General features: G+C 47.8%; 57 protein-coding genes and 8 tRNA genes (2 of these 65 running past the window's edge). 45 read left to right on the forward strand and 20 right to left on the reverse strand.

Annotated elements, in window-relative coordinates:
* The 5 genes from IYN85_RS02370 to IYN85_RS02390 form a co-directional block, all read left to right on the forward strand.
* Positions 1-38, forward strand: partial view of a protein-L-isoaspartate(D-aspartate) O-methyltransferase gene (locus tag IYN85_RS02370; protein WP_196157243.1) — the 3' end only. 637 nt of this gene lie to the left of the window's left edge; the window shows 38 of its 675 coding nt (coding positions 638-675); its start codon lies off the left edge, out of view; its stop codon occupies positions 36-38.
* Positions 35-904, forward strand: a complete 870-nt coding sequence (locus IYN85_RS02375) for a DUF368 domain-containing protein (protein ID WP_196157244.1) — start codon at positions 35-37, stop codon at positions 902-904. The genes IYN85_RS02370 and IYN85_RS02375 overlap by 4 nt, the downstream gene beginning before the upstream one ends.
* Positions 905-1,085: 181 nt before the next feature.
* Positions 1,086-1,901, forward strand: a complete 816-nt coding sequence (locus IYN85_RS02380) for a peptidoglycan DD-metalloendopeptidase family protein (RefSeq protein ID WP_196157245.1) — start codon at positions 1,086-1,088, stop codon at positions 1,899-1,901.
* A 53-nt stretch (positions 1,902-1,954) separates the two neighbouring features.
* Positions 1,955-2,977, forward strand: coding sequence for an RNA polymerase sigma factor RpoS (gene rpoS / locus IYN85_RS02385; RefSeq protein ID WP_230390440.1), 1,023 nt, complete (start codon positions 1,955-1,957; stop codon positions 2,975-2,977).
* 112 nt (positions 2,978-3,089) lie between these two features.
* Positions 3,090-3,758 carry a LysE family translocator gene (locus IYN85_RS02390; protein WP_370592146.1) on the forward strand — a complete coding sequence of 223 codons (669 nt, stop codon included), beginning with the start codon at positions 3,090-3,092 and terminating at the stop codon, positions 3,756-3,758.
* A 137-nt stretch (positions 3,759-3,895) separates the two neighbouring features.
* Here the strand turns inward: IYN85_RS02390 and fdxA are convergent, their stop codons facing one another.
* Both fdxA and mutS read right to left on the reverse strand, forming a co-directional pair.
* On the reverse strand, positions 3,896-4,219 hold the full coding sequence (gene fdxA / locus IYN85_RS02395) for a ferredoxin FdxA (RefSeq protein ID WP_196157246.1): 324 nt from the start codon (positions 4,217-4,219) through the stop codon (positions 3,896-3,898).
* Between the two features lie 134 nt (positions 4,220-4,353).
* Positions 4,354-6,963, reverse strand: a complete 2,610-nt coding sequence (mutS, locus tag IYN85_RS02400) for a DNA mismatch repair protein MutS (protein WP_196157247.1) — start codon at positions 6,961-6,963, stop codon at positions 4,354-4,356.
* Positions 6,964-7,046: 83 nt separating this feature from the next.
* Between mutS and IYN85_RS02405 the strand changes: the two genes are divergently transcribed.
* From IYN85_RS02405 to IYN85_RS02445, 9 genes are all read left to right on the forward strand, one after another.
* Entirely contained in the window at positions 7,047-7,508 is a 462-nt protein-coding gene (locus IYN85_RS02405; protein ID WP_196157248.1) for a CinA family protein, read from the forward strand.
* A gap of 82 nt (positions 7,509-7,590) precedes the next feature.
* Positions 7,591-8,688: a recombinase RecA gene (recA, locus tag IYN85_RS02410; RefSeq protein ID WP_196157249.1), complete on the forward strand. Its 1,098-nt coding sequence runs from the start codon at positions 7,591-7,593 to the stop codon at positions 8,686-8,688.
* 50 nt (positions 8,689-8,738) lie between these two features.
* A complete protein-coding gene (locus IYN85_RS02415) occupies positions 8,739-9,191 on the forward strand; it encodes a regulatory protein RecX (protein WP_196157250.1) in 453 nt (150 codons plus the stop codon).
* 114 nt (positions 9,192-9,305) lie between these two features.
* Entirely contained in the window at positions 9,306-11,912 is a 2,607-nt protein-coding gene (gene alaS, locus IYN85_RS02420; RefSeq protein ID WP_196157251.1) for an alanine--tRNA ligase, read from the forward strand.
* Between the two features lie 13 nt (positions 11,913-11,925).
* Positions 11,926-13,143: an aspartate kinase gene (locus IYN85_RS02425; RefSeq protein WP_196157252.1), complete on the forward strand. Its 1,218-nt coding sequence runs from the start codon at positions 11,926-11,928 to the stop codon at positions 13,141-13,143.
* Between the two features lie 224 nt (positions 13,144-13,367).
* Positions 13,368-13,559, forward strand: coding sequence for a carbon storage regulator CsrA (csrA, locus tag IYN85_RS02430; RefSeq protein WP_196157253.1), 192 nt, complete (start codon positions 13,368-13,370; stop codon positions 13,557-13,559).
* A gap of 115 nt (positions 13,560-13,674) precedes the next feature.
* A tRNA-Ser gene (locus tag IYN85_RS02435) sits at positions 13,675-13,764 on the forward strand.
* 28 nt (positions 13,765-13,792) lie between these two features.
* A tRNA-Arg gene (locus IYN85_RS02440) sits at positions 13,793-13,869 on the forward strand.
* Between the two features lie 48 nt (positions 13,870-13,917).
* Positions 13,918-13,994 (forward strand) — tRNA-Arg (locus IYN85_RS02445).
* Between the two features lie 13 nt (positions 13,995-14,007).
* On the opposite strand, the gene IYN85_RS02450 is transcribed toward IYN85_RS02445, so the two are convergent.
* On the reverse strand, positions 14,008-14,952 hold the full coding sequence (locus tag IYN85_RS02450; RefSeq protein ID WP_196157254.1) for a tRNA-dihydrouridine synthase: 945 nt from the start codon (positions 14,950-14,952) through the stop codon (positions 14,008-14,010).
* Positions 14,953-15,243: 291 nt separating this feature from the next.
* Here IYN85_RS02450 and IYN85_RS02455 point away from each other — a divergent pair, with 291 nt between their 5' ends.
* From IYN85_RS02455 to ylqF, 18 genes are all read left to right on the forward strand, one after another.
* On the forward strand, positions 15,244-15,477 hold the full coding sequence (locus IYN85_RS02455; RefSeq protein ID WP_196157255.1) for an OadG family protein: 234 nt from the start codon (positions 15,244-15,246) through the stop codon (positions 15,475-15,477).
* A gap of 51 nt (positions 15,478-15,528) precedes the next feature.
* Entirely contained in the window at positions 15,529-17,325 is a 1,797-nt protein-coding gene (oadA, locus tag IYN85_RS02460; RefSeq protein ID WP_196157256.1) for a sodium-extruding oxaloacetate decarboxylase subunit alpha, read from the forward strand.
* 13 nt (positions 17,326-17,338) lie between these two features.
* Positions 17,339-18,469 carry a sodium ion-translocating decarboxylase subunit beta gene (locus tag IYN85_RS02465; protein WP_196157257.1) on the forward strand — a complete coding sequence of 377 codons (1,131 nt, stop codon included), beginning with the start codon at positions 17,339-17,341 and terminating at the stop codon, positions 18,467-18,469.
* 261 nt (positions 18,470-18,730) lie between these two features.
* Positions 18,731-19,978, forward strand: a complete 1,248-nt coding sequence (locus IYN85_RS02470; protein ID WP_196157258.1) for a hypothetical protein — start codon at positions 18,731-18,733, stop codon at positions 19,976-19,978.
* Positions 19,978-20,679, forward strand: coding sequence for an OmpA family protein (locus IYN85_RS02475; protein WP_196157259.1), 702 nt, complete (start codon positions 19,978-19,980; stop codon positions 20,677-20,679). The genes IYN85_RS02470 and IYN85_RS02475 overlap by 1 nt, the downstream gene beginning before the upstream one ends.
* Position 20,680: 1 nt before the next feature.
* Positions 20,681-21,178 (forward strand): hypothetical protein, encoded by a 498-nt coding sequence (locus tag IYN85_RS02480; RefSeq protein ID WP_196157260.1) that lies wholly within the window; start codon positions 20,681-20,683, stop codon positions 21,176-21,178.
* 79 nt (positions 21,179-21,257) lie between these two features.
* Entirely contained in the window at positions 21,258-22,094 is an 837-nt protein-coding gene (locus IYN85_RS02485) for a TRAP transporter TatT component family protein (protein WP_196157261.1), read from the forward strand.
* Between the two features lie 12 nt (positions 22,095-22,106).
* Complete coding sequence (dctP, locus tag IYN85_RS02490; RefSeq protein ID WP_196157262.1) at positions 22,107-23,096, forward strand: TRAP transporter substrate-binding protein DctP; 990 nt, start codon at positions 22,107-22,109, stop codon at positions 23,094-23,096.
* Positions 23,097-23,585 (forward strand): TRAP transporter small permease, encoded by a 489-nt coding sequence (locus IYN85_RS02495; RefSeq protein WP_196157263.1) that lies wholly within the window; start codon positions 23,097-23,099, stop codon positions 23,583-23,585.
* Positions 23,582-24,859 (forward strand): TRAP transporter large permease, encoded by a 1,278-nt coding sequence (locus tag IYN85_RS02500; protein ID WP_196157264.1) that lies wholly within the window; start codon positions 23,582-23,584, stop codon positions 24,857-24,859. The genes IYN85_RS02495 and IYN85_RS02500 overlap by 4 nt, the downstream gene beginning before the upstream one ends.
* 112 nt (positions 24,860-24,971) lie before the next feature.
* Positions 24,972-25,047: transfer RNA gene (locus IYN85_RS02505), tRNA-Val, on the forward strand.
* A 6-nt stretch (positions 25,048-25,053) separates the two neighbouring features.
* A tRNA-Asp gene (locus IYN85_RS02510) sits at positions 25,054-25,130 on the forward strand.
* Positions 25,131-25,289: 159 nt separating this feature from the next.
* A tRNA-Val gene (locus IYN85_RS02515) sits at positions 25,290-25,365 on the forward strand.
* A gap of 6 nt (positions 25,366-25,371) precedes the next feature.
* Positions 25,372-25,448 (forward strand) — tRNA-Asp (locus IYN85_RS02520).
* Positions 25,449-25,719: 271 nt separating this feature from the next.
* Positions 25,720-25,796 (forward strand) — tRNA-Asp (locus IYN85_RS02525).
* A 538-nt stretch (positions 25,797-26,334) separates the two neighbouring features.
* On the forward strand, positions 26,335-28,062 hold the full coding sequence (locus IYN85_RS02530; protein WP_196157265.1) for a hypothetical protein: 1,728 nt from the start codon (positions 26,335-26,337) through the stop codon (positions 28,060-28,062).
* A 15-nt stretch (positions 28,063-28,077) separates the two neighbouring features.
* Complete coding sequence (locus IYN85_RS02535; protein ID WP_196157266.1) at positions 28,078-28,938, forward strand: 1-aminocyclopropane-1-carboxylate deaminase/D-cysteine desulfhydrase; 861 nt, start codon at positions 28,078-28,080, stop codon at positions 28,936-28,938.
* Between the two features lie 96 nt (positions 28,939-29,034).
* The gene (gene ylqF, locus IYN85_RS02540) at positions 29,035-29,901 is read left to right on the forward strand and encodes a ribosome biogenesis GTPase YlqF (RefSeq protein WP_196157267.1); all 867 of its coding nucleotides are present in this window, start codon (positions 29,035-29,037) and stop codon (positions 29,899-29,901) included.
* 50 nt (positions 29,902-29,951) lie between these two features.
* Here ylqF and IYN85_RS02545 read toward each other — a convergent pair whose 3' ends face one another.
* Positions 29,952-30,875, reverse strand: a complete 924-nt coding sequence (locus IYN85_RS02545) for a histone deacetylase family protein (protein ID WP_196157268.1) — start codon at positions 30,873-30,875, stop codon at positions 29,952-29,954.
* Between the two features lie 76 nt (positions 30,876-30,951).
* Between IYN85_RS02545 and IYN85_RS02550 the strand changes: the two genes are divergently transcribed.
* Positions 30,952-33,585 (forward strand): bifunctional acetate--CoA ligase family protein/GNAT family N-acetyltransferase, encoded by a 2,634-nt coding sequence (locus IYN85_RS02550; RefSeq protein WP_196157269.1) that lies wholly within the window; start codon positions 30,952-30,954, stop codon positions 33,583-33,585.
* A 9-nt stretch (positions 33,586-33,594) separates the two neighbouring features.
* Positions 33,595-34,404, forward strand: coding sequence for an NAD(+) diphosphatase (gene nudC, locus IYN85_RS02555; protein ID WP_196157270.1), 810 nt, complete (start codon positions 33,595-33,597; stop codon positions 34,402-34,404).
* A 9-nt stretch (positions 34,405-34,413) separates the two neighbouring features.
* On the opposite strand, the gene ccoM is transcribed toward nudC, so the two are convergent.
* The 15 genes from ccoM to IYN85_RS02625 all read right to left on the reverse strand — a co-directional run bounded on the left by ccoM (position 34,414) and on the right by IYN85_RS02625 (position 47,763).
* The gene (gene ccoM / locus IYN85_RS26260; protein ID WP_304627141.1) at positions 34,414-34,533 is read right to left on the reverse strand and encodes a cytochrome c oxidase subunit CcoM; all 120 of its coding nucleotides are present in this window, start codon (positions 34,531-34,533) and stop codon (positions 34,414-34,416) included.
* Positions 34,534-34,645: 112 nt separating this feature from the next.
* The gene (gene fnr / locus IYN85_RS02560; protein WP_196157271.1) at positions 34,646-35,383 is read right to left on the reverse strand and encodes a fumarate/nitrate reduction transcriptional regulator Fnr; all 738 of its coding nucleotides are present in this window, start codon (positions 35,381-35,383) and stop codon (positions 34,646-34,648) included.
* Positions 35,384-35,438: 55 nt separating this feature from the next.
* Positions 35,439-36,362 carry a tRNA 2-thiocytidine(32) synthetase TtcA gene (gene ttcA / locus IYN85_RS02565; protein ID WP_196157272.1) on the reverse strand — a complete coding sequence of 308 codons (924 nt, stop codon included), beginning with the start codon at positions 36,360-36,362 and terminating at the stop codon, positions 35,439-35,441.
* Positions 36,363-36,510: 148 nt separating this feature from the next.
* A complete protein-coding gene (locus IYN85_RS02570) occupies positions 36,511-36,975 on the reverse strand; it encodes a hypothetical protein (RefSeq protein WP_196157273.1) in 465 nt (154 codons plus the stop codon).
* A gap of 150 nt (positions 36,976-37,125) precedes the next feature.
* Positions 37,126-37,722 (reverse strand): gamma-glutamylcyclotransferase family protein, encoded by a 597-nt coding sequence (locus IYN85_RS02575; RefSeq protein WP_196157274.1) that lies wholly within the window; start codon positions 37,720-37,722, stop codon positions 37,126-37,128.
* 12 nt (positions 37,723-37,734) lie between these two features.
* Positions 37,735-38,367 carry a sulfite exporter TauE/SafE family protein gene (locus IYN85_RS02580; protein WP_196157275.1) on the reverse strand — a complete coding sequence of 211 codons (633 nt, stop codon included), beginning with the start codon at positions 38,365-38,367 and terminating at the stop codon, positions 37,735-37,737.
* Complete coding sequence (gene ccoS / locus IYN85_RS02585) at positions 38,360-38,542, reverse strand: cbb3-type cytochrome oxidase assembly protein CcoS (protein ID WP_196157276.1); 183 nt, start codon at positions 38,540-38,542, stop codon at positions 38,360-38,362. Before ccoS ends, IYN85_RS02580 begins: the two co-directional genes overlap by 8 nt.
* 2 nt (positions 38,543-38,544) lie before the next feature.
* Entirely contained in the window at positions 38,545-40,932 is a 2,388-nt protein-coding gene (locus tag IYN85_RS02590) for a heavy metal translocating P-type ATPase (RefSeq protein WP_196157277.1), read from the reverse strand.
* Positions 40,929-41,435, reverse strand: a complete 507-nt coding sequence (locus IYN85_RS02595; protein ID WP_196157278.1) for a FixH family protein — start codon at positions 41,433-41,435, stop codon at positions 40,929-40,931. Before IYN85_RS02595 ends, IYN85_RS02590 begins: the two co-directional genes overlap by 4 nt.
* A 14-nt stretch (positions 41,436-41,449) precedes the next feature.
* Positions 41,450-42,853, reverse strand: coding sequence for a cytochrome c oxidase accessory protein CcoG (gene ccoG, locus IYN85_RS02600; protein WP_196157279.1), 1,404 nt, complete (start codon positions 42,851-42,853; stop codon positions 41,450-41,452).
* A 90-nt stretch (positions 42,854-42,943) separates the two neighbouring features.
* The gene (ccoP, locus tag IYN85_RS02605) at positions 42,944-43,831 is read right to left on the reverse strand and encodes a cytochrome-c oxidase, cbb3-type subunit III (protein WP_196157280.1); all 888 of its coding nucleotides are present in this window, start codon (positions 43,829-43,831) and stop codon (positions 42,944-42,946) included.
* Positions 43,828-44,001 (reverse strand): cbb3-type cytochrome c oxidase subunit 3, encoded by a 174-nt coding sequence (locus IYN85_RS02610; RefSeq protein WP_196157281.1) that lies wholly within the window; start codon positions 43,999-44,001, stop codon positions 43,828-43,830. The genes ccoP and IYN85_RS02610 overlap by 4 nt, the downstream gene beginning before the upstream one ends.
* 2 nt (positions 44,002-44,003) lie before the next feature.
* The gene (ccoO, locus tag IYN85_RS02615) at positions 44,004-44,609 is read right to left on the reverse strand and encodes a cytochrome-c oxidase, cbb3-type subunit II (RefSeq protein WP_196157282.1); all 606 of its coding nucleotides are present in this window, start codon (positions 44,607-44,609) and stop codon (positions 44,004-44,006) included.
* Positions 44,610-44,626: 17 nt separating this feature from the next.
* Complete coding sequence (ccoN, locus tag IYN85_RS02620) at positions 44,627-46,063, reverse strand: cytochrome-c oxidase, cbb3-type subunit I (RefSeq protein ID WP_196157283.1); 1,437 nt, start codon at positions 46,061-46,063, stop codon at positions 44,627-44,629.
* 230 nt (positions 46,064-46,293) lie between these two features.
* Positions 46,294-47,763: a PilZ domain-containing protein gene (locus IYN85_RS02625; protein ID WP_196157284.1), complete on the reverse strand. Its 1,470-nt coding sequence runs from the start codon at positions 47,761-47,763 to the stop codon at positions 46,294-46,296.
* Positions 47,764-48,065: 302 nt separating this feature from the next.
* On the opposite strand from IYN85_RS02625, the gene IYN85_RS02630 reads away from it, so the two are divergent.
* Positions 48,066-48,338, forward strand: a complete 273-nt coding sequence (locus IYN85_RS02630) for an acylphosphatase (protein WP_196157285.1) — start codon at positions 48,066-48,068, stop codon at positions 48,336-48,338.
* 13 nt (positions 48,339-48,351) lie between these two features.
* Here IYN85_RS02630 and IYN85_RS02635 read toward each other — a convergent pair whose 3' ends face one another.
* On the reverse strand, positions 48,352-48,927 hold the full coding sequence (locus tag IYN85_RS02635; RefSeq protein WP_196157286.1) for a lytic transglycosylase domain-containing protein: 576 nt from the start codon (positions 48,925-48,927) through the stop codon (positions 48,352-48,354).
* A gap of 139 nt (positions 48,928-49,066) precedes the next feature.
* Here IYN85_RS02635 and aspS point away from each other — a divergent pair, with 139 nt between their 5' ends.
* From aspS to tolB, 10 genes are all read left to right on the forward strand, one after another.
* The gene (gene aspS, locus IYN85_RS02640; RefSeq protein ID WP_196157287.1) at positions 49,067-50,839 is read left to right on the forward strand and encodes an aspartate--tRNA ligase; all 1,773 of its coding nucleotides are present in this window, start codon (positions 49,067-49,069) and stop codon (positions 50,837-50,839) included.
* Positions 50,840-50,945: 106 nt separating this feature from the next.
* Positions 50,946-51,668, forward strand: coding sequence for a YebC/PmpR family DNA-binding transcriptional regulator (locus IYN85_RS02645; RefSeq protein WP_196157288.1), 723 nt, complete (start codon positions 50,946-50,948; stop codon positions 51,666-51,668).
* 14 nt (positions 51,669-51,682) lie between these two features.
* Positions 51,683-52,204 carry a crossover junction endodeoxyribonuclease RuvC gene (ruvC, locus tag IYN85_RS02650; RefSeq protein ID WP_196157289.1) on the forward strand — a complete coding sequence of 174 codons (522 nt, stop codon included), beginning with the start codon at positions 51,683-51,685 and terminating at the stop codon, positions 52,202-52,204.
* Entirely contained in the window at positions 52,204-52,848 is a 645-nt protein-coding gene (locus IYN85_RS02655; protein WP_196157290.1) for a trimeric intracellular cation channel family protein, read from the forward strand. The genes ruvC and IYN85_RS02655 overlap by 1 nt, the downstream gene beginning before the upstream one ends.
* Positions 52,845-53,450, forward strand: coding sequence for a Holliday junction branch migration protein RuvA (gene ruvA / locus IYN85_RS02660; protein ID WP_196157291.1), 606 nt, complete (start codon positions 52,845-52,847; stop codon positions 53,448-53,450). The genes IYN85_RS02655 and ruvA overlap by 4 nt, the downstream gene beginning before the upstream one ends.
* Positions 53,451-53,459: 9 nt before the next feature.
* Complete coding sequence (gene ruvB, locus IYN85_RS02665; RefSeq protein WP_196157292.1) at positions 53,460-54,473, forward strand: Holliday junction branch migration DNA helicase RuvB; 1,014 nt, start codon at positions 53,460-53,462, stop codon at positions 54,471-54,473.
* A gap of 151 nt (positions 54,474-54,624) precedes the next feature.
* Positions 54,625-55,326 carry a protein TolQ gene (gene tolQ, locus IYN85_RS02670; protein WP_196157293.1) on the forward strand — a complete coding sequence of 234 codons (702 nt, stop codon included), beginning with the start codon at positions 54,625-54,627 and terminating at the stop codon, positions 55,324-55,326.
* Between the two features lie 2 nt (positions 55,327-55,328).
* Positions 55,329-55,754, forward strand: a complete 426-nt coding sequence (tolR, locus tag IYN85_RS02675) for a protein TolR (protein WP_230390442.1) — start codon at positions 55,329-55,331, stop codon at positions 55,752-55,754.
* A complete protein-coding gene (locus tag IYN85_RS02680) occupies positions 55,747-56,598 on the forward strand; it encodes a cell envelope integrity protein TolA (RefSeq protein ID WP_196157294.1) in 852 nt (283 codons plus the stop codon). Before tolR ends, IYN85_RS02680 begins: the two co-directional genes overlap by 8 nt.
* A protein-coding gene (tolB, locus tag IYN85_RS02685) for a Tol-Pal system beta propeller repeat protein TolB (protein ID WP_196157295.1) crosses the window boundary here: on the forward strand, positions 56,595-57,671 show its 5' portion. 228 nt of this gene lie beyond the right edge of the window; only the first 1,077 of its 1,305 coding nucleotides appear in the window; the start codon lies at positions 56,595-56,597; the stop codon falls past the right edge of the window. Before IYN85_RS02680 ends, tolB begins: the two co-directional genes overlap by 4 nt.

Consider the following 57,671-nt stretch of genomic DNA (forward strand, 5'->3'; position numbering starts at 1 on the left):
TGTTCGTGCCGATGCTGAGTGGAGTAAAACAGCAATGAAAAAGGACTATCTGATATGGATTTTAAAAGGCGCGGCAATGGGCGCTGCAGACGCCGTTCCCGGAGTTTCAGGTGGGACGATTGCGTTGATCACTGGCATTTATGAACGGTTTATCGCTGCTTTGGCCAGTTTTAAACCATCGTTGTGGCAATTCATAAAACGTAAAGACATAAAAGGTTTGTGGCAACACATCGACGGTCCATTTTTGCTTTGCTTGGGTATCGGGATTTTGGTCAGCCTGTTTACGGTACTCAACGTGGTTCATTGGCTGTTAACTATTGCTGCGCCGGTGGTCTGGTCGTTTTTCATGGGCATTATCTTGGTGTCTCTGTGGCAATTGAGCAGTGCGAGAGTCTGGCGCATGGTCGATATCCTGCTGTTGCTGGGTGGCCTTTCTATCGCCGTATTTTTTGCAACCGCCACGGCTACCTCGATTACGGTTAACCCACTGACCTTGGTTTTAGGCGGTATCTTAGCCATATCGGCGATGTTACTACCGGGAATATCCGGTTCCTTTATGTTGCTGTTGCTAGGCCTTTATCCCGTGGTTGTTGAGGCCGTGCATGAAAGGGAATTTATCATTGTTGCGTGGGTGGCATTGGGCTGTGCGATTGGCATCGTCAGTTTCAGCCGCATATTGCACTGGACCTTGTTGCGCTGGCATGACCGGGTGATGAGTTTCATGCTCGGGTTTGTTGCAGGCGCTCTAGTGAAAGTCTGGCCGTGGCAGTTTAACTTCAATTGGTATTTGCCTTCTAACTTCGAGCAAGTTTCGGGTAATGAGCCTTATATCCTGTATTCTTTAGTCTCAACCGTGCTGGGAGGTGTTCTTGTTGCATTGTTGTACAAACGGACAGAAAAATGACTCTGTCAAGCTGGTAATGTGATCTGATCTACATTTTTGCTTATTTTTTTTCAATTTGTTAGACGTTTTTGCAATTTAAAACTATGTTAGACAGCGAAGTTGGAATAACAAGAATGTGAATAACAGTGTTCACTTCAAAATAGTACTGTGAACTGGTTCCGAAATAGAGGTGTTATATACAGTGTCTAGCGCGTCAAAATTCAGTTTACTCATTCTGGCTGTCGTGTTTTTAAACGGCTGTTTGAATAATGCGCGCTTTACGTCTTTAGAGCCGGGAAGCGTGATTACGCAACCGACAACGGCCCCGACAAAGCAGCTCGCGCCGACGTCGGTGGCGAACCCGGAATTTTATCTGGTGAAACCCGGGGACACCCTATATTCAATCGCTTTCAGATTCGGTTTGGACTATCGGAAGCTTGCTGAGGCGAATGCAATAAATCAGTCATATCGAATATATGAAGGACAGTCACTTGCGTTAAAAGAGGTTGATTTAGGGACCACTCAGGCATCCAAAACGCCCGTTCGTGGCCCGGAAACGACGAGTCCGAAAGTGAATGCGCCAGTTACAAAAGTTAACGGTCAAAAAGTTGACGCTCAAGCAACTGTCAGTCGCCCAGCTGAAAGCCCTAATAATTCGTGGAAATGGCCTCACAATGGGAAAATAGTGCGAACATATTCGTCATCATCGTCCGACCGGAAAGGCATTGATCTAAGCGGCCGAATTGGTGATTCTGTACTTGCGGCGACAAATGGGGTTGTCGTCTATGCAGGCAATGGTTTGCCGGGTTATGGCAACCTGATCATTATCGAACACGCCAACTCTCTGCTCAGCGCGTACGCCTTTAACGAGAAAATGTTGGTAAAAGAAAAAGATCAGGTGCAGGCAGGTCAACGCATTGCAACGATGGGTAAACAGGGGGACCAGCCCGGTTTGCACTTCGAGATTCGACACAATGGTAAACCGGTAGATCCGTTAGGTTATTTGCCTAAACGCTAAAATCGTAAACCATCCTGTCGATAACATAAGCTCAGCAGCACAGGTGAACGATTATGACGGAACTCAGGGAACACACGACTGCCATTGCAGATGATCAGATCAAATCTTTCAAAGACCTACTTGATACCTCAGAGTATGATGAAAATGCATTAGCCGATGTTGAAGCAGAAAGCTTTGACTCGACCGACAACGACGATGATGATTTTCAAGATGCCCTGAATGCTAATGGGACCTTGCAACGCTCACTAGACGCCACGCAACTGTATTTGAATGAAATAGGTTTCTCACCACTGTTAAGCCCAGATGAGGAAGTCTACTTTGCTCGTTTGGCTCGAAAAGGTGAACCTGCTGGTCGCAAACGAATGATTGAGAGTAACTTACGTTTGGTAGTAAAAATTGCGCGTCGATATCTCAATCGCGGCCTGACCTTGCTTGATCTTATCGAAGAAGGGAACCTTGGGTTAATTAGGGCTGTTGAGAAGTTTGACCCTGAACGAGGGTTCCGTTTTTCGACCTATGCAACGTGGTGGATTCGTCAAACTATCGAACGGGCAATTATGAACCAGACCCGAACCATTCGATTGCCTATTCATGTTGTAAAAGAACTGAATGTGTATTTGCGCGCTGCTCGTGAGTTGGCTCAAAAACTAGATCACGAACCAACGCCAGAAGATATTGCTGAATTGCTGGAAAAACCAGTGGACGATGTTAAAAAGATGCTTGCACTGAATGAGCGGGTTACGTCCATTGATACGCCCGTTGGACATACCACAGATAAGAGCTTGTTGGACACTATTGCGGACGACCGCGCCAATGATCCGAGCGACTCCCTGCAAGACGATGATCTGAAAGCAAGTATTGATCGTTGGCTTGACGAACTGTCTGAAAAACAACGAGAGGTTGTTGCGCGACGCTTTGGTCTGCGTGGCTACGAAACATCCACACTTGAGGATGTAGGGCGGGAAATTGGGCTGACTCGGGAACGAGTAAGACAGATTCAGGTTGAATCCTTGCGTCGGTTGCGAGACATTATGGAGAAGCAAGGGCTAACTTCCACCGCTTTGTTTGGAGCCTGAGAATTTAAACGTGCATATCTTATGTCCTGAGTCGAGACCTGAAAAGCCAGCTGAGTAATCGGTTGGCTTTTTTGTTCGTTATGCCCTTGAGACATGCTTAGCGGGGCACCGTTTGGCACATGCTTTTATGTTTGTTTTTTTTATCGGGATTTGTGGTTTCGTGACTATTGAGTCGGCTATTACTTTTTTTTTGGCGGTGTTGGTGTTTGGCGTGACTCCTGGGCCGGGGGTTTTTGCAATTCTTGCGCGTGCGTTGGTCCATGGTGCCCGTTCATGCTTTTTTCTGTCCTTGGGTATGACCATAAGTGACATTCTTTATTTGATTGCTGCCTGTCTTGGTTTGGCTGCTATAGCAACACATTGGAGTCATGTATTTGTCGTTATCCGCGTCGCTGGTGCTCTCTACCTGTTGTATCTGGGCTGGCGTATGTGGACGATGCCACTTCCTGAAATAAACAGTTCCGGACTTACCGGGAAAAAAGATTCTTCAGCACTGTTGTTTTTGCAGGGTTTTTTGATTTCGGCATCCAATCCCAAAGTAATTTTGTTTTATATCGCGTTTTTACCGACCTTTATGGATCTTTCAGTACTTGATTCGACAGATATTGCGATAGCTACAGGTTTGACGTTGTTTAGCTTGATGCTGGGCTTAAGTTTTATCGCTTGGTTCGCAGCATCTGCACGTCGTTACTTTGAAAGTGAAGCTGGCCATAAATCGCTGCACAGAAGTGCGGGCTCCATCATGATGGGAGCTGGCGCGTTTCTGTTGTTTAGAAGCTAGCTGAAATTTCCGTTCTCAACCGCCAAGGGAGGTGGACCGAGATTTTTACAGGTCCGTATCATCAACGGCTTGTGCTTCTTTGTCATGAAGCCAAAAAAAGCCCGCAGTGCGGGCTTTGTGTAAGAAACTACTTTTGATCAACGCTCCAATTGCGCTCGTTTACCTGGAACGCCATTCTGTTCATCTGCGTCCGGCAAGGCAGCTTTCTGCTCGGTAATGTTTGGCCACACTTCAGCGAGTTCAGCATTGAGTTCAATAAATTCAATTTGGTCCGCAGGAACCTCGTCTTCTGACAGAATCGCTTCTGCAGGGCATTCAGGTTCACATAATGCACAATCAATGCATTCATCCGGGTGAATGACCAGAAAATTCGGGCCTTCGTAGAAACAATCGACCGGGCATACTTCAACGCAGTCGGTGTATTTGCATTTAATGCAGTTTTCTAAGACAACAAATGCCATGTCAGACTCTCTTCCTGAAGGTTAGTGGCGCTATTTTAGTGATGGTTGGTCACCGTCTCAAGGCGATATTCAGGCTAATATGATGCATGCATATCTCAAAAAGGAATAAGACGGTGTTTGTTAATGGAAATAATCTATATTCTTTTCTTGCATTGATAAAGCCAGTCTAACGCCTGCTTTGGGGTCATGTTGTCCAGCTGCAGCGAATCCAGCGCATCGACAATGGGGTGTTGCGCACGCGCAAACAGATCTGCCTGTGCTGTGGGCACCGTTGTTGACACCATTGGTTGGTCATCATCTGGTGTATCCTGAGTCTCTGAAGTCCCGGCTATGTTGGCAATACTTTGGGATTCCAACTCCTGAAGTCGGTGTTTTGCTTTACTAATGACTTTTTCTGGCACTCCGGCTAAGCGGGCGACCTGAATCCCGTAGCTTTGAGACGCTGGACCCTGTTGAACTCGGTGTAGAAATACAAGCCTATCTTCATGTTCCGTCGCGTCGAGATGGACATTTTCGACACTGCTGTAATTCTCAGCCATGGCGGTCATTTCAAAGTAGTGTGTCGCGAACAGAGTTAAAGCACCGACATGTTCAACCAGCTGCTCGGCGGTAGACCATGCCAGAGAGAGCCCATCAAAGGTGCTGGTACCGCGCCCAACCTCATCCATGATGACCAAACTGTTTGGTGTGGCGTTATGCAGAATATTCGCTGTTTCTGTCATCTCCACCATAAACGTTGAGCGTCCGCCGGCGACGTCATCCGAGGAACCCATGCGAGTAAATATTCGATCAATTCGGCCAATGGTGGCACTGTCCGCCGGAACATAACTACCAATACAGGCAAGCAGGGTGATGATGGCGACCTGACGCATATAGGTTGATTTACCGCCCATATTAGGGCCGGTAATAATCTGCAGGCTGTGCCTGGTTGACAATTGTGTGCTGTTTGGCACAAAAGGCGTCGAAGTGACTGCCTCTACAACAGGGTGTCGACCGGCGTCTATGTCAATAATCGCTTCTTCCACTAGGGCTGGTTTCACCCACGCAAATTGATCTGCACAATGGGCTAGCCCATTAAGTACGTCCAGTTCAATTAACGCTTTACAGAAGGTTTGCAGTGGAATGAGATCATCAGCCAATCGGGCAATCAAATCCTCGTAGAGATGCTTTTCTCTCGATAAAGCCCGGCTTTTGGCGCTCAGAGCCTTATCTTCAAAGGTCTTAAGTTCCGGTGTAATAAAACGTTCAGCGTTTTTCAAAGTTTGTCTGCGCGTGTATTCGACAGGAGCTTCAGCCGATTGAGCCTTGCTGATTTCAATGTAATAGCCATGTACTCGGTTATAGCCAACTTTAAGTGAAGATAAGCCGGTGCGTTCGCGTTCATCTGATTCTAACTTGGTCAGGAATTCAGAAGCGTTTGTGTCTAAGCCACGCAGTTCATCCAACTCAGCGTCGTATCCATCGGCGATTACACCGCCTTCGCGGATGACGACAGGGGGGTTCTCCTTGATTGCGCGACTCAGTTCGGCTTCCCAGGCAGGGTCCGCATTAAGATCACGGGCAAGCGTCTGTAGCAATGGTGAATCGCACTGAGCAAGCAGAGACTGTAGTTCTGGGATGGCTTGCATTGCTTCACGCAGGCGTATTAAATCCCTTGGGCGGGCGGACCCTAAGGCGACCCTGGCCAGTACACGCTCAATATCGCCGATTGGTTTTAGTACTTGCTCGAAAGATTCAAAGCGAAAGTCTGCTAACAGCGTTTCAATAGCGGCCTGCCGTAAGCGTAACTGCGTTTGATTGCGCAGGGGGCGGTTTAGCCAGCGCCGCAAAAGTCGGCTGCCCATCGACGTGCTGCATAGATCGATCAGTGCAAAAAGCGTATTCTGTTCGTCACCACGGACATTAATGTCAATTTCCAGATTGCGACGACTGGCGCCGTCCAGAATTACACTATCGTCGTGATGTTCTGGTGAAATAGCTTTTATATGGGGCAATGATCCGCGTTGAGTTTCCTGCGCATAGTTCAACAGACAACCAGCAGCTCGTAAACCGGTATGCATTGTATCAACGCCGAAACCGGATAGATCTTTTGTGCCAAATTGGGCAGTCAGGTTGTCGAGCGCACTGTCGTAATCAAAAAGCCAGCCCGGCTGAGGGCGTTTAACCGGGTTGCAGCTCAATTCCGGCAAGGCTGAGTCTTCCACCACTAACAGTTCACTGGGTTTCAAACGCTCCAGTTCGTTCAATAAATCTTGCAGTTCTGGTAGCTCCTGTACGTTGAAACGACCGCTGGCCATGTCCATTACCGCCAATCCCCAACAGTCTGCATGCAGGACCGCAGCCAGCAGGTTTTCCTGGCGTTCTTTTAAATAGGCTTCATCACTCAGAGTTCCAGGGGTAAGAACGCGAACAACTTTTCGCTCCACCGGTCCTTTGCTGGCTGCCGGGTCTCCAATTTGCTCACAAATGGCAACTGTCCGGCCGCTTTGCACCAGTCGTGCTATGTAATTTTCGGCTGCGTGATAGGGGATGCCCGCCATTGGAATCGGGGAGCCTGCACTTTGTCCTCGCTTGGTTAGCGTAATATCCAACAGTCGCGCGGCTTCTTTCGCATCATCAAAAAACAGCTCATAAAAATCACCCATGCGATAAAACACCAGGTCATTGGGATGCTGCTTTTTTATCTTCAAATATTGCTGCATCATTGGTGTGTGTTCGGCTTTTGGTTGTACCTGCTTGGTCATGACTTTCCCGACTGATTGGTTTGGAAATTTGAAAGCGCACAATCATATTCTAAACGCCCGCTAACCTAAACCTGGAGTTTTCGATGATCGTTACGACCCTGGCAAATAAGCTCAATTTAAGGCAGCAAACCTTGGCGACGGTGGAATCCTGTACAGGCGGCGGAATTGCTGCCCGCTGTACGGATGTGCCCGGCAGTTCGGCATGGTTTGTCGGGGGCGTGATCACTTATTCAAATGATATGAAAGCGCGCTTGGGCGTGGAGCAACAGGCTATTTTGAACCATGGTGCCGTCAGTGAGGTCGTTGTCAGGCAAATGGCGGAACAAGGGCGGATGTTCTGTTCAGCGGACTGGTCTATCGCAGTGAGTGGGATCGCCGGACCGGATGGGGGGACGCCGGACAAACCAGTCGGAACCGTCTGGTTTGCTTGGGCGGGAGCTCAGCAGACCGATACGGAATGCAAAGTTTTTATCGGAAACAGACAGCAGATTCGGCAACAGGCGGTCGATTTTGCTCTGCAAACCTTAACAGATTTACTTAATTAACAAATTTTTTCTTGTCAGGGCAAAAATAAACATGTTTAAATACTGTTTATTCATACAGCACTTATAGAATCGGAAAAATACTATGGACGCCAATAAAGAAAAAGCACTATCTGCTGCGCTTAGCCAAATCGAACGTCAATTTGGTAAGGGTTCTGTTATGCGCATGGGAGACCAGGAGCGCATTGATATTCCCGCCATTTCGACCGGTTCACTGGGATTGGACATCGCCCTGGGTATCGGCGGTCTACCAAAAGGCCGGGTTGTTGAGATATATGGTCCGGAATCTTCTGGTAAAACAACGTTGACGCTGCAGGTAATTGCTGAAGCGCAAAAAGCCGGTGGAACCTGTGCTTTCGTAGACGCTGAGCACGCTCTTGATCCGAATTACGCCGAAAAATTGGGCGTTAATGTCGACGATCTGCTGGTTTCTCAGCCGGATACCGGCGAGCAAGCGCTAGAAATTGCCGATATGCTGGTCCGGTCCAATGCCGTCGATGTCATCATTATCGACTCCGTCGCAGCACTGGTGCCAAAAGCTGAAATCGAGGGTGAGATGGGCGATCACCATGTTGGTTTGCAAGCGCGCTTGATGTCTCAGGCATTGCGGAAAATCACCGGTAATATCAAAACAGCGAACTGCCTGGTGATCTTCATTAACCAGATTCGTATGAAGATTGGTGTCATGTTTGGTAATCCTGAAACCACCACCGGTGGTAACGCATTGAAGTTCTACTCGTCAGTGCGACTGGATATTCGCCGTACTGGCACGATTAAAGACGGTGATGAAGTAATTGGCTCTGAAACCCGAGTCAAGGTGGTTAAAAATAAGGTTTCTCCCCCATTCCGTCAGGCCGATTTTCAGATCATGTATGGCAAAGGGATTTATCACATGGGTGAGGTTATCGACCTGGGCGTGAAAATTGGCTTGGTCGAGAAATCCGGTGCTTGGTACTCCTATAAGGGTGATAAAATCGGACAAGGAAAGGCCAATGCGGCTAAATTCTTGGGTGATAACCCTGAAATTGCGCAAGAAATTGAGGCTGCTATCCGCGCTGAATATTTGACCAAGGATAAGGGAAAGGAAAAGGGCCAAGTTGAAGCCGAACAGCCTAAGGTTGAAGACAAAAAAGCGGCAACTGTCGCTAAGTCTGCAAAAGCCGATAAAGCAGAAAAAGCCTGATTTGACGGTAATACCCTTGGCCGTGCCATACGGTCAGGGGTTGGTGACTTATGAATTCGATTTGGAACACCTCATTAAACATCTTGGCACGTCGCGAACACTCCCGGCATGAGCTGGCTGCGAAATTGCGAAAACGCTTTCCGGATGCCGAAGATCAGATCGAGCCGGTGTTGGAACGATTGCAGGATGCAGGCCTGCAAGATGATCTACGTTTTGCAGAAATGTGGTTGCGTTCGCAAGTATCCCGAGGCCGTGGTCCTGTACGCATACGCGGTGAAGCACGGCAAAAAGGGGTTGAATTATTGGTTGCTGAGTTATTGTCGGAGCAGGAAATTGATTGGTTTGAGTTAGCTCTCGATCTTGCCCGCAAGAAGTTCCCAGCAGGTGTGACCTTCGAATCTAAAGCTAAGGCCTACCGTTTTTTAAGTTATCGGGGCTTCGAATCCGATTCTGTGCAATACGCCATCAGTGAATTGAGCCAACACGCGGCTTCAGACCTCTAAATAACTGCCCCGCAAACCTTTTTGCCCTCACTCTGCTGTTTCCTCCTCACGCCGTTCTGTGTACTATTGACAGCCTTTTTGAAGCTGAAACCCCTATAGAGACTGTACCTTCACATGAAAACCTCTGAAATTCGTCGTCGCTTTCTCGATTTTTACGCAAAGAATGACCATAGGATTGTACCGGCAGGTTCGCTGGTACCAGGTAATGACCCTACGTTATTGTTTACAAACGCAGGTATGAATCAGTTCAAGGATGTCTTTCTGGGCACCGACAAACGAGATTACAACCGAGCGACCACGGCTCAGCGATGTGTGCGGGCTGGCGGAAAGCATAATGACTTGGAAAACGTAGGTTATACCGCGCGTCACCATACCTTTTTTGAAATGCTTGGCAATTTCAGCTTCGGTGATTACTTTAAAAAAGAGGCCATACAGTTTGCATGGGCTTTTTTGACTGAAGAACTGGGGCTCCCGAAAGAGAAGCTTTGGGTGACCGTCTATAAAGATGATGATGAAGCTGCAGATATTTGGATAAACGAAATTGGCGTTGATCCAAAACGATTGTCTCGGTTGGGGGATAAAGACAACTTCTGGATGATGGGTGATACCGGCCCTTGTGGTCCCTGTTCTGAGATATTTTATGACCATGGTGAAGATGTGCCTGGTGGCCCACCAGGAAGCCCGGATGACGATCTGGATCGATACATTGAGATCTGGAACCTGGTCTTCATGCAGTTCGATACGTTAGAAGACGGTACCCGCGTACCATTGCCCAAACCATCCGTTGATACAGGCATGGGCTTAGAGCGGCTAGCTGCGGTATTGCAGAACGTTCATTCCAATTATGAGATCGACCTGTTTCAGTCGTTAATTAAAGCAGTGATGGGTGTAACGGGGTGTACCGATATTGAGAACCGCTCATTACGAGTGATAGCAGACCATATTCGCTCAACAGCATTCTTGATTGCAGACGGGGTTATTCCGTCAAACGAAGGCCGGGGATATGTGTTGCGTCGTATCATTCGGCGGGCGATTCGTCATGGCTACAAGTTGGGTTGTTCTGACCTGTTTATGTATAAGCTGGTTGATGCATTGGTTGTTGAGATGGGTGACGCCTATCCAGAGCTGGCACAGCAGGCCGATCATGTTAAGAAAGTCTTGAAAATTGAAGAAGAGCAGTTTGCCCGTACGCTGGATAATGGCATGTCCATTTTAGAAGCGGGTATTGCCGACTTAAACAGCCAGGTAATTCCTGGTGAACTGGTCTTTAAATTATATGATACCTATGGTTTTCCAGCCGACTTGACAGCAGATGTTGCTCGTGAAAAGGGTTTAACAATTGATCAGGTCGGTTTCGATACGGCAATGGCAGAGCAGAGAGCCATGTCAAAATCTGCCAACAAATTTAAATTGGATCGTAATATTGATCTTGGACTTCCGGGGCAAACCGTTTTTCTCGGCTACGATACCCTCGTGTCGACCGGGCGCGTGATCAAAATCTTAAAAGATAATTTGGATGTGCCGACATTAATGGCAGGTGACAATGGTGTTGTGATTCTTGATCAGACATCCTTTTACGCTGAGTCCGGCGGTCAAGCTGGCGATCAGGGTATGTTGACTGCTAACGGATTGCAGATTCAAGTTGACGATTGTCAGAAGTTACAGGGGCATCATTTGCACCAGGTAACGGTACTAGAAGGTTCATTAAATTGCGGTGACGAGATTACGGCAACTGTTAAGCGAGATGAACGCGAAAACACTGCTCGGCATCACAGTGCTACCCATTTAATGCACGCGGCGTTACGGTCGGTGCTCGGTGGGCATGTACAACAGCGCGGCTCGCTGGTGACGTTTGATAAGTTACGCTTCGATTTTTCGCATCTTGAGGCTGTAACCCCAGAAGAAATTCGAGAGATCGAAAACATCGTTAACGCTCAAGTCATGGCAAATACCGAAGTGTCAACCGACATCATGGATGTCGATTCGGCTCGGGAATCCGGGGCGATGGCGCTTTTTGGCGAAAAGTATGACGACAAGGTACGTGTACTGACCATGGGGCAGGATGGTTTTTCAAAAGAGCTCTGTGGCGGAACCCACGTTCGTCGAACAGGTGATATCGGCCTGTTTCGAATTGTCTCTGAAAGTGGTATCGCTGCTGGTATTCGGCGGATTGAAGCGGTTTCCGGGCCATATGCTCTGGCGACAGTGCGGCAGCAAGAAAATCTGCTGAATGAACTGCAGTTAAGCTTTAAATGCTCGGCCGATCAATTAGCGGCTAAGGTGCATCAGTCGTTAGCGCATACCAAAGATCTGGAGCGTGAAATTGATCAGTTGAAGACCAAGTTGGCATCCGCTGCAGCCGGAGACTTAGCGTCACAGGCTGTTGATATCTCCGGGGTCAATGTGCTCGCCGTACGTTTGGACGGCGTTGATAGCCAGTCCTTGCGGACTACCATGGATCAGATGAAGGACAAGCTTGGGACTGCCGTCATCTTGATAGCCGCGGTGAATGATGGAAAAGTTCAGTTGGCGGCCGGCGTTACAAAAGACCTTATCGCCAAGATTAAGGCGGGTGATCTTATTAAGGAAGTTGGCGCTTTAATGGGCGCGAAAGGTGGCGGTAAACCAGATATGGCCATGGCTGGTGGCGGGGATGCCAGCAAAATAGAAGTTGCCTTGTCTAATGTTACCACTTGGGTTAAGCAGAAACTGGACGCTTGACTGAGGATTTCTAATGGCTTTGTATGTTCAAAAATTTGGTGGAACCAGTGTTGGTTCCGTTGAGCGCATTGGTCTGGTCGCGGATAAAATAAAGTCATTTCGGGATCAGGGTCATGATGTTGTCGTCGTCGTTTCTGCCATGAGTGGAGAAACGAACCGATTGCTGTCGCTGGCTGCGGACATTACCAAAACGCCGAGCCCACGTGAGTTGGACGTTCTTGTCTCAACTGGCGAGCAAGTCACCATTGCATTGTTGGCAATGGCGCTGCACGAACGCGGCTGTGAGGCGAAGTCGTTTACCGGAGATCAAATTCGAATACTGACAGACAGTGCTCACACGAAAGCGCGAATCAAAGAGATTGACGTTGATGCTGTACAACAGGAATTGAAAGCTGGGCGAGTTGTTGTTGTAGCCGGTTTTCAGGGCGTTGATGAAAAGGGTAACACAACAACGTTGGGGCGCGGTGGTTCAGATACCTCCGCGGTTGCAATGGCGGCAGCGCTGTCGGCTGATGAATGTCAGATTTATACGGACGTTGATGGGGTCTACACAACGGATCCGCGTGTTGTTGAGAAAGCACGGCGGCTTGAGCGAATTACATTTGAAGAAATGCTTGAGATGGCCAGCTTAGGTTCAAAAGTCTTGCAGATTCGATCTGTGGAATTTGCGGGAAAATACAAAGTCCCATTGCGCGTGTTATCGAGCTTTGTTGAAGGTGATGGCACGCTTATTACATTTGAAGGTGATAGTAAAATGGAACAACCCATTATATCGGGCATAGCGTTTAATCGGGATGAGGCCAAATTAACATTGGTCGGGGTGCCTGATATTCCAGGTGCCGCCAGTCGGATTCTGGGTCCGGTGAGTGCAGCGAATATTGAAGTAGATATGATTGTTCAAAATGTCGCTGAAGATAATACAACGGACTTTACCTTTACAGTTCATCGTAACGATTATCATCGTGTTATGCAGGTTCTGCAATCGGTTGCAGAAGACTTGGGTGCAGAGGCGGTTCGCGGTGATAATGCTATAGCTAAAGTTTCTATTGTGGGTGTCGGTATGCGTTCGCATGCTGGAGTGGCATCGAAGATGTTCGATGCGCTTGCCGCAGAAAACATCAATATCTTGATGATATCGACTTCTGAGATTAAGGTTTCAGTGGTCATAGAGGAAAAATATCTTGAACTGGCCGTACGCGCTCTGCATACGGCATTTGAGCTGGATGTTTAAAGTCGATCTTGGCATCTGAACGAAAATTCTGGTGATGAGATTATCAATCGCCTGGCGATCATATTTGCCGTACTGAACGAAACTTTCGAAAAAGAAATGTATTCGGAAGCTTTATTTTTTTAAATTGTGGTCAATACTAGGCATTATTGTTGTACATTTGTCCGTGAATTAGGAAAGGACAACTGGAAAGCAGGAATGTTCCAGTAAACTTAGGAGATTAGTGAATGCTGATTCTAACGCGCCGAGTAGGTGAAACATTAATGATTGGTGATGAAGTCACTGTAACCGTACTCGGAGTTAAGGGTAATCAGGTACGCATTGGTGTAAATGCGCCAAAGGATGTTGCTGTACATCGTGAAGAGATCTATCAGCGTATTCAGAAAGAAATGGGGCACCCGGAGCAGGATGACGACTGAGTTGTCTCGACCAGGGCGTTATATTCCACATCGATAAAATTCGCTAATGTGTTAATTTTATTGAGTTTTTTCTTTATTTTTTGAAAAACCGTGGTAATATGCGCGCCGTTGTTTGGGAGAGATGGCCGAGTGGCTGAAGGCGCGCCCCTGCTAAGGGCGTATGGGCGAAAGCTCATCGAGGGTTCGAATCCCTCTCTCTCCGCCATTTGTTGATGTTATGTCAACAACAATACGCGCCCGTAGCTCAGCTGGATAGAGTACCTGGCTACGAACCAGGCGGTCGCACGTTCGAATCGTGCCGGGCGCGCCAAACTTCAGAGTTTTGTGTAAAACTCTCAAATAAACTAACACGCCTTGCGCGCCCGTAGCTCAGCTGGATAGAGTACCTGGCTACGAACCAGGCGGTCGCACGTTCGAATCGTGCCGGGCGCGCCATTTCCTTTCTTTGCTAAACTTCTTCGATTTCCCGCTTTAAAAGAGTAGTGATATCTTCAACTTCGGTCGACTTTCGAATGACTGAAAATAAGTCTTCTGCTTGCACATAAGATTCCCGTAAATAGCTGAGCCATTGTTTGAGTCTGCCAGAGCAGTAGCGCGGGGACATGGAGCCAACTATAGAATCCCAGAACTCTAAAATTAGCGGCGCGATATCTGTCCATAGCGCAGCCGTACGTTCAGTGTTTTTAATCTCTTGTGCTAAAAAGGGATTGCGGATGGCACCCCGACCCAGCATGAGGGATTGGCAATTTGCTTCAGTGGTTGCACGTTTTGCATCATCGGGTGTCCAGATTTCTCCGTTAATTGTCAAAGGAATCTGCAAGGTCTGTTCGAAATCCTCTGCCTTATGCCAGTAAGCAGGGGGCTTATAGCCCTGGCTTCGGGTACGGGCATGAACAATGATTTCATTGGCTCCTGCCTCGGAGATAGCTTGCGCACATTCCCACATGGTTGACTCATCGTCAAAACCTAGTCGCATCTTTGCAGATAGGGGTTGATTAGCGGGCATCTGCTCTCTGACATTTTTCACCACTCGATAAATGGTTTCTGGTTCTTTTAGCAGGATAGCACCGCCTTTACTGGCGTTGACCGTTTTACTAGGGCAGCCAAAATTCAAATCAATACCGTGAGAACCCATTTCGCAAGCGCGGTTCGCATTTGAGGCAAGCGCTTCAGGGTGGTTTCCCAGTAACTGCACTCTGACGGGCGTACGGCAACGTGTATACCCCTGATTTTCGAGTTCCGGTGCTTGCCGGAGGAAGACGTGCTCAGGTAGCAGTTGATCGACAACCCTAATAAATTCGGTGAATACCATGTCATAACCGCCGGTTTGCGCAATCAATTGGCGCAGATGTACATCGGCCAAGCCTTCCATTGGAGCAAGATAAATTTTCATTATTGGGTCAGTGGTTAAAAAAAAACGAGCGGATACTAAACGAGCGGCGGGTTCCCTGCGAGTGAAAAATTGTATCGATGGGTATACGCAGTGTCATTAATTCTGTTCGAAAATTGCGCTGAGTCAGGTTCATTGCAACGTATCATTGCAAGAATGGTGGTGGCCTTGTTATTGCGCGTTTTCCCCAATTTAAGGTAACCTACGTCGTTAATCAGGGCGCAAATCGGCCTTATAACATATAAAAAAGTAGAATCCATAATTCTGTTTTCTAGGTCATACAAGGATCAATCCATGTCTGAGCTCATTTTAGAAGGCGTCGACCTCATGTTCATGGGGATGGGGACAGTCTTCGTATTTCTCGCCCTATTAGTGATTGGTACATCAATCATGTCTCAAATCATTATGCGCTTACCGGCGCCGAACGAAATAGAAAGCCATTCTTCGAAAACACGCAGAACCTCCGGTGAAGACTTAACGGAAGTGGCCGCTGTCGCCGCCGCTGTAAAACTGTTTCACGAAAAATAACCCCCAAATTCTGTGTGGGCACCAATTTTTGATTCTGAAAGGTATGAATCCATGACAACAAATAGAAATCCGATCAAGATCACGGATGTCGTTTTACGAGACGCGCATCAATCTCTGTTTGCCACTCGGCTGCGTATTGATGACATGTTGCCTATCTGTGAAAAACTCGACCAGGTAGGTTATTGGTCGCTGGAATCCTGGGGTGGAGCTACTTTCGATGCGTGTATTCGCTTCTTGGGAGAAGACCCTTGGGACCGCATACGTGAGCTGAAAAAAGCTATGCCGAATACCCGGCAGCAAATGTTGTTGCGCGGTCAAAACCTCCTAGGCTATCGACATTATGCCGATGATGTGGTTGATAAGTTTGTTGAACGCGCGGTCGCGAATGGTGTCGATGTGTTCCGAGTCTTTGACGCTATGAATGATCCACGCAATTTGCAACGGGCTATGCAGGCTGTACGCAAACAGGGCGCACACGCCCAGGGCACCATTTCATTTACAACAAGCCCTGTTCACAATACAGAAAACTGGTTGTCGTTAGCAAAACAGATCGAAGACATGGGTGCGGATTCAATTGCCATTAAAGACATGTCAGGTATCCTGGCCCCATACGATGCTTTTGAATTAATTAGTAAAATGAAGGCGAGCCTTGATATTCCGCTTTCATTGCATGCACATGCTACCTCTGGCCTGTCGTCAATGACTCAATTGAAAGCCATTGAGGCAGGTATTGATCATATTGATACCGCCATATCTTCTATGTCCATGACGTACGGTCATTCACCAACCGAGGCACTGGTCGCAGCTCTGAAAGGTACTGATCGCGATCCTGGTCTGGACCTGGAACTGCTGGAAGAAATTGCGACTTACTTCCGGTCGATTCGCAAGAAATACAGCCAGTTCGAAGGCCAGCTTCGCGGTACCGATACTCGAATTCTGATTGCCCAGGTGCCTGGCGGCATGTTGACGAACATGGAAGGCCAGTTGAAAGAACAGGGCGCTGCCGACAAATTTGACGAAGTGTTGGCTGAGATTCCGAAAGTTCGTAAAGACTTGGGTCACATTCCGCTGGTGACACCGACTTCGCAGATCGTCGGAACTCAGGCTGTACTGAATGTGTTGACAGGCGAGCGCTATAAGTCAATTTCCAAAGAAACTCAGGCAATTTTAAAAGGTGAATACGGGGCTGCACCAGCTCCTTTCGATACGGAGTTGCAAAAGAAAGTTTTGGATGGTGCAGACCCCATTACCTGCCGGCCTGCAGATCTACTCGATAATGAGCTGGACAAGTTAATATCTGAGTTGGACGGTATTGCTAAAGAAAAAGGAATTACTCTGGCGGATGACAAAGTTGATGACGTTCTGACGTACGCACTGTTTCCACAAATTGGCCTTAAATTCCTGGAAAACCGGGGCAATGCTGACGCGTTTGAGCCAGTACCGACAGCTCAAGCTGCTGGTGCGAGCCAAGGTAAATCGTCCGGTGTTTATACCGTCGACGTAAATGGCAAATCCTATGTTGCTGCCGTAGATGCGAAAGGCGCTGTGTCGGTCTCGATTAATGGCAAAACATACAATCCCAAGATTTCAGAAGGTGGGGATGTCAGTACCCAGAGTAGTGCCAGTGCAGACAGCACAGGTTTTGAAATTCCAGCACCTTTAGCCGGTAATATCTTCAAAGTTTTAGTGCATCCTGGCGATGTTATTGAAGAAGGGCAAGTCGTCATGATTCTTGAGGCGATGAAAATGGAGACTGAAGTCAGTGCTTCCCGCGCCGGTACTGTGAGCAGTATCAGCGTGAAAGAAGGTGACTCAGTTTCTGTCGGCGATACGCTGTTGACACTTTAAGGGAGTAATTCTGATGGAAAAGTTTCAACAGCTGTTGCTGGAGTCGGGTCTATACAACCTGACGGGTGGGCAATTTGCGATGATGGTTGTCGGCCTGGTGTTAATTTATCTGGCCATTTCACGTCGGTTTGAACCCTTGCTTCTATTACCGATCGGTTTTGGCACGCTACTGGTCAATATTCCAGGCGCAGAGATGGCCGGCGATGAAGGGTTGTTGCACTACATTTCTGTTGTCGGTATCTCTTCCGGCGTATTTCCTTTGCTCATTTTTATGGGTGTAGGCGCGATGACCGACTTCGGTCCGCTATTGGCCAATCCAAAGACGCTCTTGCTGGGCGCAGCAGCGCAATTTGGTATTTTCGGAACCGTTATTGGTGCGGTGTGGATGAGTTCCATGGGTTGGGTTGACTTTACTTTGCAGGATGCCGCCGCCATCGGGATTATCGGAGGTGCGGATGGTCCGACCTCTATTTTCGTCGCCAGTCGATTAGCTCCGGAATTATTGGGGGCTATTGCCGTCGCCGCCTACAGCTATATGGCATTGGTCCCGCTAATTCAGCCGCCAATTATGAAGTTGTTAACAACTGCAGAAGAGCGCAAGATTCAGATGAATCAATTGCGAGTTGTATCCAAACGCGAAAAAATAATCTTCCCTATAGTTGTGTTGTTTATGGTCGCCATGTTCTTGCCTTCTGCCGCACCGCTGCTGGGGATGTTTTGTTTTGGTAACCTGATGAAAGAAAGTGCTGTCGTTGATCGGCTCAGTGATACCGCACAGAATGCATTGATGAACATTGTCACTATCATGCTGGGCTTAGCCGTTGGTTCCAAAATGAGTGCGGAAGCATTTCTTAATGTCGAAACGCTAGGAATATTGGCATTGGGCTTGGTTGCGTTTTGTGTCGGTACTGCTACAGGGGTTTTAATGGCGAAATTGATGAACTTGTTTATCAAGGTCAAGATTAATCCGTTGATTGGTTCAGCTGGGGTGTCTGCAGTGCCCATGGCTGCGCGGGTCTCGAACAAGGTTGGTTTGGAAGCGAACAATCAGAATTTCCTGTTGATGCATGCCATGGGACCTAATGTCGCTGGCGTTATCGGTTCAGCAGTGGCTGCTGGTGTATTGCTGTCTTATTTTGGATAGTTAATACAGCGAATTATGATGCAGTAACGCCGGTCGCAAGTCCGGCGTTTTTTTTGTCTGGTTGATTTGCCTGTATACAGATTGCTCGGGGTTGCAGTAGTGCTCATCGTATAAATAAGTGCTTCCTAGGCTGCCAACCATGACAAAGTACTTGTTTAGCTGGGGGTGCCAGTGAAATGGAGTCGGCGAGTTAAACAGTGGTGCTCTGAACGACGTCCGATGGCATACTGGGTAAAGAAAACAGTTAGGTAAGGTAGATACATGGAGCTTCTTCAGTCATTTTCCACATTGACCTGGATTATTATGGGCACAATCGGGTTGTTGACTCTGTATTTTCACGGCCCGGTGTATTCAGCTCATACCGCAAATTATTCTCCCAGTATCTTAACCAGCATTGGAATCTTCGGGACCTTTCTTGGTGTTGCATTAGGTCTGAGCGAGTTTGATACGACATCTGTCGAGAATAGCGTGCCACAGTTGTTAGAAGGCTTAAAAACGGCTTTCTGGACGTCCATCGCCGGACTGCTGGGTGCGTTGTCAATCAAATTTCGCTATGCCGTTGCCACGATGCGTATACGAGCGCATCGTGAATCGAAAATGACCGCGACGATGGATGACTTGGCTTGGCACCTCGAGCGAATTGCTGATTCCGTCATCGTGGACGACAAAGAAAATGAGCGATGGATGCAATGGGCGAAACGAGAATCCGAAAAACGGTCAGAGGAACACCTGATCCTTATTTCAACACTCAAAGGTTATCAGGCCGAAATGACTGAGGCGAATCGAGTCGCCTTGGAAGAAGCCATTACGCATGTTATGCGTGAATTCAATACCCGAATTGAAGAGCAATATGGCGATAACTTCAAAAAACTGAATTCAGCTGTGGGGCAAATGATCGAATGGCAGGCTGCTTATAAAGGTCAATTGGAAGATCTGCTGAGCGCAAATGAGCGCAGTGCAAATTCGTCGAAGGTCGCTGCTGAGTCGTTTGAAAAACTCATCTCGCAAACTCAGTCCTTCACTTCTGTTGCTGAAGATATGGAAACACTGCTAAACGCATTGCAAAATCAGAGCGAAAATTTACGTGAGTATCTAACAACCTTTACCACTTTGATAGTTGACGCTCAAAAGGGGCTGCCTCAACTGGAAGAGCGAATAATGCTGTTGACCACCGGACTGCAATCCCTTGTCGAGGGTCAATCCGAACAAATGAAAAACCTATTGGAACAGACGGCGGCGGGAATTCGGGATACCAGTGAAAACGTTAGCCGCTTGCTGATTGAAGGAACTGAAAAGTCACAGCAGGCAATGGGCGCTCAATTGGAAAGTCTGTTGCAACAAAATAACAAGCAATTAACAATTCTTGAAGCTGGTATGGAAGAAGAATTACGCAAAGCCTTGATGACATTCGGCTATCAACTGACAGCCTTGTCAGAAAAATTTGTTAATGACTATATGCCGTTGACGGATCGTCTGCAGGATCTGATTAAGGCTGCAGAGGCGAAATAATGAGGAACGATGAGGAACATATCGAACAGGAAGAACACTGGGTTTCGGTCAGTGATCTTATGGCTGGCCTGATGATGGTGTTTCTGCTCGTGGCAATTGTTTTCATGGTGAATGCTGAGATTGAGCGAAATAAGATCCGGGATGTTGCGGTGCTTTATGACAAATTGCGAACTCAACTGTATCAGGACCTAGTAGAGGAGTTTGGTCCTGATCTGGACAAGTGGGGGGCGGAAATCAACCCGGATCTGAGTATTCGGTTCGGTCGACCTGAGTTGATTTTTGACAAGGGTGAAAAAGACCTGAAAGGGGAATTTCAGACAATTCTCGAAGATTTCTTTCCGCGCTATCTGAACATCATTGCTTCCAAAAAATACCGTGATGATATCGCCGAAGTTCGTATTGAAGGGCACACGTCCAGCGGCTGGCTGAGTCAATCTGAAGATAACGCCTATATCCTGAACATGGGGCTAAGTCAGGCCCGTACCCGCTCAACACTCGAATTTTTGCTGCTGCTGCCAGATGTACAGAATGAGAAAGAATGGTTGAAGGAACACATGACAGCAAACGGCCTATCTTCGTCTAAGCCTATTTTTCTGGACAATGGCGAGGAAGACAGGGAGAGGTCGCGCCGTGTGGAGTTTCGATTGCGCACGGACGCTGAGTCCCGTATTGCTGCTATTTTGGAAAGTCAGCGACATTAATATGAAGTTACCTGATTTTTTGCAATTTTCCCCCTTCAATGACCTGAAAGAACGGATGCAAGTGACGAAACTGGGGCATTTCGAGCTCTTTGACCCTAGATTTCATCTCACTGGCATTGAAAGATCCGACCTCGACCGACTTGGGATCATGGTGCACCTGTCGGACATACATCATTTACTGGATTTCACGTTGGTTTTCAAAAATAGTCGAATCTGGCTGGAAGACGGTCTTGTTTACCATCTCGCGCAATGTGATGAGCTTAAAAAAAGCCTGCAGAGCTGTAAGATCGGAACGTCTGAACGCGCGTTGACAACTGGCACCTCTGTCTGTCCTTCATGTTTGCAAAAATTGCAATATAAAGGCTATGACGCCTACAAAGCGCGCAAGGAAAACTACAGCCGGCAGGTACTGGACAGCTTTTCTCTGACTGGGTATTGGGAGCAATACCATCAGTACCCCGTTTCTGAGAAGCGGGAAATGCGTAAATCCTTAGTTTAAAGAGTATGCTTACCCCCTTTATTCATGGGAGCTGGTTATAATGCCCTGTCTTAAATGGTCTGGTTCAGGAGTTTTCAAAATGCGGAAAATTGTTATTCTGGCGATGTTGTTTGCTGTGAGCGGGTGTGCCACCACCAGATTGCCTGGCAACCTGTCGGGGGCGATTTTAAACAGCGATGATTTACAGACCGTTAGTGATGGTTTGCCCAGTTATCTGCTGATGGTTGACGCATTGACAGAGACGTATCCTAAAAGCGCGGATATGCATTTAACGGCGGCGAGTCTTAACGGTTCGTATGCTGGTGTTTTTGTGCCTGATTCTCAGCCTGAACGAAAAAAGCGAATGGCTACGAAAGCGTTGAACCATTCGTTTACCGCCTTTTGTTTACATGACAAGAAAGTCTGTGGATTAGCAGAAATGGACTCAGACGCATTTAATGCGACGATTGAACAGCGGAATTCTAAAAAGGACCTACCGTATCTGTACTCGCTTGGAACAGGCTGGGCAAGCTTCATTCAAGCGAATTCCGATGATTGGTTGGCCATAGCCCAATTGGGAAAAGCGGAAGCAGTTCTCAAACAGGTAGTCAGTATAGAGCCAGATTATGAAAAGGGGACCGCGCAACTGTACCTGGGCGTAATGAATAGCATTTTACCACCGAGTTTGGGTGGCAAACCCGAGGTTGCAAGAGCCTATTACGAGGCGGCGCTTCGTGCTGGTAACGAGCAAAACTTAATTATTTATGTTTACTACGCTTCAAATTTTGCGCGGTTGATGTTTGATCAGGAACTACACGACAGCCTGCTTCAGCAAGCATTAAGCTTAGACCCTTATGTTGAAGGGTATACATTGCAAAACTTTTATGCCCAAAAACTGGCTGCAGAATTGCTGGCGACATCTAACGATTATTTTTAATTTGAGGTTTATATGCGGTTATTAAAGTTTCTTTTCGCGGCCACTTTGTTGAGTCTACCTTTGGCTCAGGCGAAGGTGCTTAAAATTTCAACAGAGTATCCGGATGGTAACGCTGTACTGAATGAGTTGAGAGACGCAGGAAAGCGTATTGAAGCTATGACCGAAGGGCGGATAAGCTTCAAATTTTATCCCGGTGGCGTAATGGGTGACGGCGTGGCCGTGCAGCGGAAGATCCGTATTGGCCAGCTGCATGGTGCTTTCATACACAGCGGTGCATTAGCCAGCTCTTATCCCAATTCGCAGGTACTTAATGCACCCTTATTATTCCGCAATTTTGATGAGGTTGATTACATTCGAGCAACGTTTGATGCGGAGCTGAATCAGGGGTTTATTGACAGCGATTGGCACACGTTTGGATTGATTGAAGGCGGATTTGCGTATGCACTCACTAACGTACCCGCCAAAGATCTGGATACACTTCGTGAACAAAAGTTATGGTTGCCGGCTAACGATCCTTTCTCCGAAAAAATCGCCAAAGCGTTTGGCATTAACCCGATAGCGTTGAATATTGGGGATGTTCTGACTGCCCTGCAAACTGGTGCAATCAATGCCATTGTTGCACCGCCAGTTGGTGCAATAACGTTGCAGTGGTACTCAAAAACACAGTACCTGACGGATGCGCCTTTTATGTATACCTACGGTGTCGTTGCAATAGCTGAAAAAGCATTAAAAGGTATTGCAGATAATGATCTGGCAATTTTGACGAAAGAATTAACCATAAGCAGCGACAAGTTAGATCAAATTGCCAGAGCAGACAATTTAAAAGCCTTTGAAGCTTTGTCATCTCTCGGCATTGAAATACAGACATTAAGTGAAGAATCCCGAATGGCACTGGAATCTGAAGCGGATAAGGCGACCGAAAAACTTATTGAATCAGGGGAGTTTGAGCAGGACTTGTATAATCGGGTTACCGCGAAGCTCGCTGAATATCGGAATCAATAGATGCCCCTATTTTTAATTCGAATCGCCAAAGGCTGGGCAACCGTTGAGGTTTTCTTACTGGCCGTTGTGTTGTTAACCATGGTAGTGCTATCGGTTGTACAGATTTTGTTGCGAAATGTCTTTGGTACCAGTTTATTTTGGATAGACCCTTTAAATCGGTTGTTGGTGCTTTGGTTGGCATTGTTGGGTGCTATGGTGGCTACTCGTGAAAAGCAACATATTGCAGTCGATGTGCTAAAACACTATTTAACCGGAGTACCCTTGGTGGTGATCACCAAGTGCGCTGAAGTTTTTGCCGGGTTGATCTGTGCCCTGATGGCCTATCATTCGGGTCGATTTGTTTACGACGAGTTTATCTTTGATAATAGAACGTTCTCCGATTTGCCTGCATGGCCTTTTGAACTGATCATGCCATTGGGCTTTGGTGTGATGGCATTACGTTTCTTTTACTCGGTCGTCTTCACAAAAGTTTCGGAGTCGACACATTGAAAATTTCTTTAACGTTATTGGTTTTGGTCGCTGCCGTTCTGGGCGCCCCATTATTTACGATTATTCTGGGTGGTGCTGGAGTTGGTTTCTGGATGTCAGAAATCGATTTAATGGTACTGCCTATTGAGCTGTATCGCTTGACAGAAAATACTTTGTTGATTGCCTTGCCGCTGTTTACGTTTGCCGGTTACTTGCTCAGCGAAAGTAAGACAGCTGACAGACTGGTTAACCTTTCTCAGGCAGCGCTGGGATGGTTGCCTGGCGGTATGGTGTTAATTTCACTCTTGGGCTGCGCGTTTTTTACTATGCTGACGGGGGGCTCCGGGGTAACTATCGTCGCTCTCGGTGCACTTTTACTGCCTGCTCTCAAACAATCAGGCTATTCAGATAAGTTTGCCCTGGGCCTAGTTACTACTTCAGGAAGCTTAGGTCTGTTATTGCCGCCTGCATTACCGTTGATTTTGTACGGTATTGTCGCTCAGCAAATGGATATCGCGGATGTTGATATTCAGGATCTTTTTATAGCAGGCTTCATTCCAGCTCTGCTGATGATAGTATCCCTCTGGGTATACGGACTTTGGAGTCAGCGCAACGAGAATATACCTTTAACACCGTTCCGTTTGAAATTGGTTCTGGCTGAACTGAGATTGTCAGCTTGGGAACTGGCCATCCCGTTGATTGTCTTGGGCGGGCTATTGTCGGGTTGGTTGGTTATTTCAGATATTGCGGCCATTACGGCTCTCTACGTCTTGATCATCGAGGTGTTCGTTTACCGGGATATCAGCATAAAGCAATTGCCTAAGATAGCTGCCGAATCTATGAAAATGGTTGGCGGCATCTTGTTGATACTTGGTGTGGCTCTAGCCTTTACGAATTTACTGGTAGACCTTGAAGTACCCGCGAAGGTTTTTGAATTTATTCAGGCGAATATCGATAGCCGGTGGGCATTCTTGCTTTGTTTGAATTTTGGATTGCTGATATTGGGGGCGATTCTGGATATATTTGCAGCATTGATCATTATAGTGCCGTTAATTTTACCGGTCGCAATGGAGTATGGCATCGATCCTGTGCATCTAGGCATCATTTTTGTCGCCAACATGCAGATAGGGTACTTTACGCCACCGGTGGGTATGAATCTGTTCATTGCCAGTTATCGGTTTAAGCGTTCAATCTCTGAACTCTACACGGCAACAATACCAATGATGTTTGTGTTGTTGTCTGTCGTATTGTTGATTACATATTGGCCAGATATGGTGCTAATGTTTGTCCGCTGAAAAAAAAATATCTTATCGCAGCTAAATGTTTGACTTCATTGGGAAAATCGATAAAATGCGCGTCACTTTTTGAGAAGCTTAACGTAGTTAATCGGCACAAAAAGAGCATTATGGGTGTGTAGCTCAGCTGGGAGAGCATCGCCCTTACAAGGCGAGGGTCAGCGGTTCGATCCCGTTCACACCCACCATAATGCGGAGCGGTAGTTCAGTTGGTTAGAATACCGGCCTGTCACGCCGGGGGTCGCGAGTTCGAGTCTCGTCCGTTCCGCCACTTTCTCAAAGTATAAATGAGGCGTTAAGTGTGACAGCTTAACAGTGCGACCCAAGCAATAGCTTAAGTCGCGAGCGGGGATGCCCGGCCACTCGGTCTCGCCATTCTGCACTTGTCTCAAGTATAAAGAGACGTTGAGAAACGAAAAATCAGCATTATGGGTGTGTAGCTCAGCTGGGAGAGCATCGCCCTTACAAGGCGAGGGTCAGCGGTTCGATCCCGTTCACACCCACCATAATGCGGAGCGGTAGTTCAGTTGGTTAGAATACCGGCCTGTCACGCCGGGGGTCGCGAGTTCGAGTCTCGTCCGTTCCGCCACTTTCTCAAAGTATAAATGAGAAGTTAAGTGTGACAGCTTAACAGCACGACCCAGCGAAAGCTTAAGTCGCGAGCGGGGATGCCCGGCCACTCGGTCTCGCCATTCCGCCACTTTCTCAAAGTATAAATGAGACGTTAAGTGTGACAGCTTAACAGCGCGACCCAGCGAAAGCTTAAGTCGCGAGCGGGAATGCCCGACCATTCGGTCTCGCTATTCCGCACTTTTTTCAAGTATAAAGAGACGTCCGAACGCGTTAAGTTCGTCTATCGTGGAGCGGTAGTTCAGTTGGTTAGAATACCGGCCTGTCACGCCGGGGGTCGCGAGTTCGAGTCTCGTCCGTTCCGCCACTTCCTTGAAGTAAGCCATCATTAGTATTGTTTCATAATCTTAGTGCTACTCAAGTCTGAGCTATTCGGAAAGCGGGTCCAGTAGAGTCACGTCCCTTCCGCCATTTCCCTATAGTAAATCACTGTTTGTTACCAGGCTGACTAGGCCGTGAACAATGTCATTATTTGTTACAGCGAAATAGATTTAGTCTTTGCGTTGGTCCAATTATTTCGTTCTAAACGATGGTGTGTGTGTGACTTAGGTTTCTAGCTAGGGTTCAAGAAAGCTAAAAAAACCGGTCTATACAATCAACAGAAGTTAGGTTCACAAAGAAGCAAGGCTAATTTGGTGAAATACAGCTATGCTCCTTTGGGCTTCTGCTAAAATTTCGTATTAGAAAAAGGTAAACTAGGTCACATTCTGACAATTATTATTCTAGTTCACCTTATAACTGCTGATTATTTCACAGTAGGAAAGGATCTTATTGCATAGAATGGCGCGAAATAGCCAATAAATAGGCTAGAAGAGATAATAGAAAGACGCATTTTGGGGCGATTTATGTCATCGAGGAAGAGTAAAGAACTGTTCGAAGCCATCTGTTTCTTTGGTAAAAAATCCATCGTCAAAGAAATGCGTTACTCCGAATTCGAAGCTGTACTAGACGGTGTTGTTGGCATTACTGAACTAGCCAATCGTGAAGTCAATGCCGCCTACATCAAAATCACTTCATCTCTGAAGATTCACAGCGTTGTGACATTTCAAATCGAATTTAATGCAAATGGATTTGCCGATGAAGACTGGAATATCCCTTTGCGCCACCTTGCTGAGAACGCTGGGCCAGGCCCGGACTTGGGTGCTGGTCCCATCAGGCTCGCTTGCCGCAGTCAATGCTCGGTATCTTGGTATCAGCGTGAGCTGTGGGAACCTAACCAGAAAGAAATCAACCATTTGCAGCTGTTGGCGGAAGCAGTTCAACGGAATAAGCTAGGCCTTATCGTTGAAGAAGATGAGATGTCTACGGCTGGATCACTTCCGCCCGTTATTCAGCAGCAAGTGAGCGTTGATGATGTTCCGCTAATGTCCGAGACCGTCGAAGTGCCTACGTTGCAAGAACAATCCTTTGATCAAACAGCGGTCAATCAAAAACTTGAAAATCAAGCTGCAGAGTTTCAGAAAAAGGTCGATTTGTTGATTTCCAGGCAGAAACAGACCATTCAAGGCTTGGAAGAGAAGTACAAAGATGAAATCGATCAGGTTAAGCGTGCGATGCGTAACGAAGCGCAGAGTTACCGTCATCGCGCTCAGGAACTTGAACAGCAGGCAAATCAAAACAGGGTATTGCTGGAAAAGCTTCAGTCCAGAAATACCAAGCTGGAGCGTGAACATATCCAACTGCAGGAGCAGACGGAAAGTCAGAAAGAGCAATACGATCAACTTAAAGATGAGTACTTGGAGTTGCTCCGTAACCAGCGATCGGTCGATGATGAAAAATCCCGTAAAATTATCGAGCTGAAAGAAGAACTAACAGGTAAGGCCATTGAGCTGGATGAAATGGCAGAAGATCTTAATCGCTTAAAGGCTTTGAATACGGAGTTAAGTGAACGGATTGAGGGTTATCAGATTCAGGTCTCCGAGTCCAAAAACACCAGCTCTACAGAAATCTCAGATCTAAATGAACGAATTGGGCAAAAGCAGCAGGAAGTTGCAGAGCTGAAGGCCAAGGTATCGACACTGGAAGGAGAACGAGACCGTTTGTCCGGTCAGTTAACGGTAGCTAAATCGCAAGCAGAGCAAAGCGGTGATCAGGCACTTGAGTTAAGCGCTACAAGTGCTCAGATGAAAGAGCAATTGAAAACAGCAGAGTTTAAAGTTCAGGAACTGCAGCAACAGTTGAAGAAAATCTCAACCGAAAGAGACCAGCTTGCGCAAGAACTCAGTGAAGCGGAAGAGTCGTCAGTTGATTCCAGTGAAATGTTCGACAAAATGGAAAAATTGGAGCTGGTGTTTGTCGCCTATCATCCTGGGGCTGGCCATATCAGTTTGCCGGCCAGGCAATTAGAAGACTATCTGGAAAAACCAATGGCATTTGCTGCGCAAAAATGCAGTGTTACTTTGGAGCATTACAAGTCCTGGTTACTGCACTATGACAGCGCAGAATGCGAGGAATGCGGTGTTCCGGTAAAGCGAATTGATACGCCATCTGATTTTCAACCAGGTGTGACTAATCGGTGTTCAAAGCATCGATTGGAAGGTGGTAATGTGGCGATGTTCCGTAAAACGAGCTAACTAGCCAAAGCCAGCGTGATTTCATATTCTCAACTGGTCAGTCAAAGCTGGCCAGTCTACCCAAACGTCACCATTGTCCGTGGTGATCTATTGCACCCGTTCGTCTCTGGAAACAAGCTATTCAAATTAATTCCCTTGGTGGATAAAGCTAAAAAAGAAGGCAAGTCGTTTTTGGTAAGCGTCGGCGGCCGATACTCCAATCACTTGCACGCGTTAGCTTGGGCAGGGCATGAAAGTGGTTTTCAAACTGTCGGTTTGGTGCGGGGCTACGAAACGCAACCATTAACCCCTACTCTGATCGATTGTCAGAAGTGGGGGATGCATATTCATTTTATTTCTCATGATGAATACGAAAAGCGATACAGCGATGAATTCTGGACTTTTTGGCTTGGTCAATATGAAGAGTCATTGCGCATTGATGAGGGTGGTTGGTCCAAAGAGGCCATTCGAGGTTCAGCGCAATGGTGGCGAGGGATAGACCCGAAGTCAACCTTAGTCGTCTGCGCAATTGGCTCGGGAAGCACCTATGCAGGACTGGTGTTAAGTAAACCTAAACAGGTAAAGGTGGTTGGTGTGCCTGTATTCCGTGACCCTGATAACTATCAAGCTTTATGGATTAAGTTAACTGACGTAGGTGTCGCCATGGACGATATTCATTTGTGGCCAGAGGGTGCAGGTCGTGGATTCGGAAAGTTAACTGTGCAGGAGCAGGCATTCAAGGACGTTTTCGAGAAGCAAAATAACTGTGAATTAGACCCGGTGTACACAACGAAAGTGTTTCATGCATTGGCACAAAGGTTAAATTCGGATGATGCCCTGCAAAAACATCAGATCTCGGTTATTCATACCGGTGGGTTGCAGGGTAATCGCAAGTGATCGAATGCAAGCATTCAATGACATACGAATTATTAGGGAACAGGGGCGGAACCGGCATGCTACAATGCCGCTTTTAAGCTTTTGCAAGTGGTTCTAATGGCAAAAATCAATTGGTTTCCGGGGCATATGGCGAAAGCCCGCCGGCAAATTAGTGAAATCATCCCCAAAATAGACGTCGTTATTGAGGTATTGGACGCCCGAATACCTTATTCCAGCATGAATCCAATTCTAACGAAAGTTCGTCGGGACAAGCCCGTATTGCGATTGCTCAGTAAAGCCGATCTTGCCGATCCGGCAGTGACCGATAAATGGCAACATCACCTGGAACAGGAGAAGAATATTATTGTCGTCCCCATGGTTATGAGCGACAAAAAACAGTTGGCGGCAATACCAGGCTATTGTCGTCAATTGGCGCCGCATCGAGGAGGTCTGGCGAAACCTGTTCGCAGCGTCGTGGTCGGCATACCGAACGTTGGCAAATCAACACTCATTAATGGCCTGGCGGGCAAAAAAATTGCTCGTGTCGGAGATGAACCCGCTGTCACCAGAAATCAGCAAAGGATTCAAATCGCGCAAGACTTCACGCTAATGGATACTCCAGGGATTATGTGGCCGTCACCGGAAAGCGAGTTGGGTGGCTATCGACTTGCCGCCAGTGGGGCTATTAGAGACACTGCGGTCGAATATGAAGATATCGCTCTGTTCGCGGTTGATTACCTATCTCAGCGATACCCGGAGTCCTTGATTAAACGCTATAAACTCAAAGATATCCCAGCCACTTCGATGGAATGTATGGAGGCGATTGCCCGTCAGCGCGCCTGTGTTAAAGGGCGAGACGTGGACTGGCACAAGGTGAGTGAAATTGTGCTGAAAGATTTAAGATCTGGTGCATTGGGTCGGATCAGCCTTGAAGAACCAGATCAAGAGGTTCCGTACCGTGATCTGCTGGAAGAGAATAGCTGAAACTGTTCGTACTTAGTGGCCTGTCCCTGTCTGTCCGCTAAAACAAGGGATTAGGCCATCAGCGCCCGGATATGGGCTTCAGCGCCATCCGCCAGAGCTTCCAGATGATAGCCGCCTTCCAAGATAGACACGATTCGACCGTGACAGAGTTGATCAGCTGCCTCTGCAATGGCTTGCGTTAACCAGAAATAGTCCTCAGTTTGCCAATTGATCTGTCCCAATGGGTCTTTGGTGTGAGCGTCGAAGCCTGCTGAGATGAAAATCATTTCAGGTTGATGCGCGGTTAAGGCAGGCAACCACTGTTCTTCCCAGGCTATTCGCACGTCACGAAAGTCAGAAAACGCAACCATTGGTGTCAGTAGTATGTGAGGGTGCTCAACGGCCCAATGACTGTTCGGGTAAAAAGGATGTTGGAAGCTGGTGCAAACCATAACATCTGGGCGGTTTTCGTACATTTCGATGGTGCCGTTACATTGGTGAACATCGAAATCGATGATGGCTACTTTTTTTAGTCCGTGATGCTTAATCGCGTGTTCTGCTGCGACAGCGATGTTATTAAAAAAACAAAAGCCCATGGTAACGTTGGGTTCTGCATGATGACCAGGCGGTCGTACAGCACAAAAAGCGCGGTTGAATGCTTTGTTCATCACGCCATCAACAGCAAGGATTCCTGCTCCGGCAGCCAAATAACTGGCTTCCCAGGTATGAGGTCCCATTAATGTATCCGGGTCGGCCTGGATTAACCCATGGCGTGGGCTGATTCGATCGAGTTGTTCTACATAATTGCTGTGGTGAACTCTCAATACATGTTCTTTTTTTGCCTGATACGCTTCCAATGGAATAAGTTCATTCATCAGACCAGTCGAGATCAAACGATCCCGGATGGCTTTGGTCCGCAGCGGTGATTCTGGGTGTTCCTCACCCATATCATGTAATTCACAATGTTCGTGGTATATAAACGCAGTTTTGGTCATCGTTGATATAGGCCATTGAATTTATAGGCATTATAGGGCTAGAGTGAGTGCATAGCATCACGACTTTGGTTCTACTATGCCCGATTTGAGTTCTTTTTTCTCGCCAAAATCTATCGCTGTTATTGGCGCATCGGAGCGTGATAGCAGCATGGGGGGCTTGGTACTCCAAAACCTGAAAAGTTCCTCATTCGAACATGACGTGTTTGCCGTTAACCTGAAAGGCTACCCTTCAGTGTTTGGTTATCCTTGTGTGCGATACCTCAGGGAAATCTCGGCACCTGTCGATCTGGCTGTTATTTGTGTACCCCCTGAGGTTATCCCCAGAGTTCTCAGGCAAATGGGTCGCCACGGTATAAAGGCAGCGCTGATATTGACCGGTGGTTTGGCTCGACAGCTTAATTTTAGTCCTGCTAACAATCTAAAAATCGCCAAAATTGCCAAAGATGAAGGCATTCGACTGATGGGTCCTAACTGTTTAGGCATTCTTGTGCCGGAACATCATATGAATGCCAGTTATACTCATATAGATGCACTACCGGGATCTTCTGCTTATGTCGGACATTCTGCGGCGCTTGGTGGAGCTCTTTTGGATTGGGCTGGGGCCCGTGGTATTGGGTTTTCTCATTTTTTAACCCTGGGCGCGAGCGCAGACATCCGAATATCCGACGTCGTGGATTATCTTGCGTCAGATCGACGTGTGAAGGCAATTTTGATTCACCTTGAGCAAATTCGAGATGCCAATCGACTGTTGACCGCCTTGCGAGCGGCATCGAGGTCAAAAAAAGTTTTGGCAATCCGCACCCATTCCAAAGACGCACTGCCCAATGGGGTAACCGATGTTGGCAAAATAGACAGTGAATTTTTCAGTCGTGCTGGTGTTTTGCAGGTAGACACGATTGACGGTTTATTTAGTGGTCTCGAAATTCTCTCGCGTTCAAAACCACTATATTACCGTAATCTCGCCATTGTTAGTAACGGCCTGGGTACTGCGATGTTGGCACGCCAATATCTGTTGGCGAATAACGGTGATTTAGCGCCAGCCCCCAAATCTGAACGTCTGAAACAAGACAGTTGGTATAGCTCAGAAACTCGTGGTAATCCTGCGATATTGCCTCCACAGGCGAGTGGCGAAGACTATGTAAGTTTCATGAAGGAGCTTGAAAAAGAGCCTTCGCTTGGAGCTATGCTAGTGATTCATTCACCTAATCGTCGCTCAAACAGTTCTGAAGTTGCCCAAGCTTTGCTCAAGTATATAAAACGCTCGCGCCGCTTAGTGTTGACCTGTTTTTTGGGTGGGTTGACGACGCAGGACGCGCGAAAATCCTTTGATGGTAGCGGGTTGCTCAATTTCGATTCACCAACCGACGCCGTAAATGCGTTTTTAACGTTGGCCCAGCACACTGCAGCGCAAGAGGCATTAAGGGAAACTCCGACAACAGATGCATTGGACTTCATTCCGGACCGAGCGCAGGCAAAAAGGGTAATATATCAGGCCCGGCAAGAGCGCCGCAGTTACTTGACCTGGCCTGAGTCTAGGTATTTATTGCGTGCCTACGGTTTTAAGCTCGTAGACAGCACGTTTGATACCGATTTTGATCGTTTGCTGAATCGATTAACACCACGATATTTTCCTGCTGCGCTGAGGATCGTACATGAAACCTACAGTTATCCTTTTGCCTACCAGAGCATACCGGCAGCACGATGGCGGGGCGCTAAAATAGAACTGCCCGATGTCGCCGCACTGAATGTTGCACATGAAGAGTTGCTGGCAGAAAAAAAACACCGCTTACCCGATTCGAAGATATTGGGCTGGGCCGTTCAGCCTATGCGTCGAAAGGTAGATGCGCTGCAGTTCAGCCTGGGTATTACAAGAGATGAAACTTACGGCCCCTTGATTTTCTTTGGCGAAGGCGGTTCACATGCCGATATGCTGGCCGATCGCCAGGTGGCATTGGTACCGCTGAATTCATCATTGGCAAAACAGCTCATTCAAAAAACGCATGGCTATGCAGTGCTGTTGGAGCGAAGTAATGATCTGGACAATGATCTGAAGATTTTGATTCAGTATTGCGTGGCATTATCACAAATGGTTATTGATAATCCTCGATTAGCCGGTGTTGAGGTGAACTTGCTACTGCAAAACGATGACATCCCCATTGTTTTAGGAGCCGCAGCATCACTAGGCGAAAAAGTTCGACCGGCACTCAATCCATACCCTGCGGAACTTGAAGAACATGTTACCTTGAAAAACGGTGCAGACGTGCTGATTCGTCCGATCATGGGTGAGGATGAGCCCGAATTGAAAGCGTTTTTCGCCCGTTTCGATTCAGAAGCCCTAAGGCTTCGTTTTTTCTACAGCCGCCTGAAGTTCGAACATCTCGAATTAGCCTACATGAGCCAGATCGACTATCGGCGGGAAATGGTATTTGTGGCGATGGATCAGGGACAGATGATCGGTGAAATGCGGTTATGGTGGGATATCAATCGCAATGAAATTGAATTTGCGATTATGGTTGCACCCGTAGCGCAAGGGACGGGTGTTGCCAGCCTGTTAATGGAAAAAACCTTCCGCTATGCAAAATCTCTGCATGTCAGGACAATTATTGCCGATGTACTCCCTGAGAACACGGCCATGCTAGGTCTGGCGGAGCGCTTCGGCTTTGAAAAAATGATGGAAGATGACATTATGAAAGTTGTCAAACATCTATAAAGGTCCGTTATGCTTTACGAGTTAGGGATGCATCGAATTGAGTTGCCTGGCAAGGTGCCGAAGCCAACGGCAAAGTCACGACTTATCCTCTGGCATGAGAACCAGGTGTTGATGAATGGTGTCGATATCTCTTGGCCTTTCTCGGGTGCGGATATTGACCAGAACCCGTGTGAATTTGTCGGGACGCTGAACGGTAAAGCCTATTTTACCACCACGATCAGGGAACTACCGGCAAAGGCCGATACACGCTCACTGCGGGATATCGCTTTTGTTGGCGAGACTGCTTTCATGTTGTGTGGCCGGGCACGCGCGCATCTCGACTGGCGCACGCAACACAGATTTTGCAGCCAATGCGGCCAGTCCGTTCACCAGGTGGCGCAGGAGTTTGCCATGGAATGTGTTCCATGCCGATTGCGTTTTTATCCCCGGATCTCTCCGTGCATTATTGTGCTAATTACCCATGGTCGGCGCATACTCCTCGCTCAGGGGGAGAAGAATCGCGAGCAGGGCTGGTACAGTACCTTGGCGGGTTTTATCGAGTCGGGTGAGTCAGCCGAGCAGGCGGTTATTCGCGAAGTAAAAGAAGAAGTTAATGTCGATGTTAAAAACATACGTTATTTAAACAGCCAGGCCTGGCCTTTCCCCAATCAGCTCATGCTGGGTTACAGCGCGGAATATGCTGGCGGAGAAATTATTCCGGCGGTAGGGGAAATCGCAGACGCGGCTTGGTTTGACATCGATGAACTGCCCAAACACCCTCCTAGCATTTCAATCGCCGGTTGGATGATTCGACAATTCAGAGAGTCAATTTCAGGCTAGGTGATACTTCTATTTGTGGCTTTGTTGTTTTTTCGCATCTTTGCGTAGGAAATAATAAACGCCACCGAAAAATGCCACCATGAGACCTATAACGCCGACACCCGACAATACGACGATATCTAAATACATAACAATCACCCTGTTTTTGCTTGTGATTTCGCTAGTGTAAGTATTTAGAGGGGAGGTGGTTTGACGTGGGTCAGAAAAAAAACAGCGACTGGCGTCGCTGTTTTTGATTGTTTTATTCGATGCCCAGCTCAACTCGCTCGCATTCGGCTAATGAGGCAATGGACGTTAGCTCCTCAAAATTGCTGATAACAATATCTTTTGCACTGCCGGTGGCTTCCAGTAGTCCCTGTTTCTGAAAGCGAGTAAACACTCGACTGACGGTTTCGACAGCCAATCCTAGATAATTGGCTATATCTGCGCGAGACATGGTCAGGCGGAAGGATGTCCCGGAAAAACCACGCCGTTTGAAGCGAGCGGCCAGGTTAATCAGAAACGACGCAATTCGTTCTTCAGCGCTTTTCTTGCTCAACAGCAGCATCATTTGCTGTTCTTCTCTGAGTTCTTTACTCATCAATCGCATCAACTGTCGGCGTAATTCGGGCATCTTACCGGAGAGTTCATCCAGTTTGTCGACCGGAATCTCACAAACATTGGTTGTTTCTAGGGCTTTTGCTGAAGAAGGGTAAGTAATGGAGTCATAGCTTTCCAGGCCAACCAATTCACTGGCCAGATGGAATCCGGTGATTTGCTCTTCTCCATCATTAGTCAGTGTATAGGTTTTTACTGTGCCTGTTCGAACTGCGAAAACCGCCTTGAATTCATCACCCTGATAAAAAAGGTGCTCACCTTTTTGGACTGGACGGCCTCGCTTAATGATTGAATCCAGAACATCCATATCGTCTACAGAGAGTGCAAGCGGTAAACACAGAGGGTGCAAGCTGCAATTTTTACAGGCGGTTGATAATCCCATTCAAGGACTCCAGCAATTTAAAAACTTGATAAGCATCAATCATACAACAAATATTCTACTGTTGTACCTCAAATGCGGCATCTTTATTGTCAGCGATATCTGACGGTACCCAGGTATTCACTGCAGTTGTCGCCATAGGTGAGTACTCACTTTGCACCTCAATTGTCGTTACCGGGATGCCGGTTGTCGCTAAGGTCTCGAAAGGGAACAGATTACGGTCAGCTAACTGAGAAGGGGATATGTTTGACATCGCCCTGAAAATGTTTTCGACACGCCCTGGAAACTGGGCTTCCCACTCACGGCACATGGCCTTAATGGCCTGTCTTTGCAGGTTTTCCTGTGAACCGCAGAGATTGCACGGGATGATGGGGTAGTTTTGCATTTGTGCAAATCGCTCGATATCCGCTTCTTTGCAATATGCCAACGGCCGGATCAAAATGTTGGTTTTAGAGTCACTGAGCAACTTGGGTGGCATTGCTTTGAGCTTGCCTCCATAGAACATATTCAAAAACAGAGTTTCAATGATATCGTCTCTATGGTGACCCAATGCGACCTTGGTCGCACCTATTTGATCGGCAAAGGCATAAATGGTGCTTCGTCGTAAACGGGAGCAGATTCCACACGTTGTCTTGCCTTCTGGAACGGTTTCTTGAACGATTGAGTAGGTATCTCGTTCGAGAATATGAAAAGGAACACCAATAGATTTTAAATATTCCGGCAATATATGGTCCGGAAAACCGGGTTGTTTCTGGTCCAGGTTGACGGCTACCAAGTCAAAATGAACCGGAGCGCTTTTTTGCAGGCTACGCAAGATGTCGAGCATGGTATAGGAGTCTTTACCACCCGAGAGGCAGACCATGATCTTATCGCCTTCTTCGATCATGTTGTAATCTGCAATCGCTTTTCCGGCCTCGCGGCGCAATCGTTTTTGCAGCTTGTTAAATTCTAATTTGTCTTTGTTTGCCGGATTCTGTGACATGACTATCTTTACTAGACGTTAAATTCGGCGCGTTTTTACCATGCTCGTGCTTGGCAGTAAATGGTTTTTCCGTAACGGAAACAATTACGGGCAACAAGATTGAGCGTTTTCGTTCGCACATGCTTAACTGGTAGGTTTTTCCTATCGGTTAGGCAACTCTGTGCAGTTGCAATATGTCAACCTGATGACAGCGTTTCTTGAGCGCTCGGCGAGGGGTTTGTGGCGCAATTATTTGCCAGGCTCGGTACATTTGTTCAAAAGTGAGTGTGTCATCCGGACGCTTTCCCATTAGTTTAAACATAAGTAACGCAGCTATGGCGGTCGCGTATCCATGGTTCATTGTCAGCTCCAGATCAGGATTTTCCAAAAAACGGTGCTGACTGGCCAGTCCCCGAACTTTGCTCGCCAAAAGAGGGTGATTAACAAGGTAGTGATCCCATAAGTCCCAGTGTTGAGAATGGGAAATTTGATACACACCGTAACCACCTTCAATGGGTTGCTGGCAGTAAGCGGCGGCCGCAAGAAAGGTTTCCAAGTCAGCAGTTGCCAGGTCTAAAAACGTTAAACTGGGTTTTATGATTTGGTTCAGAACAAAATCTATTGAATATTGCATCCTGTCGTCCTCCCAGGAATATGCTTACCGGTATTCTGACACCGTCGGCTGAATGAGAAATGAACAGCAAGAATTGAACCAGCTAACGAAGGTAAGTTAGTAAGTGCTTGGGTTATTGACTGCAGGCATTATTGATCTGGTTACCCTATGTCAGTGATGTCTGAGGGTCGTACGTTGTTTCCAGAGAGTTGGCAGATGTTTTTGCACGAATTGATCGATATGATGGATTCGATCTGAGGACTGCAATGGCCTTGGGTAGAGTGGTTGGTGTCGGTCATTGACCAGGTGCTGCCATTGTTGTGTCAACTGAGTGAATTTCGCCGCAAACTCAGGTCCGTAGTCGAAACAACCATTCAAAATGACATCCAGATAACTTTGTGTTATCGGACGCTCCAAGGTTGGTTCGCCGTGATTGTCACCAACATAGGCCCAGAGTGTGCCCTGAGTCGGTAGTGGCACATCTGTTAGGGCGGTAACTGCAGACCATTCGATGTTGATGCGTTGATAGCCCATTTCCCTCTGATCAAAACGAATCAGATTGTCAGGGTCAACTTGAAAATACACACCGTTACACAGGGATTCCGGTGCTAAGTGTGCACCGACAGCGGTCGCATGCCATTCCGGTGAATGTACCGACCAGCGACGGGCAATTCCTTGAATTTCTATAGGCAATGCCGGTCCGGTAACACCTGTACGGCTGCGACTATCGGCACATATCAGGCTGCCGTAGCCAAAAATGTAATCCATTGGCGATCTTTCCTAATTTGTTAACGGAATGAGAGTAACCATAGCAAAAACAGCCAGCATCAAGGCAAACGTTTTTTTAAACCAAGGATTGATTAACCATGGGCGTACACGTGAAGCAAGCAGGGACGCTCCCAACATGGAAGGAAACGTGCCCAACCCAAAACTAAACATGCTCACGGCGGCGCTGGTGGCGGAAGTCTGGGAAAGGCTGAAAGCAAGCGCCGTGTATACCAGACCACAGGGGATTAACCCCCATAGAAAGCCAAGTGCAATCGACGTTGATAGTTTGTTCACAGGCAATAATCTTCTGGCAGGCTTCTGAGCTAGAGACCATAACGGTTTCCCTATGATTTCGATTCGATTCACGATCGTTGATAGTTCAAGCAGGTAAAGAGCGGTCAGTAATAGGAGACTGGCTGATAGGATTTTCAGTACTGGCAGGAATTGCTCAGGCAAAAGTCCCGCAAGTGCGCCGAAGCTGATGCCAAGTGTCATGTAGGTCCCGAGTCTGCCGATATTGTAGCCGATGGCGATTATCGGCTTGCTGGCATTCAATCCAGCCGCCAGCATCAGACCTCCGCACATCCCCATGCAATGTCCAGAAGAAACCAGCCCTAACAAAAACGCGGCCAGATAATCAGTCATCGTCATTCTTATCTTTAGACGTTGGGATCATATGCTCATCATCGTCAAATAGAATCCGTTGTGCGGGACTGTCCAAGTCATCGTACTGTCCGCTTTTAACTGTCCACCAGAATAGGACGCCCGAGACCGTGAGCAACAAAAGGGTTACCGGTATTAACAGTAATAATATATCCACATTCAATTCCTTAACCTAAGCGCATTTCCCACCACCAGAAGAGAGCTCACGGACATGCCAATAGCGGCCTGCCACGGTGCCACCCAGCCAACGGCAGCGATAGGCAACGCTACAGCATTATAAACTAATGCCCAGCCTAAGTTCTGTCGGATAATTCGCTTAGTTTTCTTCGCCAGTTGCACTGCATAGGCCAAAACTTGCAGGTCACTTGTCAGCATAAGCACGTCGGCTTGCGCCTTGCTCATATCCGTAGCATTCAACATTGCAATTGACACTGGCGCCTTAGCCAGTAATGGTGCGTCGTTCAGCCCGTCACCAACAAAGGCGATGTTTTGATTGTTTAATTGGTTCAGCCACTCAACCTTCTCTTGGGCACTCAAGTGCCCGTAATAGCTGCCTGAAACACCTAGATCAATAAATTGCTTATCTAGATCAGTCGCTGAATCACCGGTCAGTACATGGGTTGTGACGTTCAGTTTCCTAAGTAGGTCAAGCGTGCTTGGGGTCGTAGCGCGGACCTGGTCATCTAATTCAATTATTGCCAAAAGCTGTTGATTGAGAGTCAGGTTCAGGACTTTATTTGAACTGACGACTTGAAGAACTTTTTCTGCTGGGGTCCCTAAGAACCATTTGCCAGCTTCGTTGCTCCCCTCCACACCGATGCCACTGAGGTTGCGAATGCCTTCAATCGGCTCGAACTGATGCTCTGCTGAAGTCCAAGGAAAAGCGCGCGCAATGGGATGTTCGCTGTTTCGCTCAAGTTCAGCACAAATTGCCAAAATCTCATCGTCAGTGAGAGACATGTCCTTGGCCAATGACGTTCTACTGATCTTGATGACGCGAAACTGTCCTTCCGTTAACGTTCCTGTCTTATCGAAGGCAATGGCTTCCAGTGACGCTAACCTTTCGAGTACATAGCCTCGAGTGATCACAAAACCTCTGTTTTTCAGACTTAGCGTGGCTTGCGCCAGGGCGGTTGGGGTGGCCAGAGAAAGCGCACAGGGGCAGGTCACAACCAATACACTGATGACAATCCAATAGGCTCGATCTATATCGACCCACAGCCAAACCAGGCCAATGACGACTGAGATTATGAGCGTAGACCAGATGAACTGCCGAGAACCTTTGTCAGCTAATTCAGCAATTCTGGGCTTTTCAGCACCGGCACGTTCAATCAACGTGCGCAATAAATGGAAGGAATTATTGGAGCCTGTCTCAGCCACGCGAACGGTGACTTTCTGATGTTGATTGATAGTTCCTGCGGACACCGCATCTCCAATCGACTTTGGCACCGATTTGAACTCGCCAGTGAAGCTGGACTCGTCAAACTCGCTTTGACCAGAAGTAATGTGGCCGTCAACGGGGCAGGTTTCACCCGGCATGAGCTGGATAATGTCGTTTGGTTTCAAGTCCTTCATCAAAACTTCACGTGAACCTTCAGACGTTGCAAGCTGACAAGTTTGCGGTAGCTCTTGATGAATGGCATTACCTTGCGTATGAGCCAGGGAACGGGCCCGAAACTCGAGGAAGCGACTCAACACCAGAAAAAAAGTGAACATATTGACCGATTCAAAATAAACCTCTCCATGTCCGGTCACCGTCGCCAGGCAACTTGCAATGAAAGCACTCAAAATTGCAATAGACACGCTGACGTCCATGGACAGATGACGTCCTTTAATGGAGTGCCAGGCCGAGGTGAAAAATGGCCACGCTGAAATAAAGATGACCGGAAGTGTGAGCACCAGTGATGTCCACCAAAGCCAGCGCTCATGTTGTTGTGTGATATCCCCTGAATACAGGGCGACGGCATTCATCATCGCTTGCATCATGCCAATTCCGGCGACACCAAGTCTGAAAATGTACTTTCGCTGAGTTCGATGACGGATTTGTTCTTCTTCATCCGGTAGAAATGGGCTTGCCTTGTAGCCAATTAGAAATAACGCTTGAAAGACATTGGACAGGCGACAGGTAGAATCATCCCATTGAATACTAAGCCGGTGGGTACTCGCATTAACCGTTGCCGATGTAACCCCCGTTAGCTGAAGTAGTCGCTTTTCAATGAGCCAGGTACAGGCCGAACAACTGATTCCTTCGATGATCAGTATGCATGACTTGAGCTTCTCACCCTGTCTTTGGACAAATTCTGCCTGGGTGTCATCACGGTCGTAATGGAGAAAGGAAGACTGCCCCACACTGGTGAGCCAGTTTTCGACAGGGTGTTGGTCGGGTTGGTGGAATTTGTAGTATTCCGCCAAGCCTGCGTCAACAATGGTTTTTGCAGCCGACTGACAGCCTGCACAGCAGAAATATCGGCATTCATTATGAATTGTCAACGTGTAGGGTTGGCGCGGGTTTGGTAACCCGCAGTGAAAACAGGTTGGTTCGTTCATTCCTGTTTAGGGTTAAGCTCGATCTGAGAATTTAATGGCGGCACCATGCCATTATAATGTAGACGCCAGCCCTGCTCTGTATCGATGGGTTGTAACAACAGTTGCCGGTTTCCGGCTACCGGTTCCGGTAATGTTCCAAAATACGTTCCCAACCCTTGGTGATCCAACGTGACAGTTACATCAAATGCTTTGGACGTGGGAAATGCAATCAGCAACTCCAAGCTTTCCGGCATCGGCGCCAGTTGCCCGGTTAGCTTAACCTTAAGATTATTTTGCTGCCAGAACAGCGAAGCGCCCAATTGGTGTGACCGAGCGAAATCATCTTCAGCTGTTCGCTCAACATAACCTTTACCATCTTTGTAGGGGTTATCGATGATAACGCCGTCACTGGTTACGATGGCCAGGTACAGCATAAAGAAGCCAGCACCCATAACGATGAAAAGCGGCGTTAAAATAAACCACAGCCAAAACTGTTTATACCAAGGGCCTTCAATTGTAGACACGTTATACCTCTATTTTAAAAATTAGCGGGCCCGAAGAACCGACTTTCTTCTGTCGTTTTTAAGCGGTTGTCTGAGTCGCTGACAATCGTAAATTCAATTTTGTTGGTCGGTAATGTATTCATCTCTTTTGGCAGCAGCAGGATTGTAGGTACTGTTGCTGAGTCACCGCCACTGACGACAATGCTTTGGCTGCTCCCGAACTTGAGACCTTCCATCCCAGAAACACTGATTGAGAACGTTTGCGGTTCTTCAGTCATGTTGGCGATCTTGAGTAAATAGTTATTCTGAATCAGGTTGTCTGCCGTAATCTGGTGCAAAGCCCCTCGATCCCGAATGATGTCCAGTTCAATCGGTACGCGCGAAATAAGGACCGTTGAAAAAGCAATGATCATGATGGTCAACGCCGCAAAATAGCCAATCAAACGTGGTCTCAGCAAGTGGGTTTTACCGCCCTCCAAGCTGTTCTCTGTGGTGTAACGGACCAGACCTTTTTCGTAACCCATTTTTTCCATGACACTGTCGCAGGCATCGACACAGGCTGCGCAACCAATACACTCGTACTGCAGCCCATCACGGATATCAATACCGGTCGGACAAACCTGAACACATAAATCACAATCGATGCAGTCGCCTAATCCGAGCTCTGCAGGAGGAATGCCTCGTTTGCGAGCGCCGCGCTCTTCACCGCGTTTATTATCGTAACTGACGATGAGGGTATCTCGATCAAACATAACCGATTGGAAGCGTGCGTACGGACACATATAGATGCAGACCTGCTCTCTCAACCAACCTGCGTTTCCGTAGGTGGCCAGCGTGAAGAACGCGATCCAGAAAATGACCCAGCCATGTGCGGTAAAATTAGCCAGATCTGGTAACAGCTGTTTAATAGGGGTGAAGTAGCCGACAAAGGTGATGGCCGTTACCAGGGCAACCAGAACCCACAACAGGTGTTTAGCTGCCTTGCGCAGAATTTTGTTTAACGTAACGTCCTGTTTATCGAGTTTGATCCGTGCGTTACGTTTGCCTTCCGTTTTTTCTTCGATGAACAGAAAAATCCACGTCCAGACACTTTGTGGACAGGTATAGCCGCACCAAATGCGGCCAGCAAAAACAGTAATAAAAAAAAGTGCAAATGCAGAAATAATGAGCGCCCAACTGAGCAGAATAAAATCCTGTGGCCAGAATGTGACACCGAAGATGTGAAATTGTCTTTTAGGCAGGTCGAACAGAACCGCTTGACGTCCGTCCCAGTCTAACCAGAGTATGCCGAAATAAGCCGCAAACAGAAACAACCCACCAAAGAAGCGCAGATTACGAAAATAGCCCTTAATGCGTCGGACATAAATTTTGTCTCTGGATTGATATAAATCCGTGGCAATAAGTTGGCTGCTATCTTGATCAGATTTTATTTCAGACATGAATGGACCGCTAAGACTTAATCATTCAAAAACAGCTATTTTAAAGATGCTTTTGGATGACTAAAAGGGAGGCAGAGCCTCCCATACAGTTTAATTACTCAGACTGTAAATATAACCAGCTAGAAGATGCACTTTTTCCGGCCCCAGAATATCTTTCCAGGCAGGCATGTTGCCGGCACGGCCGTTGTTAAGTGTCGTGATGATGTCACGTTTCAGATCCTGGTTCGGCAAATCATATAACCAGATGTTGTCGGTTAGATTTGGTGCGCCGATTCCTTGATTGCCTTTGCCGTCGGCACCGTGACACGCACTGCACATCTGAGCGAAGATGACCTGACCATTTTTGGCCGCTTCTTCGTCATAGTCGTTGCCCGAGATTTGCAAAACGTACTCAGTAACGGCGGTGACACCATTAGCCCCTAACGTATCTTTCCAGGCAGGCATTTGGCCACGGCGACCCACTTCTAAAGATGTTTTGATTGCATCACCGCTACCACCGTATAACCAGTCGTTATCCGTTAGGTTTGGAAACCCATAATAACCTTGCGCGGTTTGACCGTGACAAAGGGCACAGTTGTTCAGAAACAATTGCTGACCCATACGTACGGCCTGTTGATTGTCTTTCAACTCTTCTACCGGAATGCTTGCAAATCGTTCAAATATTTCGCCATATTTGGCATCGTGTGCGGCAGTTTCATCGGCTAATTGCTGGGTTGATGACCAACCACTGCCTTTGTAGTTGCCCAAGCCATACCAAGCCAGGTACACCACGCCGAATGCAATAGAAATCCAGAACATGGACAACCACCATTTAGGCATTGGCTTGTTGTATTCTTCGATGCCGTCGAAGCTATGTCCCGTCGTTTCTTCCGGGTCAGTGGTTCCTGGCATTCTTCGGGTAAAGTGAATGAGGGCGACCAATCCCAACAGGGTGATGCCTGTCAGTACAAAAATGTAGGCGGTCCAGAAATTTGTCATTCTTTTTCTCCTGAATTGCGCTCTTCTTTTGCCTCGTCATCAGCAAAAGGAAGGTTGGCTGCTTCTTCAAATCGTTTTTTATTTTTACTGCTGTAAGCCCAAATAACGACGACTAAAAAAGCAACGGTGGTCAGTACCGTTGCGAGCGCTTGTAAATCTGCTTTATCCATGGTTATCGTCCGGTCACAACTGTGCCGAGATGTTGTAAATACTCAACCAGCGCATCAATCTCTTTGATGCCGTCGGTTTCCGCCGCAGCGGTTTCAATATCCGCGTCAGAGTAAGGTACACCCAAGCGTTGTAGTGCTTTAAGTTTGTTTGGAGTCTTAGAGCCATCGACTGTATTTTCGAACAACCAAGGGAACGCAGGCATATTAGACTCCGGTACGACTGACCGAGGGTCATACAGATGCGCTTTGTGCCATTCATCACTATAACGGCCGCCGACGCGCGCTAAATCCGGACCTGTACGTTTAGAGCCCCACTGGAAGGTGTAGTCATAAACGGTTTCACCGGCTTGAGTATATTCGCCATAACGTTCAACTTCAGCTCGCAGTGGTCTGACCATCTGCGTGTGGCAGTTGTAGCAGCCTTCGCGGATGTATATGTCTCTTCCTTCTAGCTGCACCGGAGTGTAAGGCTCCAGACCCGCAACGGGTTGTGTTGTATCTTTAATAAAAAACAAAGGAACGATTTCGACCAGCCCACCAAAGCTGATTGCAACTGCAATCAGAATGGTCATCAGGCCAACGTTTTTTTCAATTTTTTCGTGTTGCATAATCTGATCTCGCTCCCTTAAGCTGCTGAAGCTGCTGAAACAGCTTCTTCTTGGTCGCTGTTGCGGATGGTTAGCCAAACATTGATGGCCATCAGAATCATACCTGAAAGGAAAATAGTACCGCCGATCAAGCGGATCACATATCCAGGCCAACTGGCTTCAACACTCTGAACAAAACTGTATGCAAGTGTTCCGTCGTTGTTGATTGCGCGCCACATTAAGCCCTGCATGATGCCGTTCACCCACATGGAGGCGATGTAAAGAACGGTACCTATGGTGGCTAGCCAAAAATGAACATTTATCCAGTCAACCGAGTGCATTTGCGCACGCCCCCACAGCTTAGGAATCGTGTGATACATAGCACCGATAGAAATCATCGCCACCCAACCCAGAGCGCCAGCATGCACGTGGCCAATGGTCCAGTCAGTATTATGGGATAAAGCGTTGACTGTTTTAATCGACATCATCGGACCTTCAAAAGTCGACATGCCATAGAATGACAGAGATACGACCAAAAAGCGCAGAATCGGGTCATTGCGCAATTTATGCCATGCACCAGATAGTGTCATCATGCCGTTGATCATGCCTCCCCAGCTTGGCGCCAGCAGAATCAAAGACATTATCATACCTAGGTTTTGTGCCCAGTCAGGCAAAGCTGAGTAGTGCAGGTGGTGGCCGCCAGCCCACATGTATACGGCGATTAATGCCCAGAAATGCACAATCGATAAACGGTAAGAATAAACAGGCCGTCCGGCTTGTTTCGGTACGTAATAGTACATCATGCCCAAGAAGCCAGCGGTCAGGAAGAACCCTACGGCATTGTGTCCATACCACCATTGCACCATGGCATCCATTGTTCCTGGATAGGCTGAATAGGCGTGCAGCAAACTGGTTGGCATGGCTGCGCTGTTTACTACGTGCAAAACAGCGACGGTTAGAATAAATGCCAGGTAAAACCAGTTGCCAACATAAATGTGGGGAGTTTTGCGGCGCATAATAGTGCCGACAAAAACAAGCAGGTAAGAGACCCAGACTAATGTAATAGCAATATCAATGGGCCAAATAAGTTCAGCGTATTCTTTACCTGCGGTCAAGCCCAAAGGCAAAGTGATCACTGCAGAAACGATAATGGCCTGCCAGCCCCAGAATGTGAATTTCACCAGGGGTGCAAACGCGAGGCGCGCTTGGGTTGTTCTTTGCACAACATAATAAGACGTCGCAAATAAGGCACAGCCACCGAAGGCGAAAATCACCGCATTGGTATGCAGGGGACGTAAACGACCAAAGTGAAAGTATGGGCCGAAGTTTAATTCTGGAAAGGCCATTTGCGCGGCGATGATGACACCCACCAACATGCCAATGACCCCCCAGACTACAGTCATGACTGAGAACTGGCGAACTACAGTGTAGTTGTAAGTTTCAGTCGCTTGGGGAGAAGGAGTTGCATTGCTCATTTATTCGTTTCCAATCGCTTTTTTTAATAGGGGGAAGACTGAATCCGGCGCAAGTATGCTGTCAGTGTCAGTATTTTGCAAATGACATATATCAAATAAACAGTTGGAATTTCTTTACTTTAAAAAACCAGGTGATCTAACCGTTTGGTTGTCGGTTTTATCGCTGTTATTTGCTTGCTTGATATTCACTATAGATGAAAAAACGCTCACGGAAAGTGAGCGTTTATTGGTCAGGCTGTTTGGCTTCGCTTTAGCCGGATCTGATCGATGTGTTGGCCGCGTTGCATTAATGATTGTGCTCGCGCATCCAATGCAATGCCGTGCCGTGCGCTTTTTAGTCGCACCGGTGTATTGCTGGCGCAATAGCCTTTGTGAGTGATCAGTGAGTCATTGTCAGAGGTGGATATCAGTAGTGCTTCAGATATGCGGTCGCGCACACGCACAGTAACCGGTTGCAAATTGCCGACGACGTATTCAACCCCAAAGACAATGGCATCACCGGCCCTTTTTAGCCACCGCACAATGGCCAGTTTTCCACTTGAGTCTGCGGTCTGGTGGTGCATGACAACATCACCAACAGATAATGCTTGCGCCTCCTGCCAATGATTAATACGAACACAGGCTCCTGTTTTGCTGACATTAATTGTCTGGCTGAGGATGAGCTTTTCAAGCACTGAGGCGGGTGATCGCAAATAACTGTGAATCGTGTTTAACCCAAGTGCTGTTTTGGCTTCAATAGCACAGGGAGCGCGTTCAAATCGGCGGCTGGTGGATTGTTTCCAGGCCATTAATGCTTTTTTTAATGCCATAAAAGCATCGATATTGTCAGCGGTTAAGGTGAAGCCAATCTTTTCAGCGGCTGTGCCGTTGCGCAGTTGACTCATATGCTGTCGCGCCTGTTCAATTATAGGAAGAGGGTTAACGACGCGAATGTTCTCATCATTCCCAGACCCCTGTACCTGTCGGGCAGAGAGTACTCCGGATACCGCTTCCAAATCGACGTAGAAGTAATGAGTATTGAATTCGCGGCTTTCCTGGTGATGCAGTTGCGCACGGAAGGCCCATTTTCGAAGGTAGCTGTCAATGAGCTTCAGCTCCTGGTCATTAAGGTGTTCAGGCTGGGCGGCTTGAAACAGAAGTGCTTGTTTATATCGGCTTTCAATGTCTCGATTGTCAGGCTTATTGCTGTGGAAATCTGTCAGGTAACGTGCCTCAGCGTAGTGATAGAGCCGATTTATTTCAGCCCAGATTACCCCGGGTTGTACGCGATGTTGTTCACTGTAATCTTGCAATTGCTCGCACATGGCCGATATCGCCCAATAGACGAAATTAGCCAACTCTTCTTTTGAGTGTGGAACGGCGTCACGTAATAGAAGCTTGGTGGCGTAGGAAAACTCACGGTTGAGTTCGGGCAGTTCATTCAGTTGGTTGGCGTTTAACACTAACTCGCCCGTGCGAACCTGGCCAATAAACAGTAGGTATTGATTGATCAGTCCTTCCGTCAGATTAAGCCTCGCATCACCATTTAAAGGCATGCGGTTCAAGTTGTGTAAGTTGGTCGACACTTTACTAAAGTGACTTTCAAAATCCGCAACATTCAAAACTTGATTCACCAAAACGTCGCGGTATAGGGCCGTTGTTTCGCGACTGATGTGCAGGTTCTGTTTGGGCATGGTGAGTCGTAGCGCTGCAATGCTCATATGCCTTCCCTCCAGATAAAGTTATCTGGCTATAAATGTAGTTGGTTTATTTTGCTGTGAAGTTATTAATCTCTCTTTTGAGACCTTCCTCACACTTTTACCAATGTTCAGGTGGCTTTGAGGGGTATTTAACAGTGTTTAGTCGCATCAAGGGGGGCGAATGCCTTTTCTTTGTTGCGTGGGGCTTATTAATCCACTTTCCAGTTGACGGGCAATTTATTGGGTGGTCTGTTTGTGGTGGTAGCGTCTTAAAAAAATGCTGTTAACATGCCTTCAGGGATTGATCGATTGCAAAAGGTTGAATGATGCAAAAATGTGTTAAAGCATGGGTTTACGGGAAGGTGCAGGGCGTCGGATACCGGATGTTTTGCAAGCGTAAGGCAAAAGAGATAGGGCTGGTGGGCTATGCACTGAATTTGCAAGACGGTCGAGTTGAAGTGCTGATGTGCGGAGAGGAGGAAGGCATTCAGTTGATGATCGAGTCGTTGCATCAGGGGCCGGCTTTTGCGCAGGTTCTGGGAGTGGATGTCGAGCCGTGCGAAAAACAGGTAGCTACTGGGTTTATGACTGGATGATCGACTTCGTCAATCAGTCCCCTATGCGCCAGTATTTGTTCCAATAGGTTAACACGCGTTTTGGATACCAGGTTTGTCCTCGGCTGCCGTTATATCTTGCCAGGGCACGAATCATACTGCCGTCCTCGACATCTAAATAGTGAGCCAAAATTGTCGTTCCGTAACGCAGATTTGTGGCTACTTCCATTAAGTTATCGTCTTCGCGACCAATCTCTTTTTTCCAGAAGGGCATTATTTGCATCATACCGCGCGCACCCGCATAGGATATAGCGTAGTTGTCAAAAGCACTCTCCACTTGAATTAATGCCAATACTAAACCCGGCTCTAGACCGGCGCGAGTCGCTTCAGCGTGAATCATTTTCAGCAATTCGATACGCTGGTCCGCATCGTCAATCCAGCGACTCAAGGGGGCGGACATGCTTGCGAGCCATACCTGGCCGACGTATTCATCTTCGAATGTGTGCGGCTGATTAAATGCTTTTTGCAGTGCTTGAACCAATTCAGGATTGCTGTCTACGGCAAAACAGACAGGCGATGAGAATAGCCAGAAGCTGATAAACCAGATACTGAATGTTTTGTTTAGAGTCATAAATGAACAATTTTAAGTAATTTCAAGTGGTTACATATTAACAGACTTGGCTAAATGTACACGAATGGGTTAATTCTTAGCGCATTCTTTGTATAATGCCTGCCTTTTTGCAAATTGATTATTTGGATCGGGATAAACCATGCGAAGCCAGTATTGTGGAGAGTTAGATAGCTCATTTATTGATCAGACCGTGACGATTTCCGGTTGGGTCCATCGTCGCCGTGACCATGGTGGCGTTATTTTTCTCGACGTTCGCGATCGGGAAGGCATTATGCAGGTCGTGTTTGATCCCGATGCGGAAGCCAGTTTTGCCATTGCTGACCGCGTGCGCTCAGAATATGTGGTTGAAATTACCGGTTTGGTGCGTGCTCGTCCGGAAGGCACGGTAAATGCCAACATGCGGACGGGTGAAGTTGAAATGCTGGGTCGCGAAATTGCCGTACTGAACAAGGCTGCGACACCGCCATTCCCATTAGACGAGTATTCGGGCGTTGGTGAAGATGTGCGCCTGAAATATCGTTATATGGATTTGCGTCGGCCGGAAATGCAGCAAAAGCTCATTCTGCGTTCGCGTATCACCTCCAGTATCCGTCGCGCTTTGGAAGATCAGGGTTTTATCGATATTGAAACGCCTATCCTGAACCGTGCGACACCGGAAGGCGCGCGTGATTATCTGGTGCCTTCGCGTACCCATCCTGGCTCGTTTTTCTCATTGCCACAGTCACCGCAGCTGTTTAAGCAGTTGTTAATGGTGTCCGGTTTTGACCGCTATTATCAGATCGCAAAATGTTTCCGTGACGAAGACCTGCGTGCCGACCGTCAACCCGAGTTCACCCAGATCGATATTGAAACCTCGTTTATGGATGAAGAAGGCATCATGGCGATTACCGAAACCATGATTCGCAAGCTGTTTAAAGAAGTTCTGGACGTGGAGTTTGATACCTTCCCACGGATGCCATTCTCGGAAGCGATGGAACGGTTCGGCAGCGATAAGCCCGATTTGCGAATTCCTTTAGAGTTAGTCACCGTCAGCGATTTGATGGAAACCGTCGAATTTAAGGTGTTTTCCGGTCCAGCGAAAGATTCTCAAGGTCGCGTAGCGGCGTTGAAAGTGCCTGGCGGTAACAGTTTAACGCGTAAGCAGATCGATGATTACACGAAATACGTCGGCGTTTATGGTGCTAAGGGTCTTGCCTACATTAAAGTCAACGACATGTCTGACTTAGAAGAAGGTTTGCAATCACCCATTGTTAAGTTCTTGCCAGTGGACGTGCGCAAGGCGTTGTTGGAGCGATTGTCTGCTGAAAATGGCGATCTGATTTTCTTCGGTGCCGATAAAGCCAAGATCGTAAACGATGCGCTCGGCGCGCTGCGCTGCAAAATTGGTGCGGACATGAACCTGTACACCAAAGAGTGGGCACCAATGTGGGTGGTGGACTTCCCAATGTTTGAAGAAAACGGTGATGTGCGCCTGACTGCTCTGCACCATCCGTTTACGATGCCATCCTGTTCCATTGAGGAGTTGCAGGCAAACCCAGCGGCAGCGTTGTCGAAAGCCTACGATATGGTGTTGAACGGCGTTGAATTGGGCGGTGGTTCGATACGTATTCATCAGGAAGAAATGCAAAACGCGGTCTTCGATGTGTTGAAAATAGACAAAGAAGAACAAGAAGAGAAATTTGGCTTCTTGCTGTCGGCACTGCGCTACGGTGCGCCACCACATGGTGGTTTGGCCTTTGGTCTGGATCGCTTGGTGATGCTGATGACAGGGTCCGAGTCGATTCGCGAAGTCATTGCCTTTCCTAAAACGCAGACTGCGGCTTGTGTCATGACGCATGCGCCGGGTCAGGTTGAACCTGAGCAATTGAAAGAGTTGCACATTCGGGTGCGAAAACCGCAATCTGAATCTTAAAATTGCCAATGAGTGCACGATAAAATTGGGAGCCGAGTGCTCCCAGTTTTTTTGGAGAAACCCATTAACGAGTCGTCAACTGTAGCATTATTAAGGGGGAAACGACGTGGCAGGTCACAGTAAATGGGCAAATATTCGTCACCGTAAGGCAGCCCAGGATGCCAAACGTGGAAAAATATTTACCAAGATTATCCGGGAGTTAGTGGTCGCCGCTAAATCGGGTGGACCGAATCCGGAAGACAATCCGACGTTGCGCAGCGTGGTCGATAAAGCACTCAGTGCCAACATGAAGCGCGATACTATCGACAAAGCAATCGCTCGTGGTGCCGGTGCCGGAGATGGTGAGAATTTTGAAGCCATGACCTATGAAGGCTACGGTGTCGCCGGGGTGGCCATCTATGTTAAATGTCTCTCAGATAACCGCAACAGGACGGTCGGGGAAATTCGGCACGCTTTTTCCAAGACGGGTGGTAATTTAGGTACCGATGGTTCAGTTGCCTACCTGTTCTCCAATGCGGGTCAGTTGTTTGTTGAGCAGGCCGATGAGGACGCGTTGATGGAAGTGGCACTGGAAGCTGGGGCCGAAGATGTAATCGCCAATGACGATGGCAGTTTCGAGATTCGCACCGCCGCCGAAGAGTTTGTTACAGTAAAGCGCGCGCTTATTGAAGCCGGATACGAGCCGGAAGGCGAAGTGACTATGATTCCATCGACGGAAACGGAAGTCAGTGGGGATGACGCTGAAAAGGTACAGAGGCTGATTGATATGCTGGAAGACCTTGATGACGTTCAATCCGTATACACTAATGCGTCCTTTCACGACGCATAATCAGGGCACAGATTTTGACACTCATTTTGGGTATTGACCCGGGATCACGAAAAACAGGGTTTGGCATCATCAATCAGGTGGGTGCGAAAATCGAGTATGTCACCAGTGGCGTCATCCGGGTGCATAAAGAACCGTCTTTGGCGTTGCGACTGGATCTTATTTACAGCAGTATTAGCGAAATTATCGAACAGTACGCCCCAGCCTGTATGGCTATTGAGCAGGTGTTTATGGGGCGGGGTCCCGATTCCGCCCTGAAGTTAGGGCAGGCGAGGGGGGCGGCCATTGTTGCGGGTACTCAGGCTAAGTTGGATATTCATGAATACGCGGCTCGCAAAGTAAAGCAGGCCGTGGTTGGAAACGGAAACGCCAACAAAGATCAGATGGGGTACATGGTTCAGTTTCTGTTGAAGCTGCCAGGTGTGCCGCAGGAAGATGCTGCAGATGCGCTCGCTATTGCTCTGTGTCACAGCTACACCTTCGCTGGTTTGGTGAATATTGCCGGCGCTACTCATTCTCGTCGTGGGCGATACGTCTGATGCATTTACTTTATTGGATTGAATTATTCGGCGTTGTCGTCTTCGCAATGGCCGGTGCCATTGAGGCTGCACGTAATCGTTTTGACCTGTTTGGCGTTTTGGTGCTGGCATTTGTCTCTGCGCTCGGTGGGGGTACATTGAGGGATCTGTTGCTGGATATCTCGCCGCTGGCCTGGATTCGAGATTTGACCTTGGCGTATGTTGCCCTGATCTCCGGGTTTGCGATGTTTTTGCTGGCGAAATTTGTCCGAATACCTTTTCGTATGTTGTTGTATGCGGATGCCATTGGATTGGCTGCTTTTACAGTCAGTGGGACCCAGGTTTCTATTAATATGGGGTTGCCGGGTCTGGTTGTGGTTATGATGGGTATGGCGTCAGGCATTTTCGGCGGAATTATACGCGATATCATGGCAAATGAGATTCCGCTTATTTTTCGGCGTGATGTGTACGCTACCGCATCGCTCGTTGGCGCAGTCTGGGTTTACTGGAGTCAAGTGCACCAGCTGAGTCCAGCGGTTTCCATAATGGTTGGTTTCCTGTTGATTATGCTCATTCGTTTTGCTGCCATACGTTGGCATTTATCGCTACCTAGTTTTCTGAATACTGCCTCGTATCGCAAAGAAAACCACCCGGAGGAATTATGATTGGACGCATTCAGGGCACATTGATTGAAAATAAACCGCCCGAAATATTGGTTGATATTCATGGGCTCGGCTATGAGCTGCAGTGTCCTCTTTCGACTATTTTTTCGTTACCCGCGGTGGGCGACATTGTAACTTTGCACACTCACCTAGCGGTCAGAGAAGATGCACATGTGTTGTATGGCTTTTCGACACACCAGGAACGAACATTGTTTCGTGTGCTGATAAAGATCAGTGGTGTCGGACCTAAGTTGGCATTGGCTATTCTGAGCGGTATGGAAACGGAGCGTTTCATCCGCTCTATTCAGGATCAGGATCCGGGCGCGTTGGTTAAAATTCCAGGTGTCGGCAAAAAAACGGCGGAACGACTAATTGTTGAAATGAAAGATAAGCTTAACGCACTGGGGGCCGCGGGCTCTATGTTGATCACGCCACTGGAAGCTCAAGTTGATCGGGTGCAGCGTGTGGATGCTTTGCAGGATGCGGAAAGCGCACTCATTGCCTTGGGCTATAAGCCCGCTCAGGCTTCTAAGGCGGTCACGCAGGTGGCTTTGGATGGCATGTCATCAGAAGATATCATCCGTAGCGCACTAAAGGCTATGTAAGGGTTCGTTATGATCGAAACAGATCGCTTTGTCAGTCCTGAAATTGAATCGCCACGTGAAGTGCAGCATGATCGGGCAATCCGTCCAGTCAATTTGGCTGAGTATATTGGTCAGCCTATTGTAAAAGAAAAGATGGAAATCTTTCTTGGTGCTGCCCGCAAGCGCGAAGAGCCGTTGGATCACACCTTAATATTTGGACCTCCAGGGCTGGGTAAAACAACATTAGCGAATATTATCGCCAATGAAATGGGTGTAAATATTAAAACGACGTCCGGTCCAGTATTGGAAAAGGCGGGCGATCTGGCTGCGATGCTGACCAATCTTGAAGAGGGTGATGTTCTTTTTATTGACGAAATTCATCGTTTGTCGCCACATATCGAGGAAGTTCTATATCCCGCCATGGAAGATTATCAACTGGATATTATGATTGGCGAAGGCCCCGCAGCACGAAGTATTAAGTTAGAGTTGCCACCCTTTACGCTGGTCGGCGCTACGACTCGTGCCGGTCTACTGACATCTCCGTTGCGCGATCGCTTTGGTATCGTTGAACGCCTCGAGTTTTATTCAACGGACGATCTGGCCAAGATAGTAACTCGCTCTGCAAAAAAATTGAATGTAGGCGTCGATGCGCATGGCGCGCAGGAAATAGCGCGTCGTTCTCGGGGGACGCCCCGTATTGCCAACCGCTTGTTGCGCCGGGTTCGCGATTTCGCTGACGTGAAGTTTGATGGGAAGGTGAATGCGGATGTGGCAGATCGCGCGCTGAATATGTTGCATGTCGACAAAGCCGGATTTGATCACCTTGATCGTCGCATGATGTTAGCCTTGATTGAAAAGTTTGGCGGTGGTCCGGCCGGAATCGAAAACATTGCCGCAGCGCTCAGTGAAGAGCGGGACACGCTGGAAGATGTGGTCGAGCCCTATCTGATTCAGCAGGGCTATTTAATTCGTACACCGAGGGGGCGCGTAGTGACTGATCTGGCATATTTGCATTTTGATTTAAACCCGAATAAAGACTACTGAGTAAACCTGTTCAGACCATGGCCTGAGATTAACAGGCCGTAACTGAGTGAAAAGGCTTTGAAAAGTCGACAGACCCTGAATTAAGTTACTGGAATTTAACGGTTTTATTCTTTAGCCTACTGGGAAAATAACTCGAAGTAGGAACCCTCCTGTGGCTGAACAGCTATCGTACTGGCAACTCATTGTAGATGCCTCCCTCCTTGTGAAACTGGTGATGTTAACGCTCGTTGGGCTGTCAGTGGCCACTTGGGTCTTTATTTTTGAGCGCCGTAACGTCATGAACGATACGCTCAAAAAGTTCACTGCTTTTGAGGAGCGTTTCTGGTCCGGTATCGATCTGGCGCACCTGTATCGGCAGATCAATGCCAATCCAGAAGACAACAACGCCGGTGAAGCCGTCTTTCGGGCCGGTTTCAAAGAATTTTCCAGGATGCGCCAGCAAAATGTGACCGATGCTGACGGCATTATGGCCGGATGCCAGCGGGCAATGCGTGTTGCCGTCAGTAAGGAAGGGGAAAGGCTTGATGCGCACCTGTCGTTTATGGCAACTGTCGGGTCTACCAGCCCTTATATCGGTTTGTTTGGCACCGTATGGGGTATCATGAATGCGTTTTTGGGACTGGCTTCGGTGACTCAAGTCTCACTCGCGACGGTTGCTCCGGGTATTGCGGAAGCCCTGATTGCGACAGCAATGGGTTTATTTGCCGCCATTCCTGCGGTTATTGCCTATAACCGCTATTCGGCTCGCAGCGATAAAATTATGACGAATCTGGAAATGTTCGCAGAAGAATTCTCTGCCATTTTGCATCGTCAGGCCCATTTATTGGCCAGCCAACAACGCAAGCAGGACTGATCATGAAATTGCGCAGCCGGCGAAAACCTGTTTCCGATATGAACGTTGTGCCCTATATCGACGTTATGCTCGTGCTGTTAATTATTTTTATGGTGACAGCCCCTATGCTGGTGCAGGGCGTTAATGTGGATGTGCCGAAGGTTTCTTCCGCACCACTACAAGTTGATGAACGGCAGCAGCACCTGATTATTGCATTGACCAAAGAGGGTAAAGCCTATATTGAGCGGGGAGAAGACAAGCCTGCTGAAGTGGACGATAAATCCATTGCCACCTTTGTCGGGGGTGTGCTGAGTGCTGAGCCGGGCTTGCACGTGTTATTACGTGCGGATCAATCCGTTAACTACGGTCGTGTGATGCAGGTTATGTCCAGTTTGCAGGCTGCGGGAATGAATTCTGTTGGCTTGATCACTGAGGCGCCAGATGAATAACATGGCCTCGGGTGACACCGGTCAGAATTTAAGTCTGCCGATCATTGGTGCCGTCGCGGTCCACCTGGTGGTGTTTACGTTGCTGATTGGTTCCTGGTCTTTTTCGTACAGTAAGCCGAAAACGTTCGAAATACCCAAGAGCATAAAAGCTGAGTTGGTGGTGTTGGAGAAACCGAAACCTGTTCAGGAAAAACCCGTCGTTACCCAGCCAAAACCACAGCCAAAACCCGAGACCGTTTCTAAGCCAAAGCCTAAAGCTGAGACAAAGCCGGTTGTGCAGCCAAAAACAGAAGCGAAACCTGTGCTGCCAAAGCCTGTTGAGCCAAAACCGAATACGGTGAATGTCAGTAAGCCAGCAGAAACCAAGCCAGCTGTTGTCGAAACGCCAAAACAAACCGAAACGAAGCCAGAAACCGCCCCGGCGGAAGATCTGTTCGAAAATTTGTTGGCTGAAATGGCTGCTGAAGACAGCGCGATTCAGGAGCAGATTGAGGCGATTGAACAATCGCAAATCCGGCAAGCAGAAATAGCGGCGCAAGTATCTGATTACATTGTGGTCATTACCCAGCAGGTAGAAGAAAAGTGGTCGCGTCCAGTGGAATTGCGGTTGATGGATTTGAGCAATATCGAAGCGGTCGTCGCGGTTGAGATTCTGCCGACCGGTGAATTGCAGAGTGCCACTGTGGTGCAACCTAGTGGTAATGAAAATTATGATCAATCGGTGTTGCGTGCAATCGAAAAAGTTCGCCGTTTTACCGTGCCGCAAGACAGTGAAGTTTTTGAAGCCGGTGGCTTTCGTAAACTGAATATTACCTTCAGACCAGAGGATTTAATGAAACCATGAGCCTACTTCGACAAATGAAAGCAGGACTATCCATTATTTGCTTATTGCTCCCATTAATGGCCAGTGCCGATCTGGATATCGTGGTTACCAAAGGATATGACTCAAAAACCAAGGTCGCTATCGTGCCATTTTTCTGGGAGGGCTCTGATCTTTTACCGGAAAAAGTGGAAAACATCATCACCAATAACCTGGTGCGAACAGGTCGTTTTGAGCCATTGCCAGCCGCGCGCATGCTCAGTCAGCCGTTCAGTGAGGAAGGGATCTTTTTCCGTGATTGGCGGTTGCTCGGCCAGGAATTTTTAATCATTGGTCACCTGAAGCCCTTTGGTGATGCCAAGCTTGAAGCGGAAATTGCCTTATACGATGTGGTGAAAAACCGCCGTATTGTCCGGGTGACTCAGGTAATCGGTGTGCATCAGTTAAGGGATTTTGGTCATTCACTGTCAGATCTGTTCTATGAGCGCATGACCGGTGTTAAAGGCATATTCTCCACACGCATTGCCTTTGTCACCCGCAAGATCGTTAATGACAATCAATACGATTACCGCCTGCAGATAGCCGATGCCGATGGGCAGCGCGCTCGCACCGTTTATCGTTCGAACGAACCGATTATTTCTGTTGCTTGGTCAAATGATGGTGGCAAGTTGGCGTTTGCCAACAAAGTTGGTGATCGCTGGACCATTTTTATTCAGGATCTTAAGAGTGGACAGGTGAATTCGATTTCGGATGCGCGGGGCTACACCAGTTCTCCTTCATTCTCGCCTGACGGCCGGTACCTGGCTTACGTGTCGAGTTACCGCAACAGTCCAGAGATTTATTTGTACGATTTTCAGTCGGGGAAATCAGAGCGGATTACCCGCAATACCTACATTGATACCGAGCCGAGCTTCTCTCCTGACTCAAAATCACTGGTTTTTACCTCAGAAAAGGGAGGCAGACCACAAATTTACCGATACGATCTTGCATCGAAGCGAGAAGAACGCTTAACCTTTGAAGGAGCGCAAAACCTGAGAGCTCGTTACAGCTCAGATGGCAAGTATCTGGTTTTCGTACACTTTATTGATGGGCGATTC

It is taken from the genome of Reinekea sp. G2M2-21 (assembly GCF_015687175.1).
Lineage (GTDB): Bacteria > Pseudomonadota > Gammaproteobacteria > Pseudomonadales > Natronospirillaceae > Reinekea.

Bases quoted from the DNA above. Each gene is read 5' to 3' on its own strand.
- IYN85_RS02455 (WP_196157255.1), top strand. From the start codon at position 15,244: ATGTCTGAGCTCATTTTAGAAGGCGTCGACCTCATGTTCATGGGGATG.
- IYN85_RS02545 (WP_196157268.1), bottom strand. From the start codon at position 30,875: ATGACCAAAACTGCGTTTATATACCACGAACATTGTGAATTACATGAT.
- IYN85_RS02465 (WP_196157257.1), top strand. From the start codon at position 17,339: ATGGAAAAGTTTCAACAGCTGTTGCTGGAGTCGGGTCTATACAACCTG.
- IYN85_RS02530 (WP_196157265.1), top strand. From the start codon at position 26,335: ATGTCATCGAGGAAGAGTAAAGAACTGTTCGAAGCCATCTGTTTCTTT.
- IYN85_RS02680 (WP_196157294.1), top strand. From the start codon at position 55,747: ATGAATAACATGGCCTCGGGTGACACCGGTCAGAATTTAAGTCTGCCG.
- IYN85_RS02570 (WP_196157273.1), bottom strand. From the start codon at position 36,975: ATGCAATATTCAATAGATTTTGTTCTGAACCAAATCATAAAACCCAGT.
- dctP (WP_196157262.1), top strand. From the start codon at position 22,107: ATGCGGTTATTAAAGTTTCTTTTCGCGGCCACTTTGTTGAGTCTACCT.
- fnr (WP_196157271.1), bottom strand. From the start codon at position 35,383: ATGGGATTATCAACCGCCTGTAAAAATTGCAGCTTGCACCCTCTGTGT.
- IYN85_RS02635 (WP_196157286.1), bottom strand. From the start codon at position 48,927: ATGACTCTAAACAAAACATTCAGTATCTGGTTTATCAGCTTCTGGCTA.
- nudC (WP_196157270.1), top strand. From the start codon at position 33,595: ATGCTTTACGAGTTAGGGATGCATCGAATTGAGTTGCCTGGCAAGGTG.
- rpoS (WP_230390440.1), top strand. From the start codon at position 1,955: ATGACGGAACTCAGGGAACACACGACTGCCATTGCAGATGATCAGATC.
- tolR (WP_230390442.1), top strand. From the start codon at position 55,329: ATGAAATTGCGCAGCCGGCGAAAACCTGTTTCCGATATGAACGTTGTG.
- aspS (WP_196157287.1), top strand. From the start codon at position 49,067: ATGCGAAGCCAGTATTGTGGAGAGTTAGATAGCTCATTTATTGATCAG.
- ruvB (WP_196157292.1), top strand. From the start codon at position 53,460: ATGATCGAAACAGATCGCTTTGTCAGTCCTGAAATTGAATCGCCACGT.
- IYN85_RS02450 (WP_196157254.1), bottom strand. From the start codon at position 14,952: ATGAAAATTTATCTTGCTCCAATGGAAGGCTTGGCCGATGTACATCTG.
- ylqF (WP_196157267.1), top strand. From the start codon at position 29,035: ATGGCAAAAATCAATTGGTTTCCGGGGCATATGGCGAAAGCCCGCCGG.
- mutS (WP_196157247.1), bottom strand. From the start codon at position 6,963: ATGACCAAGCAGGTACAACCAAAAGCCGAACACACACCAATGATGCAG.
- IYN85_RS02425 (WP_196157252.1), top strand. From the start codon at position 11,926: ATGGCTTTGTATGTTCAAAAATTTGGTGGAACCAGTGTTGGTTCCGTT.
- ccoN (WP_196157283.1), bottom strand. From the start codon at position 46,063: ATGAGCAATGCAACTCCTTCTCCCCAAGCGACTGAAACTTACAACTAC.
- csrA (WP_196157253.1), top strand. From the start codon at position 13,368: ATGCTGATTCTAACGCGCCGAGTAGGTGAAACATTAATGATTGGTGAT.
- IYN85_RS02470 (WP_196157258.1), top strand. From the start codon at position 18,731: ATGGAGCTTCTTCAGTCATTTTCCACATTGACCTGGATTATTATGGGC.
- IYN85_RS02575 (WP_196157274.1), bottom strand. From the start codon at position 37,722: ATGGATTACATTTTTGGCTACGGCAGCCTGATATGTGCCGATAGTCGC.
- IYN85_RS02375 (WP_196157244.1), top strand. From the start codon at position 35: ATGAAAAAGGACTATCTGATATGGATTTTAAAAGGCGCGGCAATGGGC.
- ccoG (WP_196157279.1), bottom strand. From the start codon at position 42,853: ATGTCTGAAATAAAATCTGATCAAGATAGCAGCCAACTTATTGCCACG.
- IYN85_RS02590 (WP_196157277.1), bottom strand. From the start codon at position 40,932: ATGAACGAACCAACCTGTTTTCACTGCGGGTTACCAAACCCGCGCCAA.
- IYN85_RS02480 (WP_196157260.1), top strand. From the start codon at position 20,681: ATGAAGTTACCTGATTTTTTGCAATTTTCCCCCTTCAATGACCTGAAA.
- IYN85_RS02625 (WP_196157284.1), bottom strand. From the start codon at position 47,763: ATGAGCATTGCAGCGCTACGACTCACCATGCCCAAACAGAACCTGCAC.
- fdxA (WP_196157246.1), bottom strand. From the start codon at position 4,219: ATGGCATTTGTTGTCTTAGAAAACTGCATTAAATGCAAATACACCGAC.
- IYN85_RS02415 (WP_196157250.1), top strand. From the start codon at position 8,739: ATGAATTCGATTTGGAACACCTCATTAAACATCTTGGCACGTCGCGAA.
- IYN85_RS02550 (WP_196157269.1), top strand. From the start codon at position 30,952: ATGCCCGATTTGAGTTCTTTTTTCTCGCCAAAATCTATCGCTGTTATT.
- IYN85_RS02630 (WP_196157285.1), top strand. From the start codon at position 48,066: ATGATGCAAAAATGTGTTAAAGCATGGGTTTACGGGAAGGTGCAGGGC.
- IYN85_RS02405 (WP_196157248.1), top strand. From the start codon at position 7,047: ATGATCGTTACGACCCTGGCAAATAAGCTCAATTTAAGGCAGCAAACC.
- ruvA (WP_196157291.1), top strand. From the start codon at position 52,845: ATGATTGGACGCATTCAGGGCACATTGATTGAAAATAAACCGCCCGAA.
- IYN85_RS02495 (WP_196157263.1), top strand. From the start codon at position 23,097: ATGCCCCTATTTTTAATTCGAATCGCCAAAGGCTGGGCAACCGTTGAG.
- alaS (WP_196157251.1), top strand. From the start codon at position 9,306: ATGAAAACCTCTGAAATTCGTCGTCGCTTTCTCGATTTTTACGCAAAG.
- IYN85_RS02655 (WP_196157290.1), top strand. From the start codon at position 52,204: ATGCATTTACTTTATTGGATTGAATTATTCGGCGTTGTCGTCTTCGCA.
- IYN85_RS02485 (WP_196157261.1), top strand. From the start codon at position 21,258: ATGCGGAAAATTGTTATTCTGGCGATGTTGTTTGCTGTGAGCGGGTGT.
- oadA (WP_196157256.1), top strand. From the start codon at position 15,529: ATGACAACAAATAGAAATCCGATCAAGATCACGGATGTCGTTTTACGA.
- IYN85_RS02475 (WP_196157259.1), top strand. From the start codon at position 19,978: ATGAGGAACGATGAGGAACATATCGAACAGGAAGAACACTGGGTTTCG.
- ccoM (WP_304627141.1), bottom strand. From the start codon at position 34,533: ATGTATTTAGATATCGTCGTATTGTCGGGTGTCGGCGTTATAGGTCTC.
- recA (WP_196157249.1), top strand. From the start codon at position 7,591: ATGGACGCCAATAAAGAAAAAGCACTATCTGCTGCGCTTAGCCAAATC.
- ttcA (WP_196157272.1), bottom strand. From the start codon at position 36,362: ATGTCACAGAATCCGGCAAACAAAGACAAATTAGAATTTAACAAGCTG.
- ccoO (WP_196157282.1), bottom strand. From the start codon at position 44,609: ATGCAACACGAAAAAATTGAAAAAAACGTTGGCCTGATGACCATTCTG.
- ccoP (WP_196157280.1), bottom strand. From the start codon at position 43,831: ATGACAAATTTCTGGACCGCCTACATTTTTGTACTGACAGGCATCACC.
- IYN85_RS02610 (WP_196157281.1), bottom strand. From the start codon at position 44,001: ATGGATAAAGCAGATTTACAAGCGCTCGCAACGGTACTGACCACCGTT.
- IYN85_RS02580 (WP_196157275.1), bottom strand. From the start codon at position 38,367: ATGACTGATTATCTGGCCGCGTTTTTGTTAGGGCTGGTTTCTTCTGGA.